We start from the raw sequence: 44,108 nt of genomic DNA on the forward strand, positions 1-44,108 counted from the left end.
TACAGGTCATTGATAAAGCTTTTCAGCTCGTCTTTGGTCTTTCCTGTTTTCTTTTGGATTTTTCCCAACAACTCCTCTGATTCACCTTCTGCATAAACCAAATCGTCATCAGTCAATTCTCCATATTTCTGCTTGAGTTTTCCTTTGATCTCATTCCAGTTTCCTTTGATTTTATCTTCTAAAGCACTCATAGTTAAATAATTTAATTGGTTAAAGATTTATTTGTTTTAAAGTATTCATATACTATACCACATTGATTTCTCCTCAGAAAGATGCCTCATTTTAGCTTGAGGTGCATTTTTCAGTGATTTTTAATCCGAAATGGAATGGGTTTGGGGGATTATTCGAGGTTGTTTGACCATGTTTTGGGGAAAACCTTTCGTGTTTGATGTTAGCGAATGGGTGTTTTTGAATTTTTGATACTAAATACGATTGCCGAGATGAATTAAAAGTATATGGAATCAAAATTGGGGTATAAATTCCATTGATTGTGGCATAAATGTATCGTTTGTCTTCGAATGGTATTTTGGAATTGATTCGTTTAAATTTTATTTAAATAACTAGTAATCAGTATTTTAAACTGTATTTTGGCAATTGGAATGAAGAATTGTGGTAGTGGAATCTCTTTTGCATAAGTAAGAAGTAAAAGTATTCATGTTGAACAAAATTTTATAAATTATGGAACGGACTAAAGCAATTTTATTGGGAATGGGAATGGGTTTATTCCTGGTTGTATCATGTGAACAAAGAGGGGACACAGAACAACAGAAAGAAAATATGGACAGACTTGAAAGCTTTGTGGACAGTGTAGAGACTGCTGTGGAAAGGGATGCTAACCATAATTGGACTGCCTTGGATCGAAGATACAACCAACTGGTAAGCAATGTGGAATCTTCATACGAAAACACCCGTGAAGATGCGAAGAAAGAGTGGAGTGATTTGGAGAAAAAATATGAAGATGCCAAAATGGAATCTCAAAAAAAGGCGGAAAAATGGGAAGCAGACGCTGAAAGACATATTACCAATTTAGAATCATGGTGGGAAAAGAGGACTTCCGACGCCAAGAAGAGTACAAAAAATACTGCCAATGATATAGAGGATGGTGCTAAAGAAAGCTGGGAATGGTTGGAGAAAAACACCGAAAAATTGGGGAACAATATCAAAATGAGATATGAAAGGATTAAATTGGATTTGGAAAGCTAATCCAATACCAAGAATAAATTGTGTGATTGTTTAATCAAGTGAAAGTACATTTTTAAATAAAATTAAAGGTTATTCAGATACTGAATAGCCTTTTTTTATGAAATCCATATTTATATTGAGGTATTGAGGAAACGTATTCCAGAATAAAGCAATGATTTTAACTGGGTTGTTCAATGCCTCACTCTGGGGGGAAATCCCTCGCCTTTAGGCGAAGACTTTAGTGTTTTTTTCTTTGTGAACTTGGCGTTTTTATTTGGTGGTCCTCGTGGTAAAAATTGTAACCACAAAGGCCACCAAGTTTTTCACAAGGAGAGCACAAAGTCTCGGATGCACTTTGATCGCCTTTAGGCGAAACCTAACCTATCGGTCTTTAGCCTATAGTAGTTTAGTTAATTGCTAATCAATGAAATAAAGAATGTTGTTCCGATGCCTTCCTTGCTTTGGACCCGTATGTTGCCACCATGACTATAAATGATATTTTGGGTATTGGTAAGCCCAAGTCCCGATCCTGTAGGCTTGCTGGTGTAAAAAGGTTCGAATAAACGGTCAAGGTTTTCCTGCGGTATTCCAGAGCCGTTATCCGATATTTCTACGATACATTTGTTGGCTTTGGTACAGGTTTTCACTTCCAGTTGACCTTCTTTGCCATCCATGGCCTCAATCGCATTCACCAGGATATTGACAAATGCAATCTTTACTTTTGCCACGTCCAGCTTTACATTCCCTACCTCGGGGTCAAGATCTTTCACCAATTTGATGCATTTGAGACCGATTCTTCCCTCTACTTCTTCCAAAGCTTCCTCTATCAGTTTATTAAGAGAGTAATTCTCGGATTTGAGTTCTGTAAATCTTGTAGAATCCAGCAATTCAGTAATCAGTTGGTTGATTCTGGTACAGTTTTTTTTGATGGTGTCCAGCAAGTCACCACTTTCTTCCTTTACATCGTTTGGGAGTTCGTAGCCCAGTTGTTCTGCAGACAATAGGATGGTGGTAAGTGGGTTTTTGACCTCATGGGCAATAATGCGGGCAATTCTTCCCGTAGAAGAAAACCGCTTGAGGTTGAACAGCTCTTCATTTCTGATTTTGAATTCTGTCAAATCCTTGATCATAATTTGATATAGATCTTTGTTTGACTCATTCATCACAATGCTGAGCAAAGCCACTATGTTTTGGCTTTTGTTTACCTTGATCTTGGCTTCAAAATCCAGGACATCCAAGTTTCTGCACAGGTTGGATTTGAGGAGTTCCTTGTCTTTTTCGTCTACCAAAAGATCGATAAAATAAAATGCGTGGAAATCAGACTCTTCTGGGTTGTATCCAAACTTCTGGACAAAAGATGGGTTGAAATCCATGATCAATGATTCTTTGTTGATCAGGATGATTGGGTCAGCGGCCCTTTCAAAAATGTTTTTGAATTTTCTTCCTGCAATATCCAAGCTTTCGTGCAGCTCTGCGTCACGGATGGCATACCTGATTGTCCTTCCAAGCATCTGCCCATCAAAAGCTCCTTTGACAAGGTAGTCCGATGCACCAAACTCCATGGCTTGGTTGTCAACCTGACCATCTTCCATCCCCGTAAGGATGATGACAGGAGCATGTTTGGACTTGCTTTTGATAAGCTCCAATACATCTATTCCCGACTCAGATCCCAATCTGTAATCGACCAAAAAACCATCAAAGTTTTGCGTCATGAATGCCTCGGCTTCTTTAAAGCTTTTGGCATGGCTCAATTCAAAATTCATAGATTTATAACTCCTGAGCATCATTTCAATCAACAAAAAATCATCAGGGTCGTCATCTACAAACAATATTCTTTTATTGTTGTCTTCCATTGGCGTCGATAATGATTTCTTTTAACTCGGTAAGAGTACGGTCTTTCCCCAGTAGGTCTCCAACTCTTTCCCCACATTCAATAGACCATCAAAAGACCCCGGCTTGGTGATATAGCTATTGCTTCCACTATTATAAGTGGCTTTGACATCATCTTCAAGCTGGGATGTCGTGAAGATAATCACAGGTATTTTTTTGAATTCTACATCTGATTTGATCTCAACCAGTGCTTCACGGCCATCTTTCTTGGGCATGTTGAGATCCAAAAGAATCAGGTTTGGGGATGGGTACTTCAATTCATCAAAATACTTACCCTGCCTTCTCAGATACTGCAGGAGAACTTCTCCGTTCTCTACGCATGTCAGTTTGGCTTTGTTAAAGGATTCCTTAAAAGCTTTTGTGATAAGCAGCCTATCATCTATATCATCTTCTGCAACCAGGATATTTATAATCTTTTCATTCTTCATGTTGGCGGGTGTTTATTCGTAAAGTCGTCTACGAAGTTAATGAATTTTTTATGGCTTAACCGAATTTTATATTTTAATTATCAATAGGATTTGAATAACGATTGTATTTTAAGTTAAAAATATTAGGTTTTATTGATGTTTCTAGTTGTGCCATTCCATTGTAGGGAAATTTTATGTTGTAGTGCTGGGAAATATTATATGGAAGACAGCTCCTTCACCTTCTTTGGATTCTGCATAGATAGCGCCACCCATTTTATCGAATATTTTTTTGCAGATGGCCAAACCTATACCTGTTCCCTCATATGCATCCCTTCCAAATAGCCTTTGAAAAATCACAAAGATTTTATCGGCGTATTCTTGGTTGAAGCCTATGCCATTGTCTTTGACTATCAGGTGATAGTACACGATACTGTCATCAGGCTCGCTGATCAATCTGTGAACCAATTCTTTATCAGCAATTTCAGCATTGATTTGGATCACTGGTGGGATATTGGGTTTGGAGAATTTTATGGCATTGCTGATGAGATTTTGAAATACAGTTCTCCAGTCGGTGTAAGTCCCAAAGATTTTGGGGAGGTCCGCAGTTTCCACCACAGCTTTTTTTTCATGTACCATGACATAGAGGTCGTCGACAACTTCGTTGACCACTTCCGAAAGGTCGAGAATATCATCTTCCTCTTTTTGCCTTCCAGCCCTGCTGTACTCCAGCAAGTCTGTAATCAATTTCCTCATTCTATTGGCTGCATAAGCTATTCTTTCCAGATATAACTTGCCTTCCCCTTCCAATTCGTCTTTGTATTGGTCCTGCAGGAGATCATTGAACGAGGTTATCTTTCTCAATGGTTCTTGCAGGTCATGGGATGCCACATAGGCAAATTGCTCCAATTCCTTATTGGATATATTCAGTTGGTTTACTTGCAGTTCCAATAACTCCTTGTATTCCGCCAATTGCTGGGAAGCAGCTTCCTGCTCTACCTTGTACCTGAAGAATGTCCTGAAGCTGATAATGACAGCTAATACAGCTATGGCTGCTACAGCCAATACGATGATCGAAAGGATATTGAGGTTGTTGATGAGGCCTTTCTCTTTTTGGCTGAGAAACGCTTGCTGTTCCGCCAAAATCTGATTGTTCAGTGATTTGATTTTCTGTCCGAACTTAAGGTAATTCTGGCTTCTGTAAGATTTGACAAAATTCAGGTAATTCTCGGCTCCGGTATACTCATTCTTTGATTTTTGAAATGCTTCGTACCTCTTTTCAATTGTATTTTGAAGGCTGTCAACCAAGTCATCATTATAGCCGAAAGTACTGTTAAACTCTCTCAGACTGTCCAGTTTTTTGTTGATATTGGTTTGGATGTAATGGATGCTGTCTAAAAATGTAGAATCGTATGTGGTAGCGTAGCTTAGGAAGGTGATTTCATTTTCCAAAGACATTATATGGATGTCGTTGGTGTATTCTACCATTTGGTCAGTCAATGATTTTACCTGGTTGAGATGCTTGATTCTATAAAGTATGTAAAGTGAAATTGATCCACTCAACAGAATCAAAATCAATGTCAGAACAGTTATCGATTTTATTTTTTCCATGTTTTACGATATTGTTTTCGAGCTTTGATGCTCAACACGGGGTGTTTTTTCCCCATGGAATACTGTCGGTCTTTGCTATGGTTCCCAAAAATGGGTCGTATCATACAATTAACGGCAGGATAGTGGTTTGGGCATAAAGTTTGGAATATTTCTATTAAATTATTATTTAAATTTAAACTTTAAGACAATGGGAAATTTATTGTATTTAATTGCTTTGATCTTAGTGATAGGTTGGATATTTGGTGCATTTGTTTATAGTGTAGGCGGATTGATACATATTTTGTTAGTCCTGGCTGTCATTTCAATCTTATTTAGAGTAATTTCGGGAAGGAGAGTTTAGTCTCTTTTTATTTTGGGAAAATCTACCTTAACTATCAAAACCAAATCATCAGCCAAAATACGATTATTTGTATTATGACTGGTGATTAGGTTGGATTTTACAGTTTTTAATTGGTTTTTCCTTCTTTGATTTTAATCGAGAATTACAGATTCATACAGGCACATGGGAAAAAGGAGCGTTTTGATAATTGATGATGAGGTAGGGATATTGAATATGCTGTCTAGGTACTTGAAAAGGAAAGGGTTTGAAGTTTACACTGCCGTCAACTTAACAGATGGCAAAGGACAGCTTCAAAAGATAACACCCGATTTCTTGTTTTTGGACATAAATCTTCCCGATGGCAATGGACTGGATTCTTTGCCGAAGATAAAGGATAGGCAACCAATGCTTAATATCATTATGATGAGTGCATTTGATTATGAAAGGATAAGATTTGAAGCGAAATCAAAAGGTGCCTTGGCATTTTTGAGTAAACCATTTTCTCTTGATCAAGTTGACAAATTGACCAAATAAAGTATTATGGCCAAAATATTAGTGATTGATGACAATCTAGAAATTTGTAACCTTCTTAAAAGGTTTTTGACACATAAAGGGCATGAGGTAGAAACTACTTTGAGTGGAATGAATGGCCTGGAATTTGTCAAGAAGGAAAAGTATGATTTGATTCTTTGTGATTTTAAACTCAGGGATATAGAAGGTCCAGAAATATTACAAGAGGTGAAGAAGATTTCACCTGAGACCAAGTTGGCGATCATCACCGGTTATTCAGATGTACGGGTTGCCGTAGAGGTGATGAAAAAAGGGGCTTTCGACTATGTAGTCAAGCCACTTATACCTGATGAGATTCTCAGTTTGATAGATCGGGCCATCAATACACCCACGGTAGTAGATGTGAAAAAGGACATTGTCTCCAAGAAGGAATTGAAATCTATAAACCAACAAAATTTTGGAGGTTCGGATTATATATGGGGCAAGGATTTGGCTTCAAAAAACCTCTTGAAAGAAGTGTCTTTGGTGGCACCGACGAATTTTAGTGTCATCATATATGGTGAAAGTGGTGCTGGAAAGGAAAACATTGCAAGAACTATCCACAACCTAAGTGAAAGGAAAGACAAACCATTCATTCCAATAGATTGTGGTGCATTGACGAAGGACCTGGCTGGAAGTGAGCTATGGGGACATGAAAAAGGGGCTTTTACGGGAGCTGCCAGCGCCAAAGAAGGACAGTTTGAATTGGCAGATGGTGGGACTATTTTTCTGGATGAGATCGGCAATCTTTCCTACGAAATCCAAATAGGCCTATTGAGGTTGGTTCAAGAAAAGAAGCTCAGAAGGATAGGTGGTGTAAAGGACAAAACCATTGATGTGAGGATTATAGTGGCTTCAAATGAAAACCTTAAGAACGCAGTCGAAAAAGGGAGGTTCAGAGAGGATTTGTTCTATAGGTTCAATGAATTCACGATCAATGTGCCATCATTGAGGGAGAGGGGTAAAGATATTTTGCTGTTCGCCAACCATTTTTTGGATGCGGCAAATATGGAGTTGAAAAAAAATGTGCTGGGTTTTTCAAAAGAAGTCAGTACCCTGTTTATGAATTATGAATGGCCTGGCAATCTTAGGGAAATGAGGAACACCATCAGGAGATCACTTTTGTTGACTGATGGCAAAGAGGTGGAAATTAGTGCCATTCCACATGAGATTGTGCATGCCAACAAGTTTGCATTTAGGGAAGATAATGATGCTTCTAAATCCCATAGGCCCGAAATTGTAAAAAAACCACAGGAAGAGGCTGTGGATCTAAAAGAAATAGCTGCACAGGCTGAGGCAGAAGCCATTAGGAAAGTACTGATAGAAAACCATTTCAACAAAACCAAAGCGGCCAAGCAGTTGGGGATTGATAGAAAAACATTGTTTAATAAGATTAAACAACATGATATTTTATGAGTATCCGCAATGTTGCACGTTGTGATAGAAAAGACTTTATCCGATGCGGATACTCGTCAACAGACAACAGTTCACAGTCAACAGAAACTCAAATCGCTCACCCATCAATATTTTGTTTGGCTACGTGTAAGAAAGCGGATAGTCATTTAATATTTAGATTTATTAGACCGATTCCGAAGGGGGATTTATACTGAAGGCAATGAACTTTGGATACCAAAACATGGAAATTTTCTCAGTTGTGTGATTGTTCTGCGATAATCTGATTGCTTGGGTTAAAAATAGGAGAGGCCAATTTGGCCTCTCTCAATTAATGCCTCACTCTGGGGGAAAATCCCTCGACTTTAGTTTTTTTCTTTGTGAACTCGGCTTTTTTATTTTGTGATCCTGGTGGTAAAAATAATTACCACAAAGATCACCAAGTTTTTCACAAACACGAAGTCTCGGATGCACTTTAGTCGCCTTTAGGCGAAACCACACCTTTCGGTCTTTAGCCGATAGGTGTGGTTTTGTTTGGTACTTAAGCGTTCTTAAGTCTTAAGAAATCTCAATGTTTCTTGGAGGCTTTTGTTTTGCCTCCTCTTTTTTAGGAAGGAGGATACTCAATATCCCTTCGTTGTATTTTGCTTTTATTTTCCCTTCATCTACCGTTTCCGGCAGTGTAAAGCTTCTCTTGAAGGAAGAATAGCCGAATTCCCTACGGGTGTATCTATCGTTCTCTGTTTCTTTTTTGTCTTCCTTGTTGGTAGAGATGGAAAGAACTTGGTTTTCAAGATCTATTTGAAAATCAGATTTGGATAGACCCGGGACTGCCATTTCAACAAAGTAGGCATCTGCTGATTCCCGAATGTTTACTTTTGGCAAGCTGATTCCCCTATTGAAGTTTTGGGAAAAAACAGAGGGGAAATCTCTGCTGAAAAGGTCATCAATCCATGATGAAAGGGTAGGGAGGTCTGAACTGTGATTTTCTGTTTGTATCAAACCTCCTTTTTTAGGAACATTCATTAAAGTGCTCATAATAATAAAGATTTAGATTAAACATTTATTTCAAGAAATAAAACAAACGAAATGCCAGTCCAAATTTGCTGGTATTTATTGCCTTAAAGCATTTATTCTACGCTTCTATTGTGAAATGAATGAAGGGGAATGATGACAAACTGACTTTTTTGAGATGACATTTTTTCATGCTCGATATATTAAAGCCATCCATTTCAACCAGTTGGGAATCCCATTTGCTAAGCGGTTAAATATTGAGGGTTTATATATGCAATTATGTTGCGTTTATATGTTTGGGATGGGTATATTTGCGCAACAATGTTGCATTAATGAAAAGTATCCGATTAACCATTTTGTTTTTGATGATTTTCGTTTCCCCGATATATGGACAATATATTGATGGAAAAGTGTACGGTAATGATGGGACTCCACTGCCTGGGGTGATCATAAAAGTAGAGCCATTGGGGAAATATACGGTGACTGATGTATCGGGTAATTTTGGTCCAATCGGAGTGTCGGAAAATATGCGCCTTACAGTTTCCGCTTCTTTTCTGGGATATTCCAGTGTGGACACAAACTTCAACGTAGGAAATGATCCTGTCAATCTGTCGATAATCCTCCAAGAAAGAGGCTTAGACATGGAACAAGTCACTGTCCTTGGGAAAGAAGGAGGGGCTGGTTTGGGTTCCAGTACTGAAATCAGGAAGAGTGCAATCGCCCATGTCCAGCCAAACAGCCTGAAGGATGTGTTGCAGCTTTTGCCCGGTCAGCTGGCTTTCAACCCCAGTGTAAACAGTCCCCAACAAATATTGATCAGGCAATTGTCGACCAATACTTCAGGTAATGCGATAGCGCAAATGGGGACATCAGTGGTAATCGATGGCAGTCCCTTATCCAATGATGCCAATATGCAGCACAATGTAAACATCCTCAACAGCTCACCGGGGAGTTCTCCTCCCTTTCAATCTGTGGCTGGTCAGGGGGTTGACCTGCGGCAGATTCCGGCTGACCAGATAGAAAAGGTCGAGGTGATCCGTGGGATAGCACCGGCAAAATTCGGGAATTTCACTTCAGGGGCAGTGCTTGTAGAGACTAGGATTGGAGAGTTCAGTCCAGAGCTTCGTGTCAGGGCCAACCCAAATACTTTGCAGGTTGGATTTGGAGCAGGCAAAAGGATATCAAACAAAAACCAGGCAGTGAGTTTGGATCTGGACTATATAGATTCCAGACCAGACCCAAGGGACATCCTCAACAGCTACTCCAGGTTGACAGCAAGCATGGCACATGAGATCCGAGAGCTCTTTTCACAGCAACTTTCGATCAAGTCACGCTTGGCGTTGAGTGGGAATGTGGCCCGAAGGAGACAGGATGATGGAAATGATCCCGCAGCTAGGGCATGGGATACTGACGAACGGTCGATCCGATTCAATACTACATTGAATTACATTCCCCAATCGCCTTGGGTGGATAAAATTGAAGCAAATTTTGCTTATACCTACAGCAAGCAAGATGCTTTTTTCAGAGAATTGATCACCACCAATGTAGGTCCCCGTCCGATCTTCACAAAAGACACCACAGGTGCGGTTCCTTATGGATCTGCCCGATACCTCAATGAAACTACTGTGAACGGAAAGGTGATCAATTACTATCATCGGATGGAAGCCGTGAAGAGTCTGAAGATTGGTTCCAATTCACACAAGATAAGCTTTGGTACAGAATGGAGGGCAGACAGCAATGAAGGTGAAGGGAGGATGTTTGACCCTACCAGACCGCCAAGACAGAATTACAGTGCAGGGGATAGACCCAGGAGTTTTTCCGAGGTGCCAAACTTAAATCAGACATCATTTTATCTAGAAGATCGCTTTTCATCGAAATTTGTCCAAAAGCCCTTGTTTTGGCAAGTGGGGCTTCGTGCAGACCATTATTTCTTGAGTGGATCCACCAAAATGGATCTTGGTACATCCCTGCAGCCTAGGATCAACCTGCTTTGGCAAGCAAAGGAAAGCTTTGCAATTCGGGGAGGCTATGGGATACTTTCCAAAATCCCCGGGCTTCATTACCTATCCCCCGGCCCGCGCTTTATTGATATGATCAATTTCAACCATTATGCCACCAACCCCGCTGAAAGGCTGGTGGTTGTTACTACCAGAAAAATCAATATTCCGGACGGTCAAATGAGTTATTTCAACAGTAACAAATGGGAATTTGGATTGGAGGGTAAAATCAAAAACGTGGATTTTTTGATTACCATGTTTAGGGAAAAGACAGACCGGGCCCCAAGTTTTGTAAGGGAACCATATTTAGGCCATAGATCCCAATTTGAAGTATTGGAGTATCCTGAGGGAAGTCCTCCGGTACTTGGTGAGCAAGTGCCTTTCGATACGCTCTTTTTGGCCTATGATCGGCCTTTCGATAACCAATTCCTCCAAAATATCGGGCTGGAGTACGTTTTGGATTTTCCAGAGATCAAATCCCTCCGGACTTCCATCAATGTATCGGGAGCTTTTATCCATTCAAAATCGCATACTACGGGCAACCAGGTTGACAACAATTTTATCTTTCGTCATACAGAAAGTGAATATATACCTTATTACAATGCAGGGATTGGGGATGAAGCCAGTCAATTCAATAGCTCCATACGCTTGATCCACAGACTTCCCGCAGCTGGTCTGGTAGTGTCTGCCTTGGTTCAGGTTATTTGGATACAATCCGACAGGCCGGTTGGCTACAATCCACTACCAATCGCACTTCTGGATAGATCAGGGTCAGTCAGGCAGTTGACAGCTGAAGAGTCAGCCCTCCCGGAGTATGAGCGATACAGAAGGGAAGTATTGGACCGCCAACTTTTACGCGAAAACAGGCCTCCTTTGTTATTGCTGAATCTCAGGCTGAACAAAGAATTCAGCAAGGGGAGGGGCTTTGCCTTTTATGTCAATAACCTGGTCGATCACCGACCTCTCTATCTGAATTCGAGATCAAACATCTATTCGCAGAGGAATATTCCACTCTTCTTTGGCTCAGAAATTTTCTTCAAACTTTAAATACAAACCAATTATCAAAATGAAAAATCTCCACAAATCAATGTTAGGTCTCGCAGTATTGGTAGCGATTCTTTTCCAGTTTTCCTGTAATCCCGACGAAGGACCGAGGATAAGGCCCTTTGACCTCACGGTGATGATAGGGTTTCCAGATGATTATTCAGCTACTGAGGCCGCTGGAGCGAAGGTTACTATCAAAGAGCTAGCTTCCGGAAGTGTCCAAGAGCAAACTGCTTCCGCTGATGGGAGGGTAGATTTTACCCAACTTGTCCCAGGTGCCTACGAACTTTCTGCAAACCTGCAACTGACTGCCGAGCAGGCAGAGGAGATTGTTGGGATCTCTGTCCCACTCAACCTGAATTATCTGGACAACAACTTGATGTTGACAGCAGAAGTTGCAGAACAAGGTCCATTGGAAATCCAGCTTTCGGGTAGTGCTTCTGGAGGTCTTATTATCAAGCAATTATATTATTCAGGTTCCAAGACTCCCGAAGGCAGCAATTACTTTTTTGACCAGTTTTATGAAATATACAACAACTCAGATGAAGCCATTGCTTTGGATGGTTTACTGATTTCCAATGTATATGGCCCTTCTGGTCTGATCAATCCAAATACAGCACCTTCACCTTTTGCTGATGATCAGGACAACGTGTATATCTCTACCGCTTGGAGATTTCCAGGCTCAGGGGAGGAGAATATCCTGCAACCCTATACAGGTGTATTGATTGCACAGCAGGGAATCAACCATCAGGAAGAGAATGCCAATCCAAGCAGTCCTGTGAATCTGTCCAATGCCGATTTTGAATTGTTTGTGACAGGATCGACTAGGGATATTGATGCTCCAAATGTTCCGAATATGGTCATGGTTTACCATCCTTTTAATGCTACCTTTTCATTGGTGCCAGTATTTGGTCCGGGAACCATACTTTGGAAGACGGAAGATTTCGGAGCACTTGAGCAGGTTTCCATACCTGATACCAGCCCCGAATTCCCAAGAGTCGTGAAAGTGCCAAAGAACTTGGTCATAGATGCGGTAGAGGCTCTTAGAAGTGAAACGGATGGGGCATTTAAGCGAATCCCGGTCAGTCTTGATGCAGGATTCTCTTTTGTTTCAAATACCTATACTGGGGAGTCGATCATCAGGAAGTCCGTGGTTTTGGACGGGCATAAGGTATATCAAGATTCCAATAACAGCAGTGAGGACTTCATACTCCTTGATCAGCCTGAATTGCCTTGATAATCAATGTCTAAATCAATAGTTTTATTGGTGGTTTTCTGTCTTGTGCAAGGCGCCGCAGCCTTGGCACAGGACAGTATTCCAGACCGCTTTTATAGAGAGCAACTGGCTTTGGAGATGCAGTACCTCCATCCATATATGATGGAAGCATCCGATCCCAGGTTTTATGAAGCTGGGATTGGATACCATTCCCAAGATGGTGTCAGAACACAGCCATTTGGGCCGACAAAATCCAAAACCCTTGCCTTCGATACCAGATCCAGGATTCAGGTAAAAGAATGGGCTATTTTTGGGAAATTCAGCTATTCCAAGGTATTGGATGAACGACGCTCATTCTTATTGCAATCTGATAGGCTTGTAGGGATGCCGTACTTGGTGATGGATGGCCTGGTTGGATCTTGGTCAGGTGACAATACCGGTTTTCTGTTTAGCATCAAGAGTCCTTATTATGGTTCAAATGATAGGTTGAGTACATCCATGTCTGTATCCTACGATGTAGGCAGTACCAGTCGAGGTTCAGAACCCAGGCCACTGGCCAACCACAACGAATATAAGATAGATATCCAGGAAGCAGTCAGGTTTAATGATATATGGCAAGCGGGGCTTGGTTTGGGTTATCGTTCGGGCGGGGAGGAGCTTCAGATTGGGAGTTATTCTATTCGGGACTTCCGCTTGCTGCAGGCTAGGGGTTGGTATACATTTACTTCAAATACTTTCCAGAGCTACCAGCGTAAGTTGTTTGTGAAGGAAACCAACTATCTCTTTTTCCTTACATACCAAAGGGAAAAAATCAAATCATTTGCGGAATTTAGGTTAGAAAATGAAAATGTGGAGGCAAGAGATGGCATAGCTTTTCCGATAGTAGGTGGCAATGCCAAAGCAAAAGCAATGAACCTGATGACCGGAATTCAAATTCATGACTTTTATAAGGGAAGGTTTGAGCTTTATCTCAAATATAACAACAAGAACCAACTGGGCAGAGATCCTGTATTTGGGGCGATCAATGTGGAAAATGGATCAGCTGAAATTTCGAATGAGATGATTTGGCAATCAATTCGGAAAAATCCATGGCAAGTAGGAAGTAGTATTGATTGGCGTTCCTATGAGTCAACAGATATTGCTGCAAATGCAGGTCTTCATCTGCGTGAATTCAACACTTCCCTATACTTACTCAAGGAAATCCAGCTATCTGAATCGAATAAATTTTACCTAAAACCAAGTGTCAATTTGCAAAGAGGTGATGTAAGCCAAATGGGTAACAAAGCCACAGAGTTATCCAATTTGCTTATTCCACCGATGTTGTCGTTTTATGGGCAGACTTATTGGGAGCCTGGGATGGGGATGTTTTGGGAGCATCGTCTTCAGCGAAAACAGCTGCTCTCCATATCCATCTCATATTCCAATAGAATATCTGAAACTTACCCCTTAAATGAAATCCTAATCCGTACTTCTTTAATACTCTAAAAACATGAATCGAATCAAACAATCCATATTAACCCTTACGCTCTTATTTATCTTCAAACTTGCATTTGCAGGTACTCCAAGCTTGACGTTGGCTGATTCGTTGGCGAAAGAAATCCTTGAAAACGAAGGCCTCTATACCGTGATGGGAGGACTTAAGCCTGTCAGCACTGTGCTGCAATTTGGTTTTGGGATAGACACAGTCACCCAAGAGTATTTGGATGGAAAGCAGGTGGAGGGAAAGCTGAAAGAATTCAATAAGGTACTCAGTTTGCTGGAAAACGAGGAGATTGGCTTTGCCTTGCTTCCTTTCAAAGCTGTTCATGGAGACAAAAGGATTTTTCAGATCATGGTATACCACAGGGAATCCCTTCGCCAATTGATTGCCGGGCATGATTCTTTTTTCCTAAAAAGGGGTGTCTTGCCCGATATGACTTTCCCTCAAATCATAGCGATGGTGGAATTTGGCGAAAGTATGGAGAGGTTTAGGGCATATGGTTACCTGTTTGGATACCCAGATCATGCGGTGGATTTTTTTGTGGAAGCTTCCGAGAGTTTCAACAAGACAAAAGAGTTTGTAGAGCGGGATTTTTTCCAGATTCCAGTTTCAAGCAAAGCAGAAGGACATTTTGTATATGCAGTTCCAAAGGGATACGAACCCCAGGAAATAGACCTTAGGCTTCGTGCCAAAGCGGGTCAATTGCTTGAATCTTATGCCTATTTGAAATCTTCAAGGAAACCCAATGAAGAAAAATACCCATACCTTGATTTATACCTGGAAATGAGGGAACCCGAGAATCAAGTTTCATGGAGCAAATTCAAAAACATGCAAGATTCAGCTGAATCACTTGTGCAATGAGAAACAAGAGTCAAGAATCAAGACATAAGAACCAAGACATAAGAAACGAGAAGCAAGAAATGAGAGGGATCAACCACGAAGTGCCTGTCCCGAACATCGGGAGTTAAACTTTCAATAACTTGTCCGCCGTGGCGGAGCCCCGGGTTGCAACCCGGGGATCAAAGTTGATGACGAGGACAACAACCCCGAGAGAGCCTGCCTGGCGTCAGACAGGGTTGAACTCCTCTAATAGAAAAAAAAAGTGTCAACTATTTTCAGGACGTGACAAGAATGAGAGAGGGCGTGTGGGATTTTAGCGACATGTACTTGAGAAAAAATGCCGTAGGCATGACCGAAATATTAGATCGGTAATTTATTGCCGAGATTAAAGATTCGTGACGGTTTATCAAGTGCCGTAGGCACGAACGATTTAGGGAATTACACAAAAAGCACCCTAAAAATGTGAAGTTAAATTAAGTAAAAAGACAAAATAAATATCAAGGCGTAACAATGTGAGGTTTGAGACACAAGACAAAATCAACATCTCGCTGAGTGCAAAGCTGCAGAGATACGCTGGGGATAGTAGATGGGGGATTACATTCAAGGTCCTAGCTAATTCTTGATTCGTTATTCGGAGTTCAAAATTCATGATTTAAAAAATGTTGAATATTGAATTTTAAATATCGAATAATAAAGTTCCATAAGAAAAAGCAAGTCTCAAAAAACAATGAAAAAGTATCAAGAGCTGCCACATTCCTCACAAAAGCCTTCCAATATCACAGATTGGAAGCTTATTTTTTTGTCCCGGATTTCGTTCAGGTATTCTTCCGGTAGATTGGGCAAAGCTTCTACTTTTTGACAGGATTTACATCGGAATTGGGCAGGGTTGATACAGCCAAGATCATTGGTTTGTAGCGTGTAGAGCGTGTTGCCATCAGAACAGGGGATTTTGCAGATTAATTTTTTCTCGGTAAAAAGCATCAAAGTCCGGTAAACAGTGGTTCTATTCATCTGGGAGAGCATCTGTCCACTCATGGTGCACAGCGAAAAAGCCTTTCCTTCTTCCGCCAATTTCTGGAGAACAGCTATTCTGTTTTTATTGGGACGGATTCCCTTTTCTTTCAAAATCAAAGCATAATTATCCATGTTTTTCACATTTTTTCTTGGGTACAGGGTCATAGCCAAATGTGCCCCAAGGATGGCATTTGGACAATCTCTTGAGTCCAATTGATATACCACTTACCACGCCATGGATTTGGATGGCTTCGATCATATAGGCAGAGCATGTGGGCTCATGTCTACAGGATGCAGGGAACAGGGGGCTGATCAGCAATCGGTAGACTTTGATGGGCAGTATAAATATAGCTTTGATCATTTTTCGAAATCCTGATAAAGTAAGCTGGGTTGAATCCCTGAATTATGTTGGTACTTTCCGGAATTATAAGTCTGGAAAGGTTTACTGATATCATGGTAATAAATCTGGCATATCTCTACATTCGGATAGATCCTGATAGGGTGGACGCAGAAAATCTCCAATGTCCAAAAACCATCAAAACCAACATCTCCAAAACCTGCCGTGATATGTACAAACAAGCCAAGCCTTCCAATCGAAGACCTGCCTTCCAGCATTGGTACGAGGTTTTCGGTACGTGTCCTTTCGATCGTTTTTCCGAGATAGAGCCTGTTGGATTCCAACAGCAGGCCTTCTTCCGGAATAGTGATTTCCATAGTAGTGTGCAGTTTTTTCATGTCCAATACCTCATCTTCATACGTCAAGAGAACATTGTCCAACCGCAGGTTGTAGCTGTTGGGATTGAGGCGGTTGTGGTCGAAAGGATCAATGAAAATATCCTTTTCCAATCTGTTTTTTATTTCTAGTCCACTCAGAATCATAGCAATCAGTTTTCTAGTACTTTTTCTTTTTTGTAGCCAAAAAGTATCCTTTCCAGCCCTTTTCTTTCTATATCCCTGCCTATAAAGACAAGGAAGTATTTTTGTGAATCCGATGGCGTATGTGCGGTAAGTGTAATTTTATTGCCTGTAGACTGTAGGAGGACGGGGTTTTCTTCCCCCTTCAAGCGTACAAATCCCTTTATCCTATATACTTGATGGTAATGGAGATACAGTGTCACCGATAGGGAAGCGTACAGTTGGTCTCTGTCGAATTCCTCCGGTACAGCTATCGCAATACTTTTCATCCTATGTCCCGCATTCGTTTCAATGGTTTGGAATTGGTCAATTTTTGCATAGTTGGACATGGATCTATCCGGGACAGGGTCGATACTGAAATTGCCGTGAATAGTAGGTTCTATTGCAGCAAATGGATTGAGGGATTTTAATCTACTTTCCAATTCTTTTATGTATGCGGGTCGTACCAGGTCTGATTTGTTGATCAAAATCCGATCTGCCGCTATGATCTGCCGGTACATTTCAGGAACTTCGGTGACCCTATCTTCGAAATTTTCCGCATCCACCAGACAGATGACCTGGGTCAGGTTGAAGTACTTCAGTACATCGTCCCTTTTGAATACCGAGGCCAACATACCTGCATCGGCTACACCTGATGCTTCTATGTATAGACAATCAGGCTGTTTTTCGGCTATGATCAGTTGGGTAAGGACTTCAATCAGTTCGGCATCCAGGGAACAGCAGATGCAGCCGTTGTTTAACTCAAATAGTTGGTTGTAATTTTTCTGGACCAGAGTGCTGTCCACCGAGACTTTCCCGAATTCATTTTCAATGACAAAATTCAGTTTCCCCTTGTCATTGGATAGTATATTGTTGAGCAGTGTTGTTTTTCCAGCTCCCAAAAACCCAGTGAGAATGATGACTTTGATTTTTTCTGCTTTTTGCATTAGGTGTTTTTTTATGCCTTTTTTACAGTACCGTTGGTATTCGCGCATGGTACTGCGGATTGAATGATTGTTTGTCAAAATAGCTTTGACTAGACTTACCAATTTTTTCTAGCCGACTAATAGAACATTTTCGGTTGCCTAGCATAGAATTGGATATCAAAACAAAAATATGTTTTTTAAACTTAAATATGCAACTATGTTGCATATATTTGGATTGTGGAAAGTGGAAATTTATATTTATGATTATCCGCAATGGCAGCAGTAGTTAAATTATGCATATGTAATCATGCGGATATACATATTAATATTATAGCTTGTCCAAGCCTGTATTATTGCATGGTGCCAATACCAATTGAATGCGGTTTAAATTTTTATTTTCCTAATCCCTCCATTCACATTCTGTTTTTCATGAAGCATTCGGAAGATTTCTTGTCTTTTCTGAGCATTTAAAAGAAGGGCATTCCAAAACCTATAGAGTCATTTTTACAATCTTGCCATGAACAATAAACCATATAATGAGTAGTTTTACATTTATGGAAATTTTAATAGTAGAAGATGACCCAACATTAAGTAGAAACATCAGTGAGGCGCTTACTGCTGAAAACCATCATACCGCATGTGTTTATGAAGGCTTATTGGCGGACAGGATGTTGAAAAAAAGCAATTTCGACTGTATCATCATGGACATCAACCTACCAGGGAAAAATGGCTTTGACTTATGTAAAGATTTCAGACTGCACAATACCTCTACTCCTGTGATTATATTGACGGCATTTGCTGAGTTGGAGGATAAAGTACAAGGATTTGATTGTGGAGCAGATGATTACCTGACCAAGCCATTCTACATGAGAGAACTTATTCTACGGGTCAACTCGCTGATAAAGAGAAACAAGCAGAATAATTCAAGAGCTGAAGAAACCCCCATTTTGGTAACAGGCGATATTACACTGAATGATGATCAAAAAAAAGTATTCAGACAGGGTAAGGAAATCAGTTTGACTCCAAGAGAATACCAAATCCTTCGGAGGTTAATGGAAAGAAATGGAGACATCATTTCGAAGGCTGACTTGATAAAAGAAATTTGGGGAAGGTCTTTTGACGCCAATACCAATACCATTGAAGTATATGTTAATTTTCTGAGAAATAAACTTGACAAACCCTTTGGCAAAAGCACAATCAAGACCAAAGTTGGCTATGGGTATTATTTGGACTGTTGATACATGAATTGCTAAGTTGCGGGGATCTACACATTGACTGAATAAAAAAGCGGGGAAATTGCTTTTGACAATTTCAAAGTGAGAAACCCTTCGATGGTTGTCCAATTTGATGGATTGGTCTGTGTGGACACAGACAAAGGTGATTAAGTTCAAACATAGGAGGGTTCTTTTGGATAAAAGTGATTTCCCTGAATAAAAAAGCGGCTAAATGAAAATTAGGAACAAAATACTTATATACTTTTCCACTACTGTAATTGCCCTCACCGCAATTTCATTTATAATTGTTTACATTCTGTTTTCGGAATATCGAGAAGAAGAATTCCAACAGCAGCAAAACGAAAAAATCCACACCACGCTCAAGCTCATCGAGAGGTTTAAGGAAGAAAGTGCCACCATATCCTACCTCATCGACAAGCAAGATATCAATGATTTTTACGATGAGAAACTCCTTGTATATGATTCGGAAAAGAACCTTATTTTCTCCAGTTTGGACAGCTTGGATATAGTGAAGGCAGGGACTGTTCTCAACAGACTTTCCCCAAAACAAAAGTGGATAGAAACAAAAGAAGATAAATATGATCTCATAGGGATCTATGCAGTCACCAACAACAACGAATACTATGCAGTCAGCAAGGCATTTGATGCCTTCGGTTATGCAAAGATGTATTTTCTGAGGAATGTGCTGATCGGGATATTCCTGTTTATCACAGTTGTGGTGATTTTTGTATCAAGGTTTCTTTCCCACAAAATCTCCAAGCCGATAACAGCACTTGCAGAAAACCTAAACAAATACGATCTGAGCAAAGAAAAAATTGATGGATTGTCAATCGAAACTTCTTCGTATGAATTGATACAATTGACCCAAAGATTCAATGAATTGTTGAGAAGGACCAATGAGGCATTTGTGTTTCAAAAGCATACGGTCCACCATATTTCCCACCAATTAAAAACTCCCATTTCAGTATTGGTGTCCGAACTTGAAAAAACAATGTGTCTGTCAGATGTTGAGGACATAAAATCTCAGATAGGGAGTCAAATCGTCAAAGCAAAATCCTTGGGTGGTGTCATAAACGTATTGCTGGAAATCGCTAAAATTGAATCGGGACAAAAAGCCAAAATGCAGGGGTTTCGGATTGATGAGATTTTTTATGATGTCATAGAGGAGCTTCATGCCACCTATCCGGATTTTTATTTTGAAGTAAGCTACAGTCCTGATGAAACCAAAGAAATTAGACTGATCATAGACCTGAATCCAGTGCTAATCCGGCAAGCCATCCTGAACCTATTGACAAACTGTGTTTCATATAGCGATAGCGCAAGCGCCAAAATAATATTTGATTGCGCCGATGCCCATCGTTTGAAAATTCAGATTATCAACACAGGAACTCCCATCAGCCAAATGGAAGAAAATTTCCTGTTCAACCATTTTTTTCGTGGGAAAAACAGCCATGGTAAAATCGGATTTGGCTTGGGCTTGGTATTGACAGAAAAGATTGTCAAACTCCATAGGGCAACCATAAACTATTCAAACCCTTCTGAAAATCTTAATGTCTTTGAGCTCAACTTTCCTTTAAGCTAAATTTTATTCGTTTTAAGGTCTTTTTAAGGTTGCTATCCGCAGTTTTGCCTATCATTTAAGATGTAGGTAAACTATGGATATTATCAGGTCAGGAATCTTTATCACCATTCTTTTTTTGCTTTGCTTTTCTGCCAGGGCCCAGGACACGTTAAGGTTAAGCCGTGAGGAGGCTGAGTCTGTGTTTTTGAAAGAAAATCTATTAATTGTTGCCGAAAGGCTAAGTATCCCACAAGCAGAAGCCATGGTAATGCAGGCCAAACTGTGGCCCAACCCCACGTTTTCCATTTCTGAAGTAAACCTTTGGGCCACCGAGAGACAAACTGGTGGACAGGAAGTTTCCCCTCCTTTTTGGGGCAATTTTGGAAGGAACCAGCAAATAGGTTTCGATATAGAACAGCTTATCCAAACTGCAGGAAAACGCAAAAAATTGATTGCACTAGAGCAGGTGTCTGTGGAAAAATCCAAGCAATACTTTGAGGATTTGCTCAGAAACCTAAAAATAGAATTCCGAAACCAACTTACCCAACTGCAATACCTGCAAATGAGCAGGGGTATCTACAAGAATCAGCTAGTTTCCATCAAGCAACTCACCAAGGCATATCAAAGCCAAGTGGAACAAGGCAATATTCCGAAGGGCGAATATATCCGCTTAAAAGCCCTCGAACTGGAGATAGCACAAAACATCAACGAACTGAACAAAGAAGTCAACGTGTCTCAGAAGGAATTGAAACTGCTGATGCGGTTGCCTTCAACTACACAACTCGAAATATCGGAAGATGGCTACCTAAAAGATACCGCACAATTCAGCCTGTTGGTTTTGAATGACCTAATCGAGCAGGCAAAAGAGTCCCGCCCTGACTTTAAAATTGCCCAATTGGAGGAGGATTATTCTAAAAACCTGTACGCATATGAGAAGGCTCAGCGTGTACCTGACATTGTGCTGAATGCAGGTTATGACAGAAATGGTAACACCATGCTTGACTTTGTAGGTGTCGGTATATCCATGGATATCCCTTTTTTCAACCGGAATCAAGGAAACATAAAACATGCGCAACTCAGTATAGACCAATCCAAAATACTGTCTCAACAAAAAACATTGGATATAGAAAATGAGCTTGTGCTTTCTTATCAAAACCTATCCAATGCCATCGATTTTCTGGCTGAAATAGAGCCTGGTTATGAAGCTATCCTGGATGTTTTGCTGGATAGTTACACAAAAAATTTCATCGGAAAAAATATAAGCCTGCTTGAATACCTGGATTTTTTGGATGCCTATCTGGAAAACAAAATAATCATTCTTGAAACAGGAAAAGAGGTAAACGAGAAAGCAGAAGAACTTAACTATTTCGTAGGATTGGATTTGATAAAATAAAAATATTGAAGTTAAAATGGACAAAATGATACTAAAACCGATGCTGGGAAGCTTTCTGATAGGAGTCGTATTTTTCAGCAGCTGCAGTAACCCTAAAGGACACCAAGAGGTTGTCGAAAAAGAAAATTTCTGCTTGGATGACAACTTCAAGTCAAAAATCGAATTGGAGCAGCCCAAAATACAAGTTGTAACTGAAGGCATACATCTTACGGGCGTCGTAGAGCCTAACCCTGACAAAGTGATCCATTTTGTGAGCTTGGTAGGAGGGGTTATTTCCAATACCAACTTTTCCTTGGGAGACAAAGTTTCCAAAGGTCAGGTGTTGGCAGAATTGAGAAGCACTGAGTTGTCAGAGCTGCAATCCCAATCCAAAACAATCACATCTCAAATAAAGGTGGCAGAGAAAAACCTTCAGTCAGTACAATCAATGTACGATGACAACATTGCTTCCGAAAAAGACCTGATGGAAGCCCAAAGCGAATTGGAGGTGATGGTGGCAGAAAGGGAAAGGATAAACTCCAACCTCAGTTTGTTCAGTGCAAGTCCCGAAAGGGGGGTGTTTCAGATCAAGTCACCCTCTTCTGGCATAATTACTTCCAAAACCATCTCCGCAGGTACACAAATCTCCGCTGAAGGAGAGCCATTGTTTACAGTTTCTGATTTGGGCGAAGTTTGGGTTTTGGTCAACGTGTATGCTACCAATGTGATGAACATAGAAACAGGTATGCCTGTAAAAATCAAAACGCTATCATATCCGGATGAGACTTTTGAAGGGAAGATTACGACCATCTCGCAGGTGTTGGATTCGGAAGCGAAAGTGCTAAAAGCAAGGGTAGTCCTGCAGAATGAAGACTTGCGGCTAAAGCCCGGAATGATAGTGGATGTGACCGCAATGAAGGAACTCAAAGCAGAAGGCTTGAGTATCCCCACTGTAGCAATGGTTTTTTACAACAACCAAAACTATGTCGTAGTGCATAGGGGAGATTGTGATATTGAAATCAGGCAGGTAGAAATTCTTACCAAAAGCAATGGGCTTACTTTTCTTAAAGGTGGATTGCATGAAAATGAAAAAATCATCTCCAAAAACCACCTGCTTATCTATGAACAAATCAAAAACTTCCAAAACTAATTGAGATGCAAAAATTCGTTCAGGGTATAGTTTCTTTTTCGTTAAAAAACTCCATAGTTGTATTCTTTCTCACAGCCTTATTGGTCGTGGCAGGGACCATCAGTTATATCAACACACCCATTGAGGCATTTCCTGATGTGACCAATACCCGTGTAAGGGTCATTACACAATTGCCGGGAAGAAGTGCCGAAGAAGTGGAGAAATTTATCACACTGCCGATCATGAAGGAAATGAACACCATTCCAAAAAAGTCGGAAGTCCGTTCTATTTCATTGTTTGGCTTGTCTGTGGTCACTGTGATCTTTGAAGATGATGTTGATGATTTTTATGCCCAGCAATATGCATCCAACCGATTGCAGGGTGTTGATCTCCCCCAAGGTGCAGAGGCAGAAATAGAGCCACCTTCAGGAGCTACGGGTGAAATCTTCCGGTACGTGTTGAAAAGTGACCGACCTATCAAAGAGCTCACAGCTATCCAAGATTGGGTGATCGTACGGGAATTGGTCGCTGTTTCCGGGGTGGCTGATGTGGTGACTTTCGGAGGGGAAGAAAAAATCTATGAAATCAAAATCAACCCCACCGAATTGGCAAATTACGATTTGTCACCCTTGGAAGTATTTGAAGCAGTTTCAAAGACCAATATCAATGTAGGTGGTGATATCATAGAAAGGGGTTCGCAAGCATATGTGGTTAGGGGTGTTGGATTATTGGAAAGTGCGGAAGATATAGAGAATATATTGATAGAGGTAAGGGGTACTACTCCCATTTTGGTAAAACATGTAGCCGAGGTAATGGTGTCCGCCAAACCAAGGCTGGGACAGGTTGGTTTCCAGGACGATGATGATTTGGTACAGGGAATTGTTTTGATGCTCAGGGGAGAAAATCCCAGTGAGGTCAGTACACGATTGAAGGAAAAAATCGCCGACCTGAATGACCGAATACTGCCCAAAGATGTAAAAATAGAAGCCTTTGTAGATAGGACAGAGTTGGTGGATGTAACAGTAAGCACAGTTACAAAAAACCTGATAGAGGGAATTGTCCTTGTTTCCCTGATCGTATTTATCTTCCTCTATAACTGGCGTGTAACAGTAATTGTGGCATCGGTGATACCTTTGGCATTTCTCTTCGCCATAATAATGTTGCGCATAATGGGCATGCCTGCTAACCTAATCTCTATGGGTTCTCTAGATTTTGGGTTGTTGTTGGAAGGGGCTTTGGTCGTGACCGAAAGGATATTTGTGGGCTTGGAACATAAGGCAAAAGAACTGGGTATGGCACGCTTCAACAAGATGTCCAAGTCTGGGATTATCAAACAAAGTGTTCGGAATGTAGCGACATATATCTTCTTTGCACTATTTATCCTGATTATAGCCTTATTGCCAATATTTGCATTCCAAAAAGTAGAAGGTAAGATGTTTTCACCATTGGGCTATACCTTGGGTTTTGCCCTGTTGGGATCCTTGCTGCTGAGCCTTACCTATGTCCCTGCTATGTGTAAGGTACTGTTGGGGAAAAATATTGCCGAGAAGGACAATCTGATAACAAGGAGCTTCAGAAATGGGCTGTATAAAATGTATCAATGGACATGTCTCTACAGAAAAACAACAATTGCCTCCTTTATGCTGCTTTTTTTAACCTGTCTGTTTGGGTTTTACCACCATGGAACCGAGTTCCTACCCAAGCTTAACGAAGGGGCAGTGTATGTGAGAGCGACCTTGCCAAACAGTGTGAACTTGGACGAGTCTGTAAGGCTTGCAAATGAGATGAAGGGAAAAATCAGGAAATTTGATGAAGTGGAATTTGTCTTGACACAAACAGGACGGCCCAATGACGGGACAGACCCCACCGGTTTTTTCAATATTGAGTTCCATATCCAACTCCATCCCGAAAAAGAATGGAAGCGCGGTATAAAAAAGAAGGAGTTGATCGATGAATTGAGGCAAACACTCCAGACTTATCCAGGGATAGTCTTTGGTTTCAGCCAACCTATCCAAGACAATGTGGAAGAATATGTGGCAGGCGTGAAAAGTGCCTTGGTGATTAAGATTTTCGGAGACGACCTTTTTGAGTTGGAAGACTATGCAGAGCAGGTTGCCAATAATATTAGGGATGTGGAGGGGATTGAGGATTTGAATGTCTACAGAAACATCGGTCTGCCCGAACTCAGGATCAAGCTGGACGAAACCCGCATGGGCAAGTATGGGGTTGCGATGGCTGACGCCCAAGCGGTGATAGAAATGGCTATTGGAGGTAGTGCAGCCACTACTTTTTATGAAAATGAAAGGATGTTTGATGTGCGCATCCGATTCCAAAAAGAGTATCGTGATGACCAAAACAAAATCGGGGAAATCCTGATCCCAACTTTGACCGGCAAAAAAATCCCATTGCGAGAAATTGCCGATATTGGATTTATCACAGGCCCCACCTTTATTTATCGTGAGGGTAGCAGTCGCTATATAGCTGTTGGATTCAGTATAGAAGGAAGGGATTTGGGCAGTACCATCGCAGAAGCAAGGGAAAAAGTAGAAAACAATGTAAAACTCCCGAAAGTAAACAAAATGGTTTGGGCAGGTGAATTCGAGTCAAAAGAGCGGGCAAGCAAGCGTCTGTTGATGATAGTACCGGTATCCCTATTGCTGATTATGTTTTTGCTGTGGATGAATTTCGAAGGCAACCTCAAAGATACCCTCATTTCGTTTATTGTAATTCCATTTGCCTTTATTGGGGGCTATCTTTCCCTTTGGGCTACAGGTACCATTTTTGGGATTTCCGCCGGGATTGGCTTTATCATCCTATTTGGGGTTGCCACCATTGATGGCATCGTATTGATTGGTACCATCAGGCAAAACCTCAATCTCAGACACCCCCTCCAAGAAGCAATCAACAATGGGGTATACAATCGGATCCGTCCAATCTTAATGATTGCCCTGATGGGCTCTATGGGCTTGCTTCCCGCAGCCCTGTCTACAGGAATGGGGTCAGAAATCCAAAAACCTCTAGCCATCATGATTGTGGGTGGATTGCTGATCTGTATGGTTTTGTCATTAACAGTTTTGCCACAGGTTTTTTACTTGGCATACCACAAAAATGAGAAGAAAAATGAAAGGTAGAAAATTGTCTTTGATACTCCTTGTTATGATAGCAATCTCAAGGAAAAATGACCTGCTTGCCCAAAATCACCATTCAACATTAGACAATTCAGCCGGAATATATATGACTTATGAGGACTTTGAGAGGGGAGAATCAATGAATGGATTTACACCATATCAGAAAAACCACACTATATGGCCTCAAGGCTTCTTTAAATACAAAGACATCGAACTGAAGACCCCAGATACTACTGTCGTATACAAACGCTCAGACATCTGGGGATACAAAGACCATAAAGGAAGTTTAATTCGTGTATTCAATAACCGCCATTACAAAGTTTTATGCGACAGAGGAATGATAATTTACATTATTTACTCCCCAACAAGAACATCATATCATTTCAGTAGAACATTGAGTGATGAAGTGTTCCATTTGACAAAGAAGAACTTGGTGGCTGCTTATGCCGACAGCCCAGACCTATTGCATAGGATTGATTCCATAAAGAAAAAGCATTGGTTGGTTTGGGATGATAGGAACGAATATTTCTTGCTCAATAAACTTATGTTCCAGATAGACTAAGCCACAGAGCAAAAGCCAAAATACAAGCATCTCCTTAGGGAAGAAGACAAAATCAATTATCCCCCCTTGACCTTCGAAAGGGGAAACAGGACTTGGGGGAAATATTGAAATCTGAAGATGGAAAATATAACAAGACAAAGCATAAAACCACAACCCAGATAATGTTTTATAGGCGGGTTTGGTTAGGAGATAAGTTGCCAATAGGATCGAATAGAGTAGAGGTTTTGTGCTTTTAGGGATATAAAAACAGTATATTTGACATTAGTTCTATATGGTATGTGCTGAGGAATTGAGCCTTGCCGGCTTTTAGCTACAATAATGTTGTGGTTATTTAAAAATTGTTTTTGGAAATGGATAAAATAAAAATAGGGATACTTACCTGTTCGGATCGAGCAGCAGCAAATGTATATGAGGATATATCTGGAAAAGAGATAATCAGGTATATGGATGAAGTATTGTCAAATGATTGGGAACCGATTTATAAAATTGTACCAGACGAAAAAGAGACAATTGCGGGTACAATGCTGGAAATGGCCCACACCGATCAATGCGCGTTGATCGTTACGACAGGTGGTACAGGGCCGGCACTGAGGGATGTCACTCCCGAAGCCACAGAAGCAGTATGTCAGAAGATGCTCCCAGGTTTTGGGGAATTGATGCGGCAAGTGAGCCTTCAATATGTCGCTACGGCGATTCTTTCCAGACAAACTGCCGGGGTTTTGGACAATTCCCTGATCATCAATTTACCGGGTAAACCATCGGCAATCAGGCAATGTCTGGAGGCTGTTTTTCCGGCAGTTCCATACTGTCTGGATTTGATTGGAGGACCCTATTTGGTCTGTGACGATAGCAAGGTTAAGATTTTCAGACCTAAGCAATAAGGGTGTTGTTTTTAGGTGGTTAGGCGAAATGCTGCGTTTCCGGTTTATTTGTCTTTCATCGATAAAAACATTTGTTTTTCTTCAATCGAATTTGGCTATTTCGTTGTCTTTGAAATGGCTTTTTAAGTTTTGGAACAGTTTTTCCTGCTGTGTTTTCCCAAAATGGTTTTGTACAAAATCGAGAAGGGAAAGTGTCGCCTTTTTTAATTCACTTTGGAGTATTTGAATGTCCACACCTTCTTGGTTGGACAGGTGTAAAAGATAAAAAATAACTCTTCGGAGCATTTTTTCAGCCTCTTCAAACTGCCCCAATTCCTTGTATGTGTTGGAAATGTTGTTGCAGGAGATAATGTACACCTGCATAAAGGGGATGTTCAGTCTTTGGCATTCTGAATGGTAATGGGCTAGAATCTCAGCCCTTGAAAGTGCATTTTCATAGACCAATAGGGCGTTTTCAAATCCTTTTTTGTTGAATTGATCATTGGCAGTTAAGGTTAACTTTTTCCAATGGTTTTCGATGTAAATTATTCTGGTTTCACACATCTTTTTTGAGTTTAAATTAATGCTACAAAAAGAGTCATCATCACCAAAAAGCCTCCGATAAACCCGATTGTAGCCACATCTGAATCTTTATGCTGTTGTGCTTCAGGGATAACCTCCTCAACCACGACAAATATCATAGCACCCGCTGCAAAAGCCAATGGAGGGGATAAGTAAACTCCAGATACTTGCAGCTATCATTACCCCTCCGGTAAATCCAAGCATGCCATCCATGATGTTTTTGTTTACTTTCTTAAACAAGAAAACAGAAGCTGCACCAAATGCTGCTACTAGCCAGGTGAATAAAGTGGCATACAGCACTGCAAGTATAGGATCGATGCTTTCAAGGTGATTGACTATAATTGGAGTTACTTACCTATCACTTATTTGAAGTTAGATTGGAATTGGCAAATTCCCAGTTGACAACTTCCCAAAAACCTTCGATGAATCTTGGTCTGGCATTTCTATAATCTATATAGTAGGCATGTTCCCACACATCTAGGGTGAGAATGGGTTTCTTACCTTCGGTCAAAGGAGTGTGTGCATCCTTCATGGGGACTATTTCCAAGGTTCCGGTTTCATTTTGTGCCAGCCACGCCCAGCCACAACCAAACAGTTTGGTGGCAGTGTCGGAAAACTGATCTTTGAATTTGTCAAAACCACCAAAATCACGATCTAGAAGTTCATTGATCGGTCCACGGGGGCTTGAGCCACCATCAGGAGAAAGGCAATGCCAAAAGAAACTATGGTTCCAGTGTTGTGCAGCATTGTTGAACAATATTGTGTTTTTATCCTGATATGCTTTCAGGATTATTTCCTCTATCCCAGTTTCGTTCAGTACAGTGTCTTTTGTCAAATTTTTAAGGTTATTCACATAGGTAGCATGGTGTTTACCATAGTGATAATCGAAAGTTTCTTCCGAAATAATCGGATTGAGTGCATTTTTACTGTAAGGTAATTGAGGAAGTTCGTGATTGATTTTCATCGTTTTTTGTTTTTGAATTTTAAAATTTTAATGGCTTTTTTGAGGGCAATGATTTTTGAAAGTTCCTGTGTGGCTTTTCTCATATCACTTTGCATTAAGTTATTGCCTTTGATACTTTTCTCGATATTTCTTTTTCTCCGTTCCAAAATTTCAATAGCGTATTGCATTGTGTTTTCTTGGTTTTGAATTTACTTTTTATGCCAATTGGTAGTACTTGCTGCTGCCTGACTATCTCCATTCCAAAATCTGCTGCTGCTTTTTCAATTTATCTTTGGTTATAGCCGAAGAAGCTGTACTGTTTCCATTCAATATTTCTTTTTTCTTTAAGTTGTTCAAATCCAGTGCGAAAGCTGTTTGGATTATCATTCCCTATGATTCTCTTTTATAAGTTATTCTAACAAAAGTATTAAATTAGATTAATCTAACAAATTTATTTCAAAAGTATTTCTAAATTATAGGTTCAATAGATAAAGGAATATTTATTTTCGTATCATGAATTCATTAGTAGAAGAAAACTATCTCAAGGCATTGTTTTCCTTAGCCAACAGCAATGGAGAAGTCAATGTTATAGACCTGTCCAAGCATCTGGGGATTAAGATGCCTTCTGTGACCAGTATGATGAAAAAACTTTCAGCAAAGGAATTGGTGGCTTACGAAAGTTATAAGCCTGTAAGATTGACTGAAAAAGGCAAAAAAGAGGCGGCGTTGATTGTTAGGAAACATCGATTGACCGAAATGTATCTGGTAGAGAAAATGGGGTTCGGCTGGGAGGAGGTACATGATATAGCGGAACAGATTGAACATATCAATTCGCCGTTGTTCTTTGATAAATTGGACAAACTTTTAGGTTACCCCAATTATGACCCCCATGGTTCTCCCATTCCCGACAAAGATGGAAAAATGGTTTTGAGGGAATACAGAAAATTAAGTGATTGCAAGAAGGGGGACAAAGTAAAGATTTCCGCCGTTATCAATACAACAGAGGAGTTTTTGAAGTTTTTGAACGGTAAGGGGATCTACTTGGGCTTGGAGGCGGAGATTGAATCTATCGAACCGTTTGACAACTCCATGGTCATCAGCCTTGGGGGAAAAACACCAGAAATGCTAAGTAATGTTGTTTGTGAGCGTTTGTTGGTTGAGGGTAAATGACTACCAATTGGATATGTCAAAATATCTGATAAAGGATTTTGCTCTTGATAGTAATTGGAGATATATTTTCTGGTTTTCGTTTTCTATACATTTATTGATTGAGTTTCACTATTATCCCAACCAACTTTTTGGATAAAAAACCTTTTTTTACTGAGGGATAGAGGTTTTGATGATTTATATTTAAATTGCAATATTGTTGCATTTATTGTTTGGAAAATTAATTGAAAAATGGATTTAGAAGAAACGACTGAACTGAGACTTCAGTTTGGGAAGAGGGGCGGGATCCTTCCGGTTGTGGTACAGGAGTTTGCGTCAGGCCAGATTTTGATGTTGGCCTCAGTCAATGAGGAAGCTTTTGAATATACACTTCAAAACAAAGTGGCTGCATTCTATAGCACTTCCAGGAAAAAGCTTTGGATTAAAGGAGAAACTTCCGGCAACTATCTCAAAATGATAAATATTCTAGTCGATTGTGACCAAGACGCCTTGGTATATCAGGTGTCTTTGGAAAAAGGAGGGGTTTGCCATACCTTCAACCAACATAATGAAAACAGAAAGGCATGTTTTTATAGGAGAGTAATCGATGAATCTGGAAAGTTTGAATTTTTGGAATTATAATTGGGTTTCACTGATTTACCAAAAATTTTCATTTCAACTTCTCGTTATTCTGATGTCTGTCTTTGTCCCTTATGTTTTTCTTTTCAAAGTTCTTCTCAAGGGCTTCTGTTAGGTTCACACCTGTCTGATTGGCCAAGCAAATCAAAACCCATAGTACGTCTGCCATTTCATCTCCCAAATCACGGTCTTTATCTGACTCTTTGAATGATTGCTCTCCATATTTTCTGGCCATAATCCTAGCCAATTCACCAACTTCTTCCATTAGGATAGACATATTGGTCAATTCACTGAAATATCTTACCCCAACAGTTTTTATCCAATGGTCTACATCTTTTTGGGCTTGTTCGATTGTGATATGTTTTGATTCTGAATGCATGGTAAGTGAGCTTAAACTTTATTTTTACTGTCTATGATAATCGTCACCGGTCCGTCATTGACCAAAGCAACTTTCATATCTGCCCCAAATACACCGGTCTCGATGGGTTTTTCCAAATCCTTTTGCAATGTCTCTATGAATTTTTCATACATGGGAACAGCAAAATCCGGTTTTGAGGCTTTTATATAGGAGGGTCTATTTCCTTTTTTGGTGCTTGCATGCAAAGTGAATTGGGAGATCAGAAGAATCTCCCCTCCAATATCCAAAATACTCCTGTTCATGACTTCATTTTCATCGGGGAATATCCGCAAATTGACAATTTTCTTGGAGAGCCATTCGATATCTTCCTGTTGGTCGGCATCTTCTATCCCGAGCAACAATAGCAAGCCTTTGCCAATCTTACCTTTTACTTTTCCGTCTATCTTTACGCTGGACTCGGATACCCTTTGGATTACTACAATCATACTTTAAAATTTCTGCATTTCTTTGGACGGAATGACTTCTACTTTTACTTGTTTGGGTTGGTTGGCATGAAAAATCATCGCTTTGGCGACTTGATGATCGTGGATGGGCCTGTATTTATTCATGATTTTCAGCCAAGAAAGGGGCTTCATCAATATTTTTGCCACTTCTTCCCCAAACCTGAATTCATTGCGTGTACCCAATAGGAGGGAAGGCTGGAAAATCCCCAGGTAATCAAAGGGGATGGTTTTCAAATCTTCCTCTGTCTCGCCTTTCACACTGTTGTAATAGACTGATGATTGGGGATCTGCCCCCAAGGCACTTACAAACAGCAAGCGGCTTGCACCAATTCCATGGGACCATTTTGCGAAATTGTATACAAAATCATGGTCGACTTGGTAAAATTTTTCTTTAGAACCTGCTGCTTTTATGGTTGTTCCCAATGAAGAATATGCATGAATATCCACTTTTTTGTCTTTTATAGCCTGTACAAGAGGGAAATATACCCCTCCAAGATCAGTTTTCCTCAACTTGGTTTCCCAATCCCATTGTGCGATATCTTTAAACCCACCTTCAAGTTGGACCAGTTTTTCATGTTTGAGAGCCAAAGTTCTTCTGCCCACAGAGATAATCAAATCGTAGGTGTTGTCCTTTATCAATTGGTGTAGGAGCTGCATGCCAATCAGGCCAGAAGTTCCGGACAATAGTGCTATTTTTTTCATTTTTCTACATTAGATGTCCAAAAATCCAAGAGGTTATTCTTTTATGAGTGTCTTTTCCCAGGCAAGAAAGTCTTCGATTTCATTTTTCAGGACATTGAATATGGCGATGACTACTGACACATCATCAGCAAATCCAATTATAGGGAGAAAATCAGGAATGATGTCTATCGGCAACACAAAGTACAGAAGGCCCAAAACCAATAATCCCAATGTCTTGGCGGATAATTTATGTGTCCCGTTTTTATGGGCATAGATCATCCTTTTGAATATCAAAATGGGTTCGATGGCTTTTTGAACATTTGGGTTTTGGGAGAAATTCCTGATTTTTTCGGCAGATTTATAAAGCAATACCTTCAATTTCCCTTCTTCCCCAGCCACTTGTTGGGCCTTTTTTAGGTAAAGCAATTTAGCCCTTTCGTAAAAACCGACAGACTTGTCTTTCAATGAAGCCATGGTGTTGTGTTAGAAATAGATCCTGATTTCAGATTTCACATTTGAAAGGGCAATTTGGATGCCATCATTCTTTTCGTCCAATGATCTTTGGAATATTCTTTTGGCGAGGTCAATCCCCCTAGCTTCATCATTCATGTCCTGAAAAGAAGAATTGATGATGGTAACTACTCCTTCTACAGCCCTCTTCACTGACTCCCAGGTTTCGTCTGAGAAGTATACCTGCTGGGATAGGTTGTGGTTGAATTCATCCCTAACTTCATGAAGTAGTTGCGTGTGTAGGTCTTTGGCAGAAAAGCTATGCTGATTGATCCTCCTCACAAGGTTGTTTGGTGTGATCCGTTCCAAAAGTAGACAAAGTCTTTCACCTGCCTGAAGTCGGATTGGCAATACCGTTTGGGTATTTTGTGTCTTGAGGTTAAGGAGCAGTTTTTCCCGTTCTTTTTTCAAAAATGATATGACAGTAACATACATACCATAGATAACCAATGCCGCAGGCAAGGTGATTTTCAAAAGATCCGCTAATAAGTCCATATTGTATATTTGATTGAACCGTGAATATCTGAAAATATTAACGATAAAAAGCACAAATAGACATGGAAAGCATCCAAGATCTTAATATACCAAACAATGAAGGTTTGTTAGGCGAAAATTTTGCTTGTTGTTTTTTCAATTTCAAGCAGCATTTTATTGAAATCCGGATAGTTGATTTCCTTGATCATCATAATCAAGGTGTGCGCAAATTCTTGCTTGCACATTTGGACACAAAATTCCGGCTGCTCATCAATGCATTTGGAGATCCTTTTTTCATCAAAGATCCTCATCAGTTCTTCTTTGTTGTTTGCCCTAACCAATATCTGGTCTTGGTTTTCTTCATTGATCACGACAGTGAAGCTACCGTGTAAAGATGTAATTACCATAACTGTAAACTGTTTCTTGCAGATTTATTTACACTTGAATTTCTTTAATCTACCACATCTAAAGCTTTCATTACCAAAGATAACCGTCTTTTGTAGAAACCTTTATGTGCACCCTAATCGACCCGTAAACCTACAAAACATAATTTTCCCAAAAAATACCAAGTACTTGGTATTTTTTGGCTCTTGTTTAGAGATGTTTTTGGTTTTTTGTTGTCAAAAGAATATCAAATATAAAAATATATGGATAAAGAAATATACTATTAGATATAAATATAAAGGAATTAACATTTTAATAACGTAGGTAGAGTTCAGATGTAAAAGCTAATGTTTAAGGACTGAAAACGGTGGTTTTTGAAAAAATGCTTCAATCCAGAAAAAAACTTAAAGAAAACGGAAAAAATTACTTGTTGATAAACAGCTGATTACTCAAATACTTCAATAATTATGGTTTTGAAGATGTATAATAAGAGAAATCAATTTTGCTTATGTGGATAATATTCCTTTATATTTGCATCGATTTGAAACGGTAGCGTGTTCAATCAGAAAGTTAGGTGAGTGGCATAAGCCATCCACCGCGATGGATAAACTGTCGTAAAAACGTTTCATAAATGATAGAGAGTTGGGTGAGTGGCTTAAACCAGCAGTTTGCTAAACTGTCGTACGGGTAATTCCGTACCGGGGGTTCGAATCCCCCACTCTCTACTGATTCGGTGTTTAAATATTTCAAATTCAACAAGTTATGAGTTGAGTTTTAATTTTACTCACCGAAAAGTACTCCAAAAAAACCTTAAAAATGCCTCTTATGGGCTGAAAACAGGGTTTTTAACCAATATTTTACGTATTTAACTGCAAAAAACTCACATTCAAAAGATGTGGGTTTTTTTGCGTTTTAAGGCTTCTTTTTGCCAAAATTTGCAAATATTTCAATCTCAAGATGCGTATTTCGGTGAGTCATTTTTCTTGATGAAAATGACTCACCAGAACTGTTTTAAAGTACTGGTTTACAATATTTTCTATGATAGAGTCTCTTGCTGGATGACTCACTTTTTGTTAAGTTTAAACCTAAAAATTGAGCAAAAATGATTGAAAAAACATTCAGTATGACTTTTGATGATATAGTAGAAGTCATTAACCCGGCAGCTTGACTTGTGTGATCTATCCTGGTACATTTGCCACAAATAGCATAGTACCAATACCTTGATTTTTGGTTTATTTGGTCGTGCCAATCTTATAGAACAACAAATTGGTCGAAAATAAGTAAGATGAAGAATTCTATGATAACCTGATTTTAAAAATGAAGGGATACTTACAGATTTTTTTAATTGGACTGTGAAATTTACTGTGTGAATAGTTTAAATGGCAATCGATTTTAATCCAAAAATCACAGCCAAGGAGATTAAATATTTGACGGAATTGTCAAAAAGAGGAGTTGTAGAGTACCAATTGGACATGCTGAAAAAAGAGAACTCCATAGAAAGACATGTCCTAAAATTAGGAGAGCGGAAAGTTATCAGATTAATTTAAATGTATTTTATTCTCTAATAATCAGATGTCGAAAGCAATTAGTTGAGGTGTGAGACCGCTCGATCCGTAGCTAAAGTGTACGTAGGTGAAATCAACCGAGACAGTCTCACAACCAACCAACTTATAGTTTCATCTAAATGATGATTGTTGAAACCATATCCAAATAAATGTTATTGTGTTGTTTGAAACAGAAAATATGAAATGAAGGCTTCTTGCTGATAAATTTCTAAAGAGAATGTGTTTAAGTTTTTAATAGGATCCCTAAAGTTTATATGAATTTTATTTGTCAAATACCTGTATCAGATCAATAACCTTATCATTGAAATCTTTCATCAATACCATCAGTGGTTTATAAACATTAAACTCGCTATCTACTATGCCTTTGTTTGAATCTCTGTTAGAATAATCAGTGGTGAGGTCAAGTGGATCATTATCTTGATAGGTAAACCAATGCCAGCCAACACAAACTTTACTTTCCAATAATTTCATTGCAAAATTCTGGTAAAAGACCCCTCTATCTTTTTGTGTAGGTACATTCCATCCTGCACCAGTTCTGTTTGGCAAACCTGAATCTTCCCCTTTTACATACCACTCTGTGATGATAAAAGGTTTACCTGACCATTTCTCCCAGTTAGTCAAAATCTCCAAATCTGGCTCCCACTTTCTGTAATGATTGACAGAAAGAATATCTATATACTTTCCTGCCACTTCGAAAATTGCCGGATTTTGCAATTCTTCTTTTTCTTGATTGAATCTGCATCCTAAAAACATATGGTTAGCATCATATTTTTTTATGGCTGCACTTACTTTAGATATATATGTTTCAAAATAGAACGCTGTAAATGCCAACCTGTCATCATCATTGATGTCTTCTATATCTGCGTCTTTACCTTTTCTTTCGTCTAGCCATTTTTTTGCAGCAAGATACCCTGGTTCATCTTTTGCCAAATAGGTTAGGTGCCTATCAAGTGCATCGTTTTTCCATGGAAGTTCATTGTCTGTATAGTACCCCAGCAAATATTTGTCATTTGCATATTTTTGGATCGGAGCTATTGCTTTCTCTACATATTCGTCAAACTCTGGGTCAAAAACCATTGCCAAATCAAACCTGAATCCTTGCCAACCTGTCTGAAAATATTCTCCGCCATACCTTTTGATATGTTCTGATTTATAACTGCCCATTGGGTTTACAATCACTGTATATACTAAGGGTTTTTCCACTTCTCTCAGCCTATCTACATCTGACCAGGCTCCAGTACCATTGAACCCATGTTCCTTCAATAGCTCAGTTTCCTTGACTGCCCAATTTTGAATATTGCCATATTTTTCATTCATGGAAATCTGTTGTTTTTCCGACTTCCCAGGACGAACTACTGCCACGCCTTTATGGATAAATGGATATCCGTCAGGATCTATGATCCACCATCTATCATCGATTTTTTCAGTTCTGAAGAATCCAGTCGCAGTTGTTTTTGTCGTTTTCCATCCACCAAATTTACTTTCCTCGGGAGATCTTCTTTTATTTTCCAAGGCTGTAATCATATCAACTGTTTTAGCCTGATATATTTCCCAGTTAGGATCTTCAGCATTCTTCCTTGCTTTCACTTCATAAAAACCACTAGACTCTTGGGCGTACAATATGGGTTGAGCACAGATAAAGATTGTTAGAGCACATATATATTTTAGTTGCATCATTTGTATTCCATTGAAATCAGATATCAGTAAATCAATATCTGAGAAAGTTTATAAAATAAGTTTAATAGGTTTGAATTGTACGCTATTGCAAGCCCTCCAAGAAGCCTTCATAAGTTTTTTTCTTCTGAAAGTTCTCGTCAAACAGCAAAGGGTATTCCTTTGGGTGCCACCATGATGTCAACCATGTCCGCTTATCTGATACTCCCCAAGTAGTAATTGCGAATTTTTGTTCTTGGGGAATAGATTCGAAAAATGTCACAAAGTCTTTATAAGCTTCTGCATGCTTTGCCTGTTCAGACGGAAGGTATACAAAGTTGTCATCTTTATTGACATTAATCCTAATGTCCAATTCTGACATGTGGATAAGCAATCCGGTGCTAGCCAAATCCGTCAAACCATTCTTTATGGTTGTCCTATTCGTAGAGACCATGTAATGGAACTGATCTCCCAATCCGTCAATAGGAAAGCCATTTTCCCTAAATCTATTGACCATTTGTCGCATAGCCCCTCGCTTTCCCGATGCCAAAACTACATTATAGTCGTTGTAGAATAGTTTTGCATCTGGATCCGCAGCTCGTGCATACTCAAAACATCTCCCATAAAAAGCTATAGGATCATTGAAAGTTTTAAACACAGGACATCCATCTCGACGCAATGTACCATTATCATTGAAAATTTCATTGGCTACATCCCAGCTGCTTATTTTACCCTTGTACCTGCCTACGACTGTCTCTATATAGGTTTTGATTTTTGTTTCAAAAGTTGCCGAATCATAATTTGCATTTCTAAACCAATTAGGAAAAGAGTTATACCATAGCAAGGCATGACCATGCACATCCATATTGTTGGTTGCAGCAAAATTCACCATCCCGTCAGCTGCCACCCAATCATAATTGTTTTCACCTTTCCATATATGAGCCATTTTCATTTCATTTTCCCCAGTGATTTGGGAAAAATGGGTACTCAAAGTATTAGCATATTGTCCATTGAGTTCTGAGTTGGTAACAGCAGAGCCAATACCAAATTTTGCTTTAAGCTTTATATTTTCCAAAGAAGGTTCTGGTATTTCTTCTGGATCTTCAACAATTGGATTTTCACCAGAATCAGCACATGCAACCATTCCCGCAGAAAAGAGCAATGCCAACCATATTTTTATAATGTTGTTTTTCATGTGTTTATAATTTTAATGATTTTGGGTAGTTTCAATAAGCACTCGGAAACCAAGAATGGGATTTCTGGTTCCTTACTGGTTAATATCCAGGGTTTTGAGACATTACTCTATCAGTATTTGCATCGATCACCCTTTGTGGAATTGGTAGCAATACTTGAAAATCTTGGATGTTCGCTGCAAACTTATTCAGGGCGCGATTTCTTTCAAGAAGTTTTCCTGTTCTTACCATTGTATGTCTTCGATGTTCTTCAGTCACCAATTCTCTCGACCTTTCATCAAGGATAAAATCAATGTTTACTTGTGCCGGAGAAATTTCGGAGGCATTGGATCTTCTTCTGATTTGATTGATCAATTCAGCAGCTTCAGCGTTATTCCCCAACTTCATCTCTGCCTCAGCCAACAAGAGATATGTCTCTGCGACTCTCAAGTAAACTTGATCAGCAAAGGCAAAATTTGCATTCCACAGATTGGGATCATCATACGTCCAGTCCCATTTTCTTGTACTGGCCCATCTGGCATTGTTTACATTCATTTGGCTATTGTCCATCTGCGTTCTTATCGTATCTCCATTGAAGCCAATGTAGTATTTACGAACAGCATACTCGCTAAACCTGTGATCTTGTGGTTCATAGATACTAAAAGCCCAGGCCGAAATAGCCAATCTCCCAATTCCTCTACCTCCATTCTCTGGGGTATAAGGTGCGTATCCATTATAATTGATCACCCAAGACCTTCTCATTGAATTGGAACTTGCGCCGGGAAGCTCCAGAACATCCGAATTCGGGAATACCCAAAGTGCTTCTCTATTCCCTTCTGCCCGGGTGATGTTGCCATCATAAAACTGATCCATAAATGGAACTCCTGGCTGATTTGCACGAACACCAAATCGCTGGGTAGTCAAAGCAAAATTACCTCCGTTTACAACCCTTGAAGCTTTTTCTCTTGCTTCCTCCGGCATATCCATCCAGAGGTAAATCTCTGCCAAATAATGTGACGCGATTGCTCCTGAAAGCTCAAGTACACTATTCGAAACTTCTGGTAGATAGGACTCAGCCAAAAGCAAATCGGACACGATCAATTCTTGGACTTCTCTGACCGGTCTTCTTTCCCAATCATTTTTGTAGTTTAACCCATTGATTTCTTCGGTTGAAATAGGGACATCACCGAAGCTATAAACTAAGTGTCTGTAAGCCCAAGCCCTTACAAGATGGGCATGACCCAAAATGAGTTGCTTGTTTGCCAATTCCATTTCCGGAGATGTAGCTTGCCAATCAACATCAGGGTTTTCGGCTCTTGCTATGATCATGTTAGCAGAGTTGATAGCCCTATACATCAGTAAGAAAATCCCTGGATTCCCAAAAGTATCTCCATTCATCAATTGCATTTCAGGATTCAACTCAATGTTGTATTGATTTAAGCCACGGGACCAAGAAAGTTCTGTGTTTGCCCAGCCATTATCTACACCTATTTTCCAGACAAAACCAAGTTCAGCAGACTGGATCTTATCTTCCCTTTCGTCTCTCACAAAATCCAAAAGCGCATTTGTCGCCAATCTAAAACCTTGGAAAGTTCCAAATAGATTATCAGCATAAAGGTTATCCCTTGGGTTTTCCTTCAAAAAATCTTCTTCTACGCATCCTGAATTCGCTCCAAGGATTAGTATTATGATTGTATATAGTATCTTTTTCATATTGAATCAATTAAAACTGTACTCTAAAACCTGCTATATATGATTTAACAAAAGGAATTGACCGTTGGCTTCCCAATTCAGGGTCTGTGCCTTCCCAGTCTGTGATTGTTACCAGATTCTTTGCATTGACATATACCTCTGCCCTTCCCAATTTCCATTTTGACAACATTGGTGCGTTAAGTCTGTAGCTCAAAGTCACATCATTCAGCCTTACAAAACTTGCATTGTTTGACCTACCAAAATATTGGACTTGAAAAGCATTTGAATCATCTCTGTTTGCTGGCCAAACATTGTTAGGGTTCTCTGCCGTCCACCAATCTCTGTTCAATGTCCTGGCTCTTCCGTCAAAGAATGGATTCATCAGCTCATTGCCCTTTGTCAAACCCTGTACAGTACTGATGAAAAATTGTAAAGATAGATTCTTGTAAGAAACAGTATTGTTTAGACCTGCAATAAAATCAGGAATGGCATTGCCAATGAAAGTTCGATCATCTGCATTGATGGTTCCGTCACCATTTACATCCCGAACACGAATGTCTCCAGGTCTTGCTGTAGGCTGGGCAGAATTCACGATGTCATCACCCACCTGCCAAATTCCGTCAAACAAATAGCTGAAATTGACATTCAACGGCTCACCGATAAACCATCTATTGGCTAGATCATCTGCGGGGTTTCCATTTTCATCCCTCAAGCCAACATCTACAATCTCATTTCTGAAGAATGAAAAAGTCAAATCAGTGGTCCATTTCCAGTCTCTCTTGTCAATGTTGATTGAAGATATCTGAAGATCTAAACCTCTATTTCGAGTTGATCCGATATTTTGTCTAATTACACCTGTACCATTTACTTGGGAAATATTTCGATTTAGCAATAGGTCAACCGTGGTAGTCATAAAGTAATCCACAGAACCCTGAATCCTGTTTTCAAACAATCCAAAGTCTACACCGAAATTTGCGGATTTTGACGTTTCCCAACCCAAACTTGGGTCACCGATCCCTGATGGGTAAAAACCAAAAGCAGTTCCTCTCAGGTCATCCAAGTAATTCTGGACACTAAGACCAGGCAAGGTAGAGTATGGGGCAATTGCCTGATTCCCATTCTCTCCATAAGAGGTCCTTAATTTCATTGCCGTGATCTGGGGTATGTTTTCCAAAAAGGACTCTCTATCCAGATTCCAACCAACTGCTACCGATGGGAATACCCCAAACTTGGTGGCATCACCAAAACCTGAATAGCCATCTCTTCTTGCAGTCAAAGTCAAAAGGTATTTACTGTCATAACCATAGTTTACCCTAGCCATTTGTGAAAGATAATTCCACTGGGTATAACTATCGCTTGGGTTCCAAACAGTAGCCAAATTGTTTTGGTAATTGGTCATAATATCACTTGGGAATCCACTTGCAGTCAAGTTGTGGTTTTTACTCCATCTTTCCTGTGCACTGTAAAGTCCTGTAAAACCAACTGTATGTTTTCCAAATGTTTTGTCATATGTCAAAATATTTTCCACAATCCAATCTTCTTCCTGCCAGTTGTTGGTAGTAGCTACACCTCCCTGTTGAAGTCCAGACCTTGTGTTTCTTCCAGAATAAGTATCGATTGCTCTATATCTGTAATCATATCCCGTATTTACCCTAAATTTCAAACCTTCCACAAATGGAATGTCTATCTGCAAATAATTTTGAGTGATGATTCTTCTTGTTTTATCTTCATTCAAGACATTGAAAGGTTCTAAGGGATTGGAAAAAAATGAATCTTCAGGCCAAGGGAAGATTGTCAATGTTTCTCCATCTTCCTGAAATGGTGCGGTCAAAGGATTCATTGTGAATGCTGACCCAAAATTTGCGGCATTGGCACTTCTATCTGTATTGAGGAGTTGATTACTTGTACCTAATGTCAACCAAGGAGTGATTTTGGTATCTACATTCAGTCTCAGAGTGGTCCGTACCAAATCGTCATTCTTTGCGACACCTTTGGCATCTACATAATTTCCTGAAATGAAGTACTTTGTTTCTTCTGTCCCTCCAGAAAGAGAAAGGTTGTGTTGCTGTCTTGTTCCCATTCGGGTAGCAAGATCCAACCAATCTGTATTTACACCATTTTCAAAAGCTATCTGCTCAGATTGTGAAATTGATCCCAATCCATAGCGGTCAACTTTGGTGTTGTAAAATGAATTTCCATCCATTAAATCCGGGATATTTGAAATCTGATCTATGCCAAAATAAGTGTCATAAGAGATTTTTGCTTTCCCGACAGCCCCTCTTTTTGTAGTGATCAGAATTACGCCATTTGCAGCTCTCGCTCCGTAAATAGCTGCTGAAGAAGCATCTTTGAGTACTTCCAGAGAAGCAATATCCATTGGGTTGATTTCAGACAACCTTCCATTGTAAGGAATACCATCCAAAATAATAAAAGGCTCACTACTGGCAGCCAGTGAATTTCTACCCCTAATCTGAAGTCCGACATTATCACCTTCCACACCAGATCCGTTGTTGGTTACTGCTAGACCAGCAACACGCCCCTGTAGCGCCTGCCCCAAAGATACGGTTGGCATCGTTTCCAGCTGTTCAGCTTTATAGGAAGCAACTGCTCCCGTAATATCGCTTCGTTTCTGCGTACCATACCCTACTACGATCACTTCAGAAAGAGATTGTAAGTCAGCAAGCATTTCGATATTGATGATAGATCTTCCAGCTATACCTATTTTTTGGGTTATATATCCAACGAATGAAAATACCAATACATCATTAGTATTTGCCCTCACGCTGAAGTTACCATCTACATCGGTAACCGTACCTATGGTAGTTCCTTCCACCAGAATATTAACTCCTGGGATTCCTAATCCATCATCTGGATCTATTACTTTTCCGGTAATTGTACTCTGCTGGGCATACCCTTGATGCAACAAGAGCATAAACCCACAGATAAGTAGGAGTAATTTTGAATTCATTTGATTGGTTATTTATTTGGTTATTGATTGAAATGAACATTAGATATGGGTTCGATCCAATATTCAACTTATTGTTGTTTCATTATTTTGACACATAGAAGTCGTCTAGAAAAAAGTCATAATTGTTTGCTGACCTTACATCTCCTTCACTTCTGAATACTAAAAGATTATTTATTGCACTAAGATTCAAACTGTTATTAGCAGCCTTGAAGTCTGCCAATGGAATAGAAATCTTATGCCAATTTCCATCTCTCTTGAATCCATATTCTTCCCCCGTTGCTGTAAATTTCAAGATTGCATTTTGCCCTGCACTTTGAAGTCTGATCAAGATTGCTCCATTACTTGTGGATTTGAGTGCCAAGTTGTAGAAGCCATCGGCATATTCACTTATATCGACTGTTCCTGATTGCGGAGTAATCGATGCCATAGCCCAATCTGAAGAACCATCAATTGTGAAAGACATTGCCTTAGTTCCTTCGAATGCATTTTGCTCAACCTCAGTTACTGTAAATTGGTTGTTTCTCTGGATATTAACAGGTACTGACTCAGAAATATTTGGGTTTTCTGTGTAAAAAGCCATGCGTTGTACCTCAGGCTCTGGCAAGCCCTCAACTTCAATATTGAAGCTTTGAGTAACGCTGATGTTATCAATGTAGGTAATTTCTAGGGTAGCTACATATGAACCTCCCTTTTCGAACTTAACTTCAACTTCAGGATCCTCCGACACAGCAGGTGTACCCTCCTGGAAATTCCATCTTCTGGTATGAACCTTTGTGGATTGGTCAACAAAAGTGATGGACTCACCCGCCATAATTCTATTGGTGCTAGCACTAGCTACCAATTCACCTGGTCCCGATAGGACGAGTTCGTCTCCATCATCAACACAGGCATTTAGTCCCAAAACTAGCATAGCTAACATGGCTAGTCCAAGATTCTTGGTGATTTTTGTAATTGTATTCATGATTTTAGGTTTAAATTGTCAATTGATAATGAGTACAATTTTAGAATTAAGGGCATGAATTGTGATTCATTATTGTTCAAAATCCATTCATTATTGTGTGAAATCATAATAGTCTTTTATGATTATCCGCAATGGCACCAGTAGTTAAATTATGCATATGTAATCATGCGGATAATTGTCAACTACGCCACGCCTGTCCGCCGTGGTGGAGCGCACGAGTGTCGACGGTTGACAGTCAACTTGCCCTGGAAACAATAT

42 protein-coding genes and 1 tRNA gene are annotated in these 44,108 nt (G+C 39.8%); 19 read left to right on the forward strand and 24 right to left on the reverse strand.

Annotated elements, in window-relative coordinates; genetic code table 11:
• A partial coding sequence (locus tag ACFSKL_RS07185) for a CsbD family protein (protein ID WP_376884838.1) occupies positions 1 to 191 on the reverse strand: 191 nt, incomplete at its 3' end.
• Between the two features lie 487 nt (positions 192 to 678).
• On the opposite strand from ACFSKL_RS07185, the gene ACFSKL_RS07190 reads away from it, so the two are divergent.
• Positions 679 to 1,203 (forward strand): hypothetical protein, encoded by a 525-nt coding sequence (locus tag ACFSKL_RS07190; protein WP_376884840.1) that lies wholly within the window; start codon positions 679 to 681, stop codon positions 1,201 to 1,203.
• Positions 1,204 to 1,592: 389 nt separating this feature from the next.
• Here the strand turns inward: ACFSKL_RS07190 and ACFSKL_RS07195 are convergent, their stop codons facing one another.
• The 3 genes from ACFSKL_RS07195 to ACFSKL_RS07205 form a co-directional block, all read right to left on the reverse strand.
• A complete protein-coding gene (locus tag ACFSKL_RS07195) occupies positions 1,593 to 3,035 on the reverse strand; it encodes a hybrid sensor histidine kinase/response regulator (RefSeq protein ID WP_376884842.1) in 1,443 nt (480 codons plus the stop codon).
• A gap of 21 nt (positions 3,036 to 3,056) precedes the next feature.
• Positions 3,057 to 3,500: a response regulator gene (locus ACFSKL_RS07200; protein WP_376884844.1), complete on the reverse strand. Its 444-nt coding sequence runs from the start codon at positions 3,498 to 3,500 to the stop codon at positions 3,057 to 3,059.
• Between the two features lie 171 nt (positions 3,501 to 3,671).
• Complete coding sequence (locus ACFSKL_RS07205) at positions 3,672 to 5,087, reverse strand: sensor histidine kinase (protein WP_376884845.1); 1,416 nt, start codon at positions 5,085 to 5,087, stop codon at positions 3,672 to 3,674.
• Positions 5,088 to 5,274: 187 nt separating this feature from the next.
• On the opposite strand from ACFSKL_RS07205, the gene ACFSKL_RS07210 reads away from it, so the two are divergent.
• The 3 genes from ACFSKL_RS07210 to ACFSKL_RS07220 all read left to right on the forward strand — a co-directional run bounded on the left by ACFSKL_RS07210 (position 5,275) and on the right by ACFSKL_RS07220 (position 7,371).
• Positions 5,275 to 5,427, forward strand: a complete 153-nt coding sequence (locus tag ACFSKL_RS07210) for a lmo0937 family membrane protein (protein ID WP_376884847.1) — start codon at positions 5,275 to 5,277, stop codon at positions 5,425 to 5,427.
• Between the two features lie 162 nt (positions 5,428 to 5,589).
• On the forward strand, positions 5,590 to 5,940 hold the full coding sequence (locus tag ACFSKL_RS07215) for a response regulator (RefSeq protein WP_376884849.1): 351 nt from the start codon (positions 5,590 to 5,592) through the stop codon (positions 5,938 to 5,940).
• 6 nt (positions 5,941 to 5,946) lie between these two features.
• Positions 5,947 to 7,371, forward strand: a complete 1,425-nt coding sequence (locus tag ACFSKL_RS07220) for a sigma-54-dependent transcriptional regulator (RefSeq protein ID WP_376884852.1) — start codon at positions 5,947 to 5,949, stop codon at positions 7,369 to 7,371.
• Between the two features lie 534 nt (positions 7,372 to 7,905).
• Here ACFSKL_RS07220 and ACFSKL_RS07225 read toward each other — a convergent pair.
• A complete protein-coding gene (locus tag ACFSKL_RS07225; RefSeq protein WP_376884854.1) occupies positions 7,906 to 8,385 on the reverse strand; it encodes an Hsp20/alpha crystallin family protein in 480 nt (159 codons plus the stop codon).
• Between the two features lie 308 nt (positions 8,386 to 8,693).
• Between ACFSKL_RS07225 and ACFSKL_RS07230 the strand changes: the two genes are divergently transcribed.
• Genes ACFSKL_RS07230 through ACFSKL_RS07245 form a run of 4 tightly spaced genes read left to right on the forward strand, consistent with a single transcriptional unit; the run spans position 8,694 to position 14,959 of the window.
• Positions 8,694 to 11,405 (forward strand): TonB-dependent receptor, encoded by a 2,712-nt coding sequence (locus tag ACFSKL_RS07230; protein WP_376884856.1) that lies wholly within the window; start codon positions 8,694 to 8,696, stop codon positions 11,403 to 11,405.
• Positions 11,406 to 11,424: 19 nt separating this feature from the next.
• Complete coding sequence (locus ACFSKL_RS07235; protein WP_376884858.1) at positions 11,425 to 12,639, forward strand: DUF4876 domain-containing protein; 1,215 nt, start codon at positions 11,425 to 11,427, stop codon at positions 12,637 to 12,639.
• A gap of 6 nt (positions 12,640 to 12,645) precedes the next feature.
• On the forward strand, positions 12,646 to 14,103 hold the full coding sequence (locus tag ACFSKL_RS07240; RefSeq protein WP_376884860.1) for a DUF6850 family outer membrane beta-barrel protein: 1,458 nt from the start codon (positions 12,646 to 12,648) through the stop codon (positions 14,101 to 14,103).
• Between the two features lie 4 nt (positions 14,104 to 14,107).
• Positions 14,108 to 14,959, forward strand: a complete 852-nt coding sequence (locus ACFSKL_RS07245; protein WP_376884862.1) for a hypothetical protein — start codon at positions 14,108 to 14,110, stop codon at positions 14,957 to 14,959.
• Between the two features lie 717 nt (positions 14,960 to 15,676).
• Here the strand turns inward: ACFSKL_RS07245 and ACFSKL_RS07250 are convergent.
• The 4 genes from ACFSKL_RS07250 to ACFSKL_RS07265 are packed head-to-tail and all read right to left on the reverse strand — an operon-like array spanning position 15,677 to position 17,793.
• Positions 15,677 to 16,084, reverse strand: a complete 408-nt coding sequence (locus ACFSKL_RS07250; RefSeq protein ID WP_376884864.1) for a Fur family transcriptional regulator — start codon at positions 16,082 to 16,084, stop codon at positions 15,677 to 15,679.
• The gene (gene yidD, locus ACFSKL_RS07255; protein ID WP_376884865.1) at positions 16,077 to 16,313 is read right to left on the reverse strand and encodes a membrane protein insertion efficiency factor YidD; all 237 of its coding nucleotides are present in this window, start codon (positions 16,311 to 16,313) and stop codon (positions 16,077 to 16,079) included. The genes ACFSKL_RS07250 and yidD overlap by 8 nt, the downstream gene beginning before the upstream one ends.
• Positions 16,310 to 16,831, reverse strand: coding sequence for a dCTP deaminase (dcd, locus tag ACFSKL_RS07260; RefSeq protein WP_376884867.1), 522 nt, complete (start codon positions 16,829 to 16,831; stop codon positions 16,310 to 16,312). The genes yidD and dcd overlap by 4 nt, the downstream gene beginning before the upstream one ends.
• A gap of 5 nt (positions 16,832 to 16,836) precedes the next feature.
• Entirely contained in the window at positions 16,837 to 17,793 is a 957-nt protein-coding gene (locus tag ACFSKL_RS07265) for a CobW family GTP-binding protein (protein ID WP_376884869.1), read from the reverse strand.
• Positions 17,794 to 18,308: 515 nt separating this feature from the next.
• On the opposite strand from ACFSKL_RS07265, the gene ACFSKL_RS07270 reads away from it, so the two are divergent.
• The 7 genes from ACFSKL_RS07270 (at position 18,309) to mog (ending at position 27,640) form a co-directional block, all read left to right on the forward strand.
• A complete protein-coding gene (locus tag ACFSKL_RS07270; RefSeq protein WP_376884871.1) occupies positions 18,309 to 19,010 on the forward strand; it encodes a response regulator transcription factor in 702 nt (233 codons plus the stop codon).
• A 208-nt stretch (positions 19,011 to 19,218) separates the two neighbouring features.
• Entirely contained in the window at positions 19,219 to 20,589 is a 1,371-nt protein-coding gene (locus ACFSKL_RS07275) for a sensor histidine kinase (protein ID WP_376884873.1), read from the forward strand.
• 73 nt (positions 20,590 to 20,662) lie between these two features.
• Positions 20,663 to 21,961: a TolC family protein gene (locus tag ACFSKL_RS07280; protein WP_376884875.1), complete on the forward strand. Its 1,299-nt coding sequence runs from the start codon at positions 20,663 to 20,665 to the stop codon at positions 21,959 to 21,961.
• A 25-nt stretch (positions 21,962 to 21,986) separates the two neighbouring features.
• On the forward strand, positions 21,987 to 23,090 hold the full coding sequence (locus tag ACFSKL_RS07285) for an efflux RND transporter periplasmic adaptor subunit (protein ID WP_376884877.1): 1,104 nt from the start codon (positions 21,987 to 21,989) through the stop codon (positions 23,088 to 23,090).
• Positions 23,091 to 23,095: 5 nt separating this feature from the next.
• Positions 23,096 to 26,200, forward strand: a complete 3,105-nt coding sequence (locus ACFSKL_RS07290; protein ID WP_376884879.1) for an efflux RND transporter permease subunit — start codon at positions 23,096 to 23,098, stop codon at positions 26,198 to 26,200.
• Entirely contained in the window at positions 26,190 to 26,759 is a 570-nt protein-coding gene (locus tag ACFSKL_RS07295; RefSeq protein ID WP_376884880.1) for a hypothetical protein, read from the forward strand. Before ACFSKL_RS07290 ends, ACFSKL_RS07295 begins: the two co-directional genes overlap by 11 nt.
• 350 nt (positions 26,760 to 27,109) lie before the next feature.
• Positions 27,110 to 27,640: a molybdopterin adenylyltransferase gene (gene mog / locus ACFSKL_RS07300; RefSeq protein ID WP_376884882.1), complete on the forward strand. Its 531-nt coding sequence runs from the start codon at positions 27,110 to 27,112 to the stop codon at positions 27,638 to 27,640.
• Between the two features lie 81 nt (positions 27,641 to 27,721).
• Here mog and ACFSKL_RS07305 read toward each other — a convergent pair whose 3' ends face one another.
• Both ACFSKL_RS07305 and ACFSKL_RS07310 read right to left on the reverse strand, forming a co-directional pair.
• The gene (locus ACFSKL_RS07305) at positions 27,722 to 28,183 is read right to left on the reverse strand and encodes a tetratricopeptide repeat protein (RefSeq protein WP_376884883.1); all 462 of its coding nucleotides are present in this window, start codon (positions 28,181 to 28,183) and stop codon (positions 27,722 to 27,724) included.
• A gap of 11 nt (positions 28,184 to 28,194) precedes the next feature.
• A complete protein-coding gene (locus ACFSKL_RS07310; RefSeq protein WP_376884885.1) occupies positions 28,195 to 28,341 on the reverse strand; it encodes a hypothetical protein in 147 nt (48 codons plus the stop codon).
• Between ACFSKL_RS07310 and ACFSKL_RS07315 the strand changes: the two genes are divergently transcribed.
• Positions 28,341 to 28,532, forward strand: a complete 192-nt coding sequence (locus tag ACFSKL_RS07315; RefSeq protein ID WP_376884887.1) for a hypothetical protein — start codon at positions 28,341 to 28,343, stop codon at positions 28,530 to 28,532. The genes ACFSKL_RS07310 and ACFSKL_RS07315 overlap by 1 nt on opposite strands.
• A 27-nt stretch (positions 28,533 to 28,559) precedes the next feature.
• Here ACFSKL_RS07315 and ACFSKL_RS07320 read toward each other — a convergent pair whose 3' ends face one another.
• Both ACFSKL_RS07320 and ACFSKL_RS07325 read right to left on the reverse strand, forming a co-directional pair.
• Positions 28,560 to 29,165, reverse strand: coding sequence for a superoxide dismutase (locus ACFSKL_RS07320; RefSeq protein WP_465252692.1), 606 nt, complete (start codon positions 29,163 to 29,165; stop codon positions 28,560 to 28,562).
• 228 nt (positions 29,166 to 29,393) lie between these two features.
• Entirely contained in the window at positions 29,394 to 29,531 is a 138-nt protein-coding gene (locus ACFSKL_RS07325) for a hypothetical protein (RefSeq protein WP_376884889.1), read from the reverse strand.
• 126 nt (positions 29,532 to 29,657) lie between these two features.
• Between ACFSKL_RS07325 and ACFSKL_RS07330 the strand changes: the two genes are divergently transcribed.
• Positions 29,658 to 30,314 (forward strand): metal-dependent transcriptional regulator, encoded by a 657-nt coding sequence (locus ACFSKL_RS07330; protein WP_376884890.1) that lies wholly within the window; start codon positions 29,658 to 29,660, stop codon positions 30,312 to 30,314.
• Positions 30,315 to 30,542: 228 nt separating this feature from the next.
• Positions 30,543 to 30,932 carry a phosphoribosyl-AMP cyclohydrolase gene (locus ACFSKL_RS07335; protein ID WP_376884892.1) on the forward strand — a complete coding sequence of 130 codons (390 nt, stop codon included), beginning with the start codon at positions 30,543 to 30,545 and terminating at the stop codon, positions 30,930 to 30,932.
• A gap of 28 nt (positions 30,933 to 30,960) precedes the next feature.
• Here ACFSKL_RS07335 and ACFSKL_RS07340 read toward each other — a convergent pair whose 3' ends face one another.
• The 6 genes from ACFSKL_RS07340 to ACFSKL_RS07365 form a co-directional block, all read right to left on the reverse strand.
• The gene (locus ACFSKL_RS07340) at positions 30,961 to 31,308 is read right to left on the reverse strand and encodes a nucleotide pyrophosphohydrolase (RefSeq protein WP_376884894.1); all 348 of its coding nucleotides are present in this window, start codon (positions 31,306 to 31,308) and stop codon (positions 30,961 to 30,963) included.
• A gap of 11 nt (positions 31,309 to 31,319) precedes the next feature.
• On the reverse strand, positions 31,320 to 31,772 hold the full coding sequence (gene dtd, locus ACFSKL_RS07345) for a D-aminoacyl-tRNA deacylase (protein ID WP_376884896.1): 453 nt from the start codon (positions 31,770 to 31,772) through the stop codon (positions 31,320 to 31,322).
• A gap of 3 nt (positions 31,773 to 31,775) precedes the next feature.
• Positions 31,776 to 32,492, reverse strand: coding sequence for a Rossmann-fold NAD(P)-binding domain-containing protein (locus ACFSKL_RS07350; protein ID WP_376884899.1), 717 nt, complete (start codon positions 32,490 to 32,492; stop codon positions 31,776 to 31,778).
• A gap of 33 nt (positions 32,493 to 32,525) precedes the next feature.
• Positions 32,526 to 32,945 carry a YkvA family protein gene (locus ACFSKL_RS07355; protein WP_376884901.1) on the reverse strand — a complete coding sequence of 140 codons (420 nt, stop codon included), beginning with the start codon at positions 32,943 to 32,945 and terminating at the stop codon, positions 32,526 to 32,528.
• Positions 32,946 to 32,954: 9 nt separating this feature from the next.
• On the reverse strand, positions 32,955 to 33,476 hold the full coding sequence (locus ACFSKL_RS07360; RefSeq protein ID WP_376884902.1) for a DUF7935 family protein: 522 nt from the start codon (positions 33,474 to 33,476) through the stop codon (positions 32,955 to 32,957).
• A 107-nt stretch (positions 33,477 to 33,583) separates the two neighbouring features.
• Positions 33,584 to 33,862 carry a hypothetical protein gene (locus tag ACFSKL_RS07365; RefSeq protein ID WP_376884904.1) on the reverse strand — a complete coding sequence of 93 codons (279 nt, stop codon included), beginning with the start codon at positions 33,860 to 33,862 and terminating at the stop codon, positions 33,584 to 33,586.
• A 613-nt stretch (positions 33,863 to 34,475) separates the two neighbouring features.
• Here ACFSKL_RS07365 and ACFSKL_RS07370 point away from each other — a divergent pair.
• Positions 34,476 to 34,564: transfer RNA gene (locus ACFSKL_RS07370), tRNA-Ser, on the forward strand.
• 1,101 nt (positions 34,565 to 35,665) lie between these two features.
• Here ACFSKL_RS07370 and ACFSKL_RS07375 read toward each other — a convergent pair.
• The 5 genes from ACFSKL_RS07375 to ACFSKL_RS07395 all read right to left on the reverse strand — a co-directional run bounded on the left by ACFSKL_RS07375 (position 35,666) and on the right by ACFSKL_RS07395 (position 43,850).
• A complete protein-coding gene (locus ACFSKL_RS07375; protein WP_376884907.1) occupies positions 35,666 to 37,081 on the reverse strand; it encodes a hypothetical protein in 1,416 nt (471 codons plus the stop codon).
• Positions 37,082 to 37,163: 82 nt separating this feature from the next.
• Positions 37,164 to 38,252: an endo-1,4-beta-xylanase gene (locus ACFSKL_RS07380; RefSeq protein ID WP_376884909.1), complete on the reverse strand. Its 1,089-nt coding sequence runs from the start codon at positions 38,250 to 38,252 to the stop codon at positions 37,164 to 37,166.
• 79 nt (positions 38,253 to 38,331) lie between these two features.
• On the reverse strand, positions 38,332 to 39,942 hold the full coding sequence (locus ACFSKL_RS07385) for a RagB/SusD family nutrient uptake outer membrane protein (protein ID WP_376884911.1): 1,611 nt from the start codon (positions 39,940 to 39,942) through the stop codon (positions 38,332 to 38,334).
• A gap of 10 nt (positions 39,943 to 39,952) precedes the next feature.
• Positions 39,953 to 42,889 carry a SusC/RagA family TonB-linked outer membrane protein gene (locus ACFSKL_RS07390; RefSeq protein WP_376884912.1) on the reverse strand — a complete coding sequence of 979 codons (2,937 nt, stop codon included), beginning with the start codon at positions 42,887 to 42,889 and terminating at the stop codon, positions 39,953 to 39,955.
• Between the two features lie 82 nt (positions 42,890 to 42,971).
• Positions 42,972 to 43,850 carry a PKD domain-containing protein gene (locus ACFSKL_RS07395; protein ID WP_376884914.1) on the reverse strand — a complete coding sequence of 293 codons (879 nt, stop codon included), beginning with the start codon at positions 43,848 to 43,850 and terminating at the stop codon, positions 42,972 to 42,974.
• Positions 43,851 to 44,108: the final 258 nt, after the last annotated feature.

The organism is Belliella marina (assembly GCF_042682445.1).
Lineage (GTDB): Bacteria > Bacteroidota > Bacteroidia > Cytophagales > Cyclobacteriaceae > Belliella > Belliella marina.

What these genes read in the sequence shown, in the direction of transcription:
- ACFSKL_RS07190 (WP_376884840.1), top strand. Translation starts at nt 679, where the DNA reads ATGGAACGGACTAAAGCAATTTTATTGGGAATGGGAATGGGTTTATTC.
- ACFSKL_RS07195 (WP_376884842.1), bottom strand. Translation starts at nt 3,035, where the DNA reads ATGGAAGACAACAATAAAAGAATATTGTTTGTAGATGACGACCCTGAT.
- ACFSKL_RS07200 (WP_376884844.1), bottom strand. Translation starts at nt 3,500, where the DNA reads ATGAAGAATGAAAAGATTATAAATATCCTGGTTGCAGAAGATGATATA.
- ACFSKL_RS07205 (WP_376884845.1), bottom strand. Translation starts at nt 5,087, where the DNA reads ATGGAAAAAATAAAATCGATAACTGTTCTGACATTGATTTTGATTCTG.
- ACFSKL_RS07210 (WP_376884847.1), top strand. Translation starts at nt 5,275, where the DNA reads ATGGGAAATTTATTGTATTTAATTGCTTTGATCTTAGTGATAGGTTGG.
- ACFSKL_RS07215 (WP_376884849.1), top strand. Translation starts at nt 5,590, where the DNA reads ATGGGAAAAAGGAGCGTTTTGATAATTGATGATGAGGTAGGGATATTG.
- ACFSKL_RS07220 (WP_376884852.1), top strand. Translation starts at nt 5,947, where the DNA reads ATGGCCAAAATATTAGTGATTGATGACAATCTAGAAATTTGTAACCTT.
- ACFSKL_RS07225 (WP_376884854.1), bottom strand. Translation starts at nt 8,385, where the DNA reads ATGAGCACTTTAATGAATGTTCCTAAAAAAGGAGGTTTGATACAAACA.
- ACFSKL_RS07230 (WP_376884856.1), top strand. Translation starts at nt 8,694, where the DNA reads ATGAAAAGTATCCGATTAACCATTTTGTTTTTGATGATTTTCGTTTCC.
- ACFSKL_RS07235 (WP_376884858.1), top strand. Translation starts at nt 11,425, where the DNA reads ATGAAAAATCTCCACAAATCAATGTTAGGTCTCGCAGTATTGGTAGCG.
- ACFSKL_RS07240 (WP_376884860.1), top strand. Translation starts at nt 12,646, where the DNA reads ATGTCTAAATCAATAGTTTTATTGGTGGTTTTCTGTCTTGTGCAAGGC.
- ACFSKL_RS07245 (WP_376884862.1), top strand. Translation starts at nt 14,108, where the DNA reads ATGAATCGAATCAAACAATCCATATTAACCCTTACGCTCTTATTTATC.
- ACFSKL_RS07250 (WP_376884864.1), bottom strand. Translation starts at nt 16,084, where the DNA reads ATGGATAATTATGCTTTGATTTTGAAAGAAAAGGGAATCCGTCCCAAT.
- yidD (WP_376884865.1), bottom strand. Translation starts at nt 16,313, where the DNA reads ATGATCAAAGCTATATTTATACTGCCCATCAAAGTCTACCGATTGCTG.
- dcd (WP_376884867.1), bottom strand. Translation starts at nt 16,831, where the DNA reads ATGATTCTGAGTGGACTAGAAATAAAAAACAGATTGGAAAAGGATATT.
- ACFSKL_RS07265 (WP_376884869.1), bottom strand. Translation starts at nt 17,793, where the DNA reads ATGCAAAAAGCAGAAAAAATCAAAGTCATCATTCTCACTGGGTTTTTG.
- ACFSKL_RS07270 (WP_376884871.1), top strand. Translation starts at nt 18,309, where the DNA reads ATGAGTAGTTTTACATTTATGGAAATTTTAATAGTAGAAGATGACCCA.
- ACFSKL_RS07275 (WP_376884873.1), top strand. Translation starts at nt 19,219, where the DNA reads ATGAAAATTAGGAACAAAATACTTATATACTTTTCCACTACTGTAATT.
- ACFSKL_RS07280 (WP_376884875.1), top strand. Translation starts at nt 20,663, where the DNA reads ATGGATATTATCAGGTCAGGAATCTTTATCACCATTCTTTTTTTGCTT.
- ACFSKL_RS07285 (WP_376884877.1), top strand. Translation starts at nt 21,987, where the DNA reads ATGATACTAAAACCGATGCTGGGAAGCTTTCTGATAGGAGTCGTATTT.
- ACFSKL_RS07290 (WP_376884879.1), top strand. Translation starts at nt 23,096, where the DNA reads ATGCAAAAATTCGTTCAGGGTATAGTTTCTTTTTCGTTAAAAAACTCC.
- ACFSKL_RS07295 (WP_376884880.1), top strand. Translation starts at nt 26,190, where the DNA reads ATGAAAGGTAGAAAATTGTCTTTGATACTCCTTGTTATGATAGCAATC.
- mog (WP_376884882.1), top strand. Translation starts at nt 27,110, where the DNA reads ATGGATAAAATAAAAATAGGGATACTTACCTGTTCGGATCGAGCAGCA.
- ACFSKL_RS07305 (WP_376884883.1), bottom strand. Translation starts at nt 28,183, where the DNA reads ATGTGTGAAACCAGAATAATTTACATCGAAAACCATTGGAAAAAGTTA.
- ACFSKL_RS07315 (WP_376884887.1), top strand. Translation starts at nt 28,341, where the DNA reads ATGGAGGGGATAAGTAAACTCCAGATACTTGCAGCTATCATTACCCCT.
- ACFSKL_RS07320 (WP_465252692.1), bottom strand. Translation starts at nt 29,165, where the DNA reads ATGAAAATCAATCACGAACTTCCTCAATTACCTTACAGTAAAAATGCA.
- ACFSKL_RS07325 (WP_376884889.1), bottom strand. Translation starts at nt 29,531, where the DNA reads ATGATAATCCAAACAGCTTTCGCACTGGATTTGAACAACTTAAAGAAA.
- ACFSKL_RS07330 (WP_376884890.1), top strand. Translation starts at nt 29,658, where the DNA reads ATGAATTCATTAGTAGAAGAAAACTATCTCAAGGCATTGTTTTCCTTA.
- ACFSKL_RS07335 (WP_376884892.1), top strand. Translation starts at nt 30,543, where the DNA reads ATGGATTTAGAAGAAACGACTGAACTGAGACTTCAGTTTGGGAAGAGG.
- ACFSKL_RS07340 (WP_376884894.1), bottom strand. Translation starts at nt 31,308, where the DNA reads ATGCATTCAGAATCAAAACATATCACAATCGAACAAGCCCAAAAAGAT.
- dtd (WP_376884896.1), bottom strand. Translation starts at nt 31,772, where the DNA reads ATGATTGTAGTAATCCAAAGGGTATCCGAGTCCAGCGTAAAGATAGAC.
- ACFSKL_RS07350 (WP_376884899.1), bottom strand. Translation starts at nt 32,492, where the DNA reads ATGAAAAAAATAGCACTATTGTCCGGAACTTCTGGCCTGATTGGCATG.
- ACFSKL_RS07355 (WP_376884901.1), bottom strand. Translation starts at nt 32,945, where the DNA reads ATGGCTTCATTGAAAGACAAGTCTGTCGGTTTTTACGAAAGGGCTAAA.
- ACFSKL_RS07360 (WP_376884902.1), bottom strand. Translation starts at nt 33,476, where the DNA reads ATGGACTTATTAGCGGATCTTTTGAAAATCACCTTGCCTGCGGCATTG.
- ACFSKL_RS07365 (WP_376884904.1), bottom strand. Translation starts at nt 33,862, where the DNA reads ATGGTAATTACATCTTTACACGGTAGCTTCACTGTCGTGATCAATGAA.
- ACFSKL_RS07375 (WP_376884907.1), bottom strand. Translation starts at nt 37,081, where the DNA reads ATGATGCAACTAAAATATATATGTGCTCTAACAATCTTTATCTGTGCT.
- ACFSKL_RS07380 (WP_376884909.1), bottom strand. Translation starts at nt 38,252, where the DNA reads ATGAAAAACAACATTATAAAAATATGGTTGGCATTGCTCTTTTCTGCG.
- ACFSKL_RS07385 (WP_376884911.1), bottom strand. Translation starts at nt 39,942, where the DNA reads ATGAAAAAGATACTATATACAATCATAATACTAATCCTTGGAGCGAAT.
- ACFSKL_RS07390 (WP_376884912.1), bottom strand. Translation starts at nt 42,889, where the DNA reads ATGAATTCAAAATTACTCCTACTTATCTGTGGGTTTATGCTCTTGTTG.
- ACFSKL_RS07395 (WP_376884914.1), bottom strand. Translation starts at nt 43,850, where the DNA reads ATGAATACAATTACAAAAATCACCAAGAATCTTGGACTAGCCATGTTA.